Origin of the sequence: Microcoleus sp. CAWBG58 (genome assembly GCF_020883045.1) — a bacterium.
In the GTDB taxonomy this organism is placed as follows: Bacteria; Cyanobacteriota; Cyanobacteriia; order Cyanobacteriales; family Microcoleaceae; genus Microcoleus.
The window spans coordinates 1-42,529 of sequence record NZ_JAHRFA010000008.1 but is presented as its reverse complement, the minus strand read 5'-3'; the positions used below and the strand labels follow the sequence as shown (position 1 = coordinate 42,529).

At 45.3% G+C, this 42,529-nt stretch carries 29 protein-coding genes and 1 pseudogene; 12 read left to right on the top strand and 18 right to left on the bottom strand.

Annotation, left to right across the window (positions count from 1 at the left end; translation table 11 throughout):
* Positions 1-220: 220 nt before the first annotated feature.
* A complete protein-coding gene (locus QZ918_RS05045; protein ID WP_293331856.1) occupies positions 221-3,661 on the bottom strand; it encodes an FG-GAP-like repeat-containing protein in 3,441 nt (1,146 codons plus the stop codon).
* Between the two features lie 170 nt (positions 3,662-3,831).
* A complete protein-coding gene (locus QZ918_RS05040) occupies positions 3,832-4,023 on the bottom strand; it encodes a hypothetical protein (protein WP_293331854.1) in 192 nt (63 codons plus the stop codon).
* 803 nt (positions 4,024-4,826) lie between these two features.
* On the opposite strand from QZ918_RS05040, the gene QZ918_RS05035 reads away from it, so the two are divergent.
* Positions 4,827-5,777, top strand: a complete 951-nt coding sequence (locus QZ918_RS05035) for a phytanoyl-CoA dioxygenase family protein (RefSeq protein WP_293331851.1) — start codon at positions 4,827-4,829, stop codon at positions 5,775-5,777.
* A gap of 109 nt (positions 5,778-5,886) precedes the next feature.
* Here QZ918_RS05035 and murJ read toward each other — a convergent pair whose 3' ends face one another.
* Complete coding sequence (murJ, locus tag QZ918_RS05030; protein ID WP_293331848.1) at positions 5,887-7,500, bottom strand: murein biosynthesis integral membrane protein MurJ; 1,614 nt, start codon at positions 7,498-7,500, stop codon at positions 5,887-5,889.
* Between the two features lie 177 nt (positions 7,501-7,677).
* Between murJ and QZ918_RS05025 the strand changes: the two genes are divergently transcribed.
* Positions 7,678-8,382, top strand: a complete 705-nt coding sequence (locus tag QZ918_RS05025; RefSeq protein ID WP_293331845.1) for a glutathione S-transferase family protein — start codon at positions 7,678-7,680, stop codon at positions 8,380-8,382.
* A gap of 133 nt (positions 8,383-8,515) precedes the next feature.
* Positions 8,516-9,238: a DNA/RNA nuclease SfsA gene (sfsA, locus tag QZ918_RS05020; protein WP_293332090.1), complete on the top strand. Its 723-nt coding sequence runs from the start codon at positions 8,516-8,518 to the stop codon at positions 9,236-9,238.
* 6 nt (positions 9,239-9,244) lie between these two features.
* Here the strand turns inward: sfsA and QZ918_RS05015 are convergent, their stop codons facing one another.
* The 4 genes from QZ918_RS05015 to QZ918_RS05000 all read right to left on the bottom strand — a co-directional run bounded on the left by QZ918_RS05015 (position 9,245) and on the right by QZ918_RS05000 (position 14,701).
* Positions 9,245-9,679 carry a hypothetical protein gene (locus QZ918_RS05015; protein ID WP_293331842.1) on the bottom strand — a complete coding sequence of 145 codons (435 nt, stop codon included), beginning with the start codon at positions 9,677-9,679 and terminating at the stop codon, positions 9,245-9,247.
* 1 nt (position 9,680) lies between these two features.
* Positions 9,681-11,774 carry a hypothetical protein gene (locus QZ918_RS05010; RefSeq protein WP_293331839.1) on the bottom strand — a complete coding sequence of 698 codons (2,094 nt, stop codon included), beginning with the start codon at positions 11,772-11,774 and terminating at the stop codon, positions 9,681-9,683.
* Between the two features lie 889 nt (positions 11,775-12,663).
* Positions 12,664-13,752, bottom strand: a complete 1,089-nt coding sequence (gene ald / locus QZ918_RS05005) for an alanine dehydrogenase (protein WP_293157052.1) — start codon at positions 13,750-13,752, stop codon at positions 12,664-12,666.
* Positions 13,753-13,855: 103 nt separating this feature from the next.
* Positions 13,856-14,701, bottom strand: coding sequence for a class I SAM-dependent methyltransferase (locus QZ918_RS05000; RefSeq protein WP_293157055.1), 846 nt, complete (start codon positions 14,699-14,701; stop codon positions 13,856-13,858).
* A gap of 478 nt (positions 14,702-15,179) precedes the next feature.
* Here QZ918_RS05000 and QZ918_RS04995 point away from each other — a divergent pair, with 478 nt between their 5' ends.
* Entirely contained in the window at positions 15,180-16,718 is a 1,539-nt protein-coding gene (locus tag QZ918_RS04995) for a DEAD/DEAH box helicase (RefSeq protein ID WP_293331836.1), read from the top strand.
* 5 nt (positions 16,719-16,723) lie between these two features.
* Here QZ918_RS04995 and QZ918_RS04990 read toward each other — a convergent pair whose 3' ends face one another.
* Genes QZ918_RS04990 through QZ918_RS04980 form a run of 3 tightly spaced genes read right to left on the bottom strand, consistent with a single transcriptional unit; the run spans position 16,724 to position 24,898 of the window.
* Positions 16,724-19,984, bottom strand: a complete 3,261-nt coding sequence (locus QZ918_RS04990) for an RNaseH domain-containing protein (protein ID WP_293331833.1) — start codon at positions 19,982-19,984, stop codon at positions 16,724-16,726.
* A 2-nt stretch (positions 19,985-19,986) separates the two neighbouring features.
* Positions 19,987-23,400: a pPIWI_RE_Z domain-containing protein gene (locus QZ918_RS04985; protein ID WP_293331830.1), complete on the bottom strand. Its 3,414-nt coding sequence runs from the start codon at positions 23,398-23,400 to the stop codon at positions 19,987-19,989.
* Positions 23,390-24,898 (bottom strand): restriction endonuclease-related protein, encoded by a 1,509-nt coding sequence (locus QZ918_RS04980; protein ID WP_293331827.1) that lies wholly within the window; start codon positions 24,896-24,898, stop codon positions 23,390-23,392. Before QZ918_RS04980 ends, QZ918_RS04985 begins: the two co-directional genes overlap by 11 nt.
* 217 nt (positions 24,899-25,115) lie before the next feature.
* On the opposite strand from QZ918_RS04980, the gene QZ918_RS04975 reads away from it, so the two are divergent.
* The 3 genes from QZ918_RS04975 (at position 25,116) to QZ918_RS04965 (ending at position 28,196) form a co-directional block, all read left to right on the top strand.
* Positions 25,116-26,330 (top strand): DUF790 family protein, encoded by a 1,215-nt coding sequence (locus QZ918_RS04975; RefSeq protein ID WP_293331824.1) that lies wholly within the window; start codon positions 25,116-25,118, stop codon positions 26,328-26,330.
* 363 nt (positions 26,331-26,693) lie between these two features.
* Positions 26,694-27,413 (top strand): DUF2786 domain-containing protein, encoded by a 720-nt coding sequence (locus QZ918_RS04970; RefSeq protein ID WP_293331821.1) that lies wholly within the window; start codon positions 26,694-26,696, stop codon positions 27,411-27,413.
* A gap of 180 nt (positions 27,414-27,593) precedes the next feature.
* Entirely contained in the window at positions 27,594-28,196 is a 603-nt protein-coding gene (locus tag QZ918_RS04965) for a hypothetical protein (RefSeq protein ID WP_293331818.1), read from the top strand.
* A 109-nt stretch (positions 28,197-28,305) separates the two neighbouring features.
* Here the strand turns inward: QZ918_RS04965 and QZ918_RS04960 are convergent, their stop codons facing one another.
* From QZ918_RS04960 to QZ918_RS04950, 3 genes are read right to left on the bottom strand one after another with little or no spacing between them, the layout of a single operon-like run.
* Complete coding sequence (locus QZ918_RS04960; RefSeq protein WP_293331815.1) at positions 28,306-29,271, bottom strand: tetratricopeptide repeat protein; 966 nt, start codon at positions 29,269-29,271, stop codon at positions 28,306-28,308.
* A gap of 17 nt (positions 29,272-29,288) precedes the next feature.
* Entirely contained in the window at positions 29,289-29,675 is a 387-nt protein-coding gene (locus QZ918_RS04955; RefSeq protein WP_293331812.1) for a hypothetical protein, read from the bottom strand.
* A 19-nt stretch (positions 29,676-29,694) separates the two neighbouring features.
* Positions 29,695-31,113: an ATP-binding protein gene (locus QZ918_RS04950; RefSeq protein ID WP_293331809.1), complete on the bottom strand. Its 1,419-nt coding sequence runs from the start codon at positions 31,111-31,113 to the stop codon at positions 29,695-29,697.
* Between the two features lie 343 nt (positions 31,114-31,456).
* On the opposite strand from QZ918_RS04950, the gene QZ918_RS04945 reads away from it, so the two are divergent.
* On the top strand, positions 31,457-31,729 hold the full coding sequence (locus QZ918_RS04945; RefSeq protein ID WP_293331806.1) for a hypothetical protein: 273 nt from the start codon (positions 31,457-31,459) through the stop codon (positions 31,727-31,729).
* Between the two features lie 55 nt (positions 31,730-31,784).
* On the opposite strand, the gene QZ918_RS04940 is transcribed toward QZ918_RS04945, so the two are convergent.
* Positions 31,785-32,345, bottom strand: coding sequence for a Uma2 family endonuclease (locus tag QZ918_RS04940; protein ID WP_293331803.1), 561 nt, complete (start codon positions 32,343-32,345; stop codon positions 31,785-31,787).
* A gap of 145 nt (positions 32,346-32,490) precedes the next feature.
* Positions 32,491-34,153 (bottom strand): annotated as a pseudogene (locus QZ918_RS04935) (IS1182 family transposase).
* Between the two features lie 165 nt (positions 34,154-34,318).
* Here QZ918_RS04935 and QZ918_RS04930 point away from each other — a divergent pair.
* Together QZ918_RS04930 and QZ918_RS04925 are read left to right on the top strand one after the other, a co-directional pair.
* Positions 34,319-34,648 (top strand): hypothetical protein, encoded by a 330-nt coding sequence (locus QZ918_RS04930; RefSeq protein ID WP_293331800.1) that lies wholly within the window; start codon positions 34,319-34,321, stop codon positions 34,646-34,648.
* Positions 34,649-34,731: 83 nt separating this feature from the next.
* Entirely contained in the window at positions 34,732-34,938 is a 207-nt protein-coding gene (locus QZ918_RS04925) for a hypothetical protein (protein ID WP_293331797.1), read from the top strand.
* Positions 34,939-35,188: 250 nt separating this feature from the next.
* Here the strand turns inward: QZ918_RS04925 and QZ918_RS04920 are convergent, their stop codons facing one another.
* Together QZ918_RS04920 and QZ918_RS04915 are read right to left on the bottom strand one after the other, a co-directional pair.
* A complete protein-coding gene (locus QZ918_RS04920; protein ID WP_293151393.1) occupies positions 35,189-35,338 on the bottom strand; it encodes a hypothetical protein in 150 nt (49 codons plus the stop codon).
* A 464-nt stretch (positions 35,339-35,802) separates the two neighbouring features.
* On the bottom strand, positions 35,803-35,934 hold the full coding sequence (locus tag QZ918_RS04915) for a hypothetical protein (RefSeq protein WP_293151395.1): 132 nt from the start codon (positions 35,932-35,934) through the stop codon (positions 35,803-35,805).
* Between the two features lie 849 nt (positions 35,935-36,783).
* Here QZ918_RS04915 and QZ918_RS04910 point away from each other — a divergent pair.
* Positions 36,784-37,353, top strand: a complete 570-nt coding sequence (locus QZ918_RS04910; RefSeq protein ID WP_293331794.1) for a MarR family winged helix-turn-helix transcriptional regulator — start codon at positions 36,784-36,786, stop codon at positions 37,351-37,353.
* A gap of 795 nt (positions 37,354-38,148) precedes the next feature.
* Here the strand turns inward: QZ918_RS04910 and QZ918_RS04905 are convergent.
* The gene (locus tag QZ918_RS04905) at positions 38,149-39,831 is read right to left on the bottom strand and encodes a N,N-dimethylformamidase beta subunit family domain-containing protein (RefSeq protein ID WP_293331791.1); all 1,683 of its coding nucleotides are present in this window, start codon (positions 39,829-39,831) and stop codon (positions 38,149-38,151) included.
* A gap of 353 nt (positions 39,832-40,184) precedes the next feature.
* Between QZ918_RS04905 and QZ918_RS04900 the strand changes: the two genes are divergently transcribed.
* The gene (locus tag QZ918_RS04900; protein ID WP_293331788.1) at positions 40,185-42,137 is read left to right on the top strand and encodes an FAD-dependent oxidoreductase; all 1,953 of its coding nucleotides are present in this window, start codon (positions 40,185-40,187) and stop codon (positions 42,135-42,137) included.
* Positions 42,138-42,529 lie beyond the last annotated feature (392 nt).

Sequence of the window (42,529 nt, the reverse complement as noted above, 5' to 3'; positions counted from 1 at the left end):
TTAAGTTTAGTTTGTAGTGAGGACTTCAGTCCGCATTTGGAGAGGACTAAAGTCCTCACTACGAACCTTAAGTTTAGTTTGTAGTGAGGACTTCAGTCCGCATTTGGAGAGGACTAAAGTCCTCACTGCGAACCTTAAGTTTAGTTTGTAGTGAGGACTTCAGTCCGCATTTGGAGAGGACTAAAGTCCTCACTGCGAACCTCGATCGCTCGCTTCAATGTTACAAGAATGAACTACTATTAAGAGCCGTTGGATTCAGATTATAAACCACTCCCAAGTAGTTATTCCCGGATTTAATCGCCGTTGCTGTGACAGCAGTTGCACCATCTAAAACCACACTAACTGATGCAAAAGTTAGTTGACTGAAAGTCACATCAATTAACTGGATTTTATCATCAGCAGAGAAGTCAGCAATCAGATCGGCTTGAGATAGTTGAGTTACCGAATCTTGTAATACAAAGATATCATTCCCAACTCCACCCGTAAGGATATCGAAACCCGCATCGCCATTCAAAACATCGTTACCCGCACCGCCTGATAAGATATCATCCTGCTTGCCGCCCCGTAAGGTATCATCGCCTTCACCACCTAGCAGGATATCGTTGTCATTATTCCCGCTAACAAAATCGTTGCCAATACCACCATCTAGCGAATCCGAACCTTTGCCACCAATTAGTTCGTCGTTACCTCCTTCACCAACTAAAGTATCTTCTCCTTGATTTCCAAAATAGGTGTTTGGGAAGTCTGAACCCGTTAAGGAATCGTTGCCAGAAAGGGCAAATACGCTTAAACCTAATGCTGCTGCTGGGATGATGCTATCGTTGCCATTTGTTAGCAGGTAAACATCTCCTAATCGGGTGTTTTCTGGTAAGTTCGATCGCACATTACTCGATACAGATGGCTTTGGCGTAGTAATTGCTATTTGTTGCACTTCCGCTGTGGGTAGTGGGGCGGGCGTTGGAGTTGGAGTTGTGATTGTTCGTATAGGCGTTGGAGTCGTCGGAGTCGGAGTTGGAGTTGGATTTGGAGTTGGAGTTGGAGTCGTTGGAGTGGGAGTTGTTGGTGTTGGAGTGGGAATTGGAGTTGGTGTTGGAATGGGAATTGGCGCAGGAGTTGGCGTTGGAATTGGCGCAGGAGTTGGCGTTGGAATTGGCGCAGGAGTTGGTGTTGGGGTTGGCGCAGGAGTTGGTGTTGGGGTTGGCGCAGGAGTTGGTGTTGGGGTTGGCGCAGGAGTTGGTGTTGGGGTTGGCGCAGGAGTTGGTGTTGGGGTTGGTGTTGGCGTAATATCCGCAGTACGAATTAGTTGAATTGCAGCGGTATTATTATTACCCGCAGTATCAGTAGCTTTAGCCGACGGGACATCAACTGTAACATTTCCACTAACAGCGGGAGTGACATCAAAGGTGTAAGTTTTCGCATCAACAGTCACAAAATTACTGACAGTAGCATTGGCTGCGGTGATATCAGTATTATCAAAGCCGGTGACGTTTTCACTAAAGGTAGCGGTGACGCTAAATTTACTGTTAACTGTTGCTGGAGAAGTTGATGTTAAGGCAACTGTGGGTGGAATATTATCGACGATGGTTTGACTAATAACTATCGCTTTGCTACCGCCGAGAGAGTTAGCTGAGGCTAAAGCGGGAAGAGTTAAATCGGCATTTACAGTCAAATTATCTTTAATTGTGCCGCCATTCAGGGTGAGGGCACTGGTGGCGAGATATTGTAGGTCGGCAGAGGCGTCTCCTGGTTTTACTACATAGTTGAATGTGAGAGCTGTAGTGCCGCTACCAGAGGCGTAGTTGGCAAATTGGTCAGTTGTACCAGTTTCTAGTTGCAGTTGGGGTGTGCCGATGACGGTGACATTTTGATCGAAGGTGACGGTGATGGCAATGGTTGCACCGACACCATAAGTGCCATCGGGAGTGGTGGCGGTGACAGCAGTAACTTTGGGGGTAATAACTTTGGGGGTGGTGTTGAGCAGGATGGAGATGTCGGAGTAGCTCGTCACAGCTAAGTCAGGTTTGCCATCGCCGTTGAAGTCGCCGATGCTGACGGAGTTGGGGGCATTGCCGGTACCAAAGGTGACTTGGGGGGCGAAGATGGGAGTGGTGGCTCCTGTGCTGGTGTCGTTGAGCAAGATAGAGGCGTTGTTACTGGTGAGATTCACTAAAGCTAAGTCTGGTTTGCCGTCGCCGTTGAAGTCGCCGATGCTAACAGACCTTGGGTTAGTGACGATGGAGGTGGGGTTAGTGCCTGTTGAGAAGGTGACTTGGGGGGCGAAAGTGGGGGTGGAGCCTCCTGTCGTGGTGGTATTGAGCAGGATGGAGACGTTGCTGTCCAAAGTGTTCGCCACAGCTAAGTCGGGTTTGCCGTCGCCGTTAAGGTCGCCGGTGCTGACGGAGATGGGTCTAGAGCCAGTAGCGAAGGCGACTTGCGTGGCAAAAGTGGGTGTGGTGGCTCCTGCGGTGGTGGTGTTGAGCAGGATCGAAGCAGTTCTGTCGCTTCCATTCGCCACAGCTAAATCGGGTTTGCCGTCGCCGTTGAAGTCGCCGATGCTGACGGATTTGGGGTAATTGCCAGTTGTGAAGTCAACTTTGGGGGCAAAAGTAGGGGTGGTGGCTCCTCTAGCGGTAGTGTTGACCAGGATGGAGGCGGTGTTGCTGCTCTTGTCCACCACAGCTAAGTCAGGTTTGCCGTCGCCGTTGAAGTCGCCGATGCTGACGGAGTAGGAGAAAGTCCCAGTTGGGAAGGTAACTTGGGAGGCAAAAGTGGGGGTGGTGGCTCCTGTGGCGGTAGTGTTGAGCAGGATGGAGACGGTGTTGCTACCACTATTTCCCACAGCTAAGTCAGGTTTGCCGTCACCGTTGAAGTCGCCGATTCTGACGGAGTTTGGGGAACTGCCAATTGGGAAAGTGGCTTGAGTGGCGAAAGTGGGGGTAGTTGCTCCGGTGGTGGTGGTGTTGAGCAGGATGGAGGCGGAGGGGCTATAGTTGTTCACCACAGCTAAGTCAGGTTTGCCGTCGCCGTTGAAGTCGCCGATGCTGGCAGCTCTGGGGCTAGAGCCAGTAGCGAAGGTGACTTGTGTCGCGAAGCCGAGTACGCCGCTGTAGGTTTTGCGGGTGGTTTCCGTCAAAGCCAGTTTAGCCCTTTGGCCCGATCGCGGCATGAGTTGCAGGATGTCCCAAGTGCCTCCGAGTTCGCAGTTACCTGTAGGTTGGGAGTTAGCAGCGATGTTTGCCCCTGTGAATTGGTTCAGTTGAGTCAGAAATTGGTGTCCGGATTTCCCGACGGCTACGTTACAGCCATACAAGATGATGCTGGCGTTCGCACTCAGGGCGTTTCGCCACTGTTGCAACTGTTGGCTGTAGTGTTCGATGTTGCTGCTGTTGAGTTCTGTCGTGCCTAAGTAAATCTTGCCGGGGCTACCGTGGGTGATGATGTGGAGAGTTTCGATGCCTTGATGCTGAGCTAAGATTGTGGTGATTTGCTCGATCGCATTGGGCTTGTTTTCGAGAATATAAGTAGCTGTATCTGGTTTGATGCCGTCGGCTATGCGATCGCTCTCCGGTACTGTAGGGTCAAGGATGACGATCGAACTTAGTCGATCGCTAGTGGAACCCACAAAGGTATTTTTTTTATTAAGTTGAGTTAGGGTGTTCATCTGTTTGTGCTTCCGGTAGATTGAGTGTTTTTTAAGCAGCAAAAATCGATTCGAGCGATCGAATTGCAATTTCTATCTCGTAGCTGATGGCACCCTAGGCTTTTAATTACTAGAAAATTAGCAAAGTGCGATCGCACTGTCTGTGATTGAGGTCGCTTATTTACAATTATTTATATTTTTCTGATTATCGATCGCGGTGAATGAGGGAATGGTGGGGCGGTGGCGCGATCGTAAATATTAAACAAAATGGGACTAAGTAAGTAGGCGCCAATAAATCGGTGCGGTGTAACAGAATGTGTATGGGTGTCAGCGAGCAATTGCTTGACTTCACTTGACTTCCTGTCGCTCGGTGTTTGAATCATTGTATATTTTCATACTCCTTTACTTAATTGATAGCTAAAAAAGAGGGAAGCAAGATCCTCTTTTGTCCCTCTTTTTAAGGGGGATGCAAGGCGGATCTAAATTTGAAGGAGAAGTTTAAAAATACACCTTATAGCCCCGGACACCAGAGATTTAATTGTCACATCCAGCGTAATTTTTGCAATCAAAAATGCTATGGGGAGGCTTGTCGGGAATGCCACCCAATATTTTTACATTTTTTTAAGATATGCGGTTTGCCAGAATTTGCTCGCGCAATTATAGAGGTTTGCGATCCCTGAAATCCTTTAAAAACAAGGCATTGACTTGTCTCCACTGAATATCTTTACGGCACTACACTGAAACCGCTCTGATGACATTTCTTAAAACAAAGCAACACATAAGTTCAGATTGTCTCAAGAGCAGATATCCCGAAATAACCAGCCGTAAATACATTCAAGACAGTCGAATTCAAGCATGGACTCGATCGAGAGCAACAATAATTAAAAAATCTGTTTTACTTGACAACCTAAAACAATCAGGTTAGAACAATGCAAGTGACAAATATAGGACTTACGCAAGAAAACGCATATCTGTCATTCTTTGCTGTGCATCGCAATCTCAACTCTATGTTTTTTGTGGTTCATGCGTAAGTCTTGAGACCTAAAAGTTTGTTTGCTAAAGTATTGGCAAACTCTAAAACTTTTATATCTCTTTTTTTTGCAAACAAAGACAGCTTACAATCACAAACAAAAAGATGACAGGTGCAAGCTACAATAACAAATTTTGTACAAAACTACCGCAAACTATGAACACAACAACAAGCGTGATTCAGAAATCGGAAAGCTTCGGGTACAAGCTTGCCAATTATTTCGTCAAAAACTATCAATGCCTGATTCAAGACCCTCGACTGTTTTTGATGCGTAAATTTGCTCGTTTCGAGATTGTACGCGACTGGGCAACGATGTTATTGAAGCGTCCAGCTAAATCTCATGTTATCAGTCAAGAAAATGCTTCTGTTCTGGGAAAGTTGGATGTAGATGCGATCGCTGCTACGATCGAAACCGATAGTTGTTATCAAGGTCTTCAGCTACCTGAAGATACAGTTCAAGAACTTTTGAAATTTGCCAGTTCTACAGTTGGCTACATTAACAGAGATGCCAACCGTCCCTACCACTACAAAGGAACAGAAAAAGTAGGTGCGGACTTACCCAAAAATGCCCGCGTTTGCAGCTATATGAGTAACGGAAACCAGTCTTCAACCCTGAAAGAACTGGAAAAAGACCCCGGCATACTGGCTATTGCAGCTAAATTTCTGGGTGCCGAACCAGTACACATGGGCAGCGAAATATCGTGGAGTTTCCCAGTTCCAGCAGAAAACCACGTCCAGCAACGCAAGGCAGCCCAAGTATTTCACTACGATTTAGATGACTATCGGTTCATTAAGTTTTTTTTCTACCTTACCGATGTCGATATGTTCAGCGGGCCGCACACTTATGTTTCTGGAACTCACAAAGGCAAAAAGTTGATGCACCAACTTATAAGTACGCGATGTGCAGACATCGATGACGAAAAGATTGTTGAATATTACGGCGCTCAAAATGTGGTGAATGTCTGTGGCAAAGCTGGTTTTGGGTTTGTAGAAAATCCTTTTTGCTTTCACAGAGGAACCCAGCCAACTGAGAAACCGCGCTTGATGCTGCAAATAGAGTATACCATTAACGACTACGGCAACATTCACGAGGCTTTCGGTTGCTAGCAAGTCAACCTCGCCAATCAGGAAGTCTTGTCTGTCTGTCGAGACTTTTTAGATTATTCTCTGGGGCAGCAGACATTAAAACATGATTGAGATGCCAACAGAAACTATATTACTTCACAAAACGGCCGCGAATGCGATCGACAAACATCTCAACTTCCGGCAACTTCATCTGATTAACAAAAATGGCAAAAACTCCCAATCCTGCCAAACTCGCCACACTCAACTGCACTATTTGAATTAGCAAACCTTCAGTACCCAAAACTCTTTGACAGGCTTGCAGAGTAGCCAAGGACACGAAAGCAGTTAGAGAACTACCACAAGCTAACCCTAAAAAAGGTAAACTCCACTCGCCCCAAGGCAAGCCACCCAGCTTTTTATCTAACAAGTACAAAAACATAATCATCGAAACTATATTCACTCCCACCGTCGCCAAAACTAATCCGGGCGCGCCGAAAGCTCCTACTAATAAATAATCCAGCAGCCCATTTAAAAAGATATTGATAATACTGACACGAAAAGGGGTTTCACCGTCTCCCAAGGCATAAAATACCCGTACCAAAACGTCGCGCCCCAAATACACAAACATTCCAATAGCGTAAGCCATTAATATCGGTATGACAAACTGCGAGGCTGACAGATTAAAAGCACCGCGTTCGTAAACAATGCGGACGATGGGTGTAGCCAGTGTCACCATTAAAGCGCTCAAGGGCATCATTGTCAGCGCAGTCAAAATTAAAGCTTGACGAATTTTATCTTTCAATTCCGGCCAGTCTTTGGGTTCGGCAAGGCGAGAAAATATTGGCAAAAATGGTACTAAAATTACATTAGAAATAATGCCTAAAGGAGTCATAACCAATAGGCCACTGTAACCCATGGCAGATGCAGCTTGAGGGATGTAGGATGCGAAAAACAGGTCGGTATAGACATTAATTTGCAGCATTCCCGAGGATAGGGTAGCAGGAACCATCACCTTAACTACTTCTTGCACTCCGGGGCGTTTAAAATTAAACCGCAAACGCAATTTTCCCAATCCCGCGCGCCACTGCGCTGCCAGTTGCACTAACCACTGCAAAACTGCTCCTGCTAAAGTTCCCCAAGCTAATACTAAGCCGCCGATTAATGCGTATTCTGGCTGAGTTATTTTGTCTCCGAGTTGTAGCGCGAGAATTCCTAAACCGCCGACAAGTGCAACGCTGGAAAATAAAGGGCTGATGGAAGGAAGCCAGTACATATCGGCGGCGTTGAGTGTGCCGAAACCAATGCCGATTAAGCCTGAAAGCAATGCCATCGGCGCCATAATCCGAAATTGTTGGACGGCTATTGCTTTGATTTCTAAACCTTCTGCTGTTCTATTTAACCCGGGTGCTACTAAATCGATCGCCTGATCGGCAAAAATAATTAAAGCGATTGTTACCAACAGCAATATGCCGCCAACTAAGGTGGTGATTGTCTCGACTAAGGGTGCTGCTTCTTTTTTGTCGCGGCGGGCTAAAACGCTGACTATGGCGCTGTGAAATGGCCCGTTAATCCCTCCCAGTAAAATAAATAGGAAACCGGGGATGACGTAGGCGTAGTTGTAGGCATCGACGGCGACACCGACTCCAAAGGCTGCTGCGATCGCAATTTGGCGCACCAATCCGAAGACTTTGCTAATCAGAGTGGCGACTGCGACAATGCCGGCAATCCCTGCTAGGGAACGAGAGGGCTTCTGGGTTTCAGACACAAATGGTTACAAACGCTAGTGCTAAAAGGCTTTGCTAAGTTTAATAGCAAATCTGGACGATCGTAACATGAATTCAGAATTTTTCTATGTATCTGGGTTTCGTGCTACGATCTTTTGGCGTTAATTGGCTCTAGTAAGTACCAAAATTATAGTGATTTGACTTTAGGAGATTTGACCTTGCTGAAACTTTATTATAATCCGCTGTCTACTAATGCTCGCCGCGTTTGGATTGCTTTGCTGGAAAAAGAGATTGAGTTTGAATTGGTGGCGCTGAAATTAAACGGCGATCAGTTTCAACCTGATTTTTTAGCTATTAGCCCTTTTCACCACGTCCCGGTTTTGGCTGATGGAGATTTTCATTTAATAGAAAGTCTCGCGATGCTTGATTATCTCGAAGCTAAGTATCCAACGATCGCACTATTGCCACAGAATGCTCGGGATTTGGCGATCGCACGCATGGTACAAATGGTCACAGTCAACGAATTGACACCAGCGCTGAGTCCCTTTGTCCGCCAGACTTTCGGCGGCGCAGCCGAACCCGAGAAGCTGGAAAAATCTGGGCAGCAAGTGGCGGCGGTACTGAGCTTTTTTGAGGAGTTGTTGGGCGATCGACCTTTTTTTGGCAGCAACACGATTACCCTCGCCGATGTTGTGGCTGGTGTTTCCGTGCCTTGGCTGCCCGAGTTAGGCCTGTCTTTGGAGGAATACCCCAAATTGGAGGATTGGTGCGATCGCTTAAATTCCCGCGCTTCTTGGAAAGAAACACAAGCCAGTCCCGAATTGGTGGAAGCTTTTAAAGCGCAGATGAAACAGTTGATAAAAGGTAAACAACAGCAGTCTTTGAATGATGAAATCAATGAGCTTAGAAGAGAAGATAAATAAGTGATTTACGGTTGGGTGGGGGCTGGTTTTTGAGATTGTCAATTATTGCCACATATTGTTGGTAAACCCGCCCCTACAGCAATTATTTCTATTTACCAATGCCCAATGCCCAATGCCCAATGCCCCCATCCCCATGACTGACTTAATTTACAAATATCCGCCTTTATTACCCGGCACTTTAATCAAACGCTACAAACGATTTTTCGCAGAAATCGAACTAGATACGGGAGAAATCATCACCGCGCACTGTCCGAATACCGGCCCGATGACTGGTGTTTTAATTCCCGGAAATCCAGTGCTAGTATCTCCCAGCGACAATCCCAAACGCAAGTTAGCTTATACTTGGGAATTAATTAAAGTTTTCGATACAGTCCCAACTTGGGTGGGAGTTAATACTGGGCTGCCAAATCGAGTAGTTAAATTAGCTTTGGAATTGCGCTTGTTTCCTGAGTTGGGCAATTACAGTTTAATTCAGCCGGAGGTTGTTTATGGAAAAGATAAAAAAAGTCGAGTTGATTTTTGGTTGACTGGTGGGGAAAAACCAATTTTTGTGGAAGTCAAAAATACAACTTGGGTTAAAGATACATTAGCTTTATTTCCCGATACAGTAACTGAAAGGGGACAGAAACATTTAAGAGAATTGATCGAGGTGGTGCGGCAGGGATCGAGGGCTGTAATGCTGTATTTTATTAATCGCGGCGATTGTACGGATTTTGCGCCTGGGGATAGTGCCGATCGCATTTACGGACAATTGTTCAGACAGGCCATCGGTGAAGGTGTCGAAGTTTTGCCTTGCCGGTTTGACGTAACTCCCGAAGGCGTGCGGTATTTGGGTTTGGCAAAACTGGATGTTTGAGAGTTGCTAAAGCATCGGTAACTCTTGCTTTGAGGATCGAAAATCCATTTTACCCTCAACAATCCACACATCAACAAAGGCAGTCTCTTGTACGCGGATTTCCTCGGTGTTCCTGAGACCTCCCTGCACCGCTACCTCTAACTGAATTGTGGATTCCTCGACAGGCACTTCCACCCTATCGGCGAAAGAAATTGTCAAGTCTGTAGTGACTCCTGACTTCTGATAAACTTCCTTTCCATTGACTCTAATTGTCACGGTGTCATTGCTGAAACCGTCGCGAAGTTTGACAGTTAAAGGCACGATCGACCTCCTATTTTGTTGTCCAGTAGAAGCATGGAGCCGGCCGCTATTTGTGGCGCAGGCCGACCCCATTAACAGAGTTACAAAGGCGATTAGCAGTTGACGGCGAAACATCAAGCTTTTTACCTTGGGGAACGGCATATTACCATTTTCCGATCGCAATTGCCGAGAGTTTGCTTAAGGTGTGTTTAACCGCTTCATCATCGCCAGCTTTAGTCTGAACCTCAGCTAGATTTGTCAAAGTCATCTTTGCCGAAACCGGGTCGAGAACACCCGAATCTGCAACGGCCGACAGCAGCTTGGAGCTTTCATCTAATTTTGCAGGGCGCACAACCACGCGGTTTTCCTGCTTGTCAGTGATTGTCTTGAAGTCCCGGCTGGCGTTGATACCTTTCACCAAACGAACGTAGTTGGTCATCGCGTTGTCGGGATACTTCGCCAGAATTTCATCAAAGGCATCGTTACCGCCCTGCAAGGATTCGTGATCCGAACCCAACAGGTAAAGCAATGTACCCTGTTCGTCGCCGATGAAAAGGTCGGCCATTTCTGATTCGGCGGCCGTTACAGGATAGCGCACGCGAACTGTGATGATATCTGACATTACCTGCGATCCGTCCAAAGCAGCGTAGCAGGCGCGGATGCGATAGTTACCGGGTTCTTCAAAGTAAAGCCCATCTTTGCCGTAGCCGATATAGGCGCTTTCGGCGATCGTATCATTGAGACCGAGGATCGTCTCCCGAGGCCCTACCAAGTGCTCGATTAACGGTTCGTAAGCCACAACTTCACCGCTGGGCTTGCGAATCACAATCTTCACCATGGTGGTGTTGGGATGCAGCCAGGTGTGGGCGCGGCGCCCTCTGGCATCTGTAGTGTTGAGCATCAACTGTAGCACCACAGGCTCACCGAGTCCAAAGTTCTTTTGGTGGGTTGATATGGTTAGCTTCAGTCCCGACTCGTCGCGCACTGGATCCGCCATGATTTCGCGACCCAGAGCGGCCCCGACGGCGAAGTTGTTTCCGCCCATGATGACGTTGTTGCGGAACCCGTGCCGCATATGGATGACTTCCTCATTGTCAAACTGAAATGCGAAGCTGTTCCAGAATGCGGGTGCGCCACCACCTGGATAGTTCCACGGATAATTCATCCAAGACAGTGAATTGGGGCGATTTGGCACCGGTGGTGAGGCGTACTGTTTTTGCCAAGAGTGCAGCAGGTTGAAACCGTGTCCGAGCTCGTGAACGTAGGTGTAGACTTGCAATCGCAGTTGCTCTGCTGTTTCCCCGCCGATGGCACTGTGGAAAACAGCACAGCCTTGCCGCTGTTTGCCTTCTTGGTCGAACATGATGCCGTACAAGCTAGCGCCCATTTCGTGAAGTTGCGCTGCTACTTGCCAAATCGCCCACTGCGGCTGATCTTGCCACAAGCTGAAGTGATTTTGCATGGAAGCGTGCAGTTCGGCGTTGCTCCACTGAGCATTAGCACCGGCTTCGGAGATGTTGATGACATCGCTTGCTGCGCTTGGAATCATTTCAATTCCTGCTTCTTTATAGGCGCCGACGACGCTGAGGTTGCGCGCTGCGCCTCCTGAGGGTAGCGAACCTGTGTTGTAGCTGCTGAATACGGGTGTGCTGATATCGGAAACTCGATCGGTCTCGATGCGTGCGGTGCGGAAATAGATCGACTCGAAGGCGCAAGTATACGTCGCTCCGGGCGCTCCGCCGGTGGTGAAAAATTGTACTGTGGCGGGTGCTTGCGGCTGAAAAATCAGCCGTCGTTCGATCGTCACCTGAACTACTGGAGCCCCCGCTGCAAAGGTAAAACTACCCAGCCCCTTGACGGTGACTTGTGAGGCTGTCACTGTTACCGTCGGCGCCTCAACGATAAACGATCCGAAATATGTTACCGTTTGGCCGCTGATTTGGTAGAAGTCGCCGCTTAAGCGTTTCATCGGCCGCGTGCGATCGACATCCACCCGAACTTCGAGTTGAAACCCGCCCACAGTACCGCGATAGCGCCCGCTGACCGGCCGTTTGGCGATCGGGAGCGGGATAATCGGTATGTTAGAGACGGCCGAGTTCTCCGGTACAGTCTCAGCTATTGGCGTCTCCACAGGCTGTGTGGGGTCGCCAGTTCCCGCCTCTATTGCTTGTGAGGCAGCTATGTCATCTACTGACATTTCTCCTAACGATAATTCACCATCTGTTACTTCCATAGCAGTCGGATCTTGCTGTGACATTTTGATTTCTCCATCTTGAATTTGATTGATACGCCTGCTTATAACCAGCCAAAATATCGATACAAGATCCAAAATTTTGACCATAGTTCAAGCTCCCAGGTTCAATGCGAGAGTCAATCTAAAATCTAAAATATAAAATTTTCAATCGACTAACTATTGCTTCATCGCTACCTAGACATAAAATTTAATTCACACTTAGAAATAGTCTTATGTAGTTGTTGTGAAGCTAGAGCGCAGCGTTTAATCTCATAGTCTTCTAAATAAACTGTGGGAACAATACGACGATCTGCGTATAGGATTGTGAAGAAATTGCAACAAATTAATCGGACAGCAGCCCCAACTTTTCCGGAGCAACCATCACAGCAGCCGTCCGGAGTCGCACACAAAGTTTTCCGTGAAGTTATAGCGATCGCAAATCATTTGTAAATTTCTTGCTCCCTCCCCTTAGCAAGGGGAGGGCTGGGGTGGGGTTAAAAATTTACGATTCATTTGCGATCGCTATATACCATTGACAATTCACAGTTGACACTTAATCAGTGGTAGGGGCAGTGCCCCGTGCCTGCCCTCTTAATTGACAGTTAACAGTTGACTGTTGACAAAAGAAGGAAGATAATTGCAGTAATGAATCGTCTGATTTTAATTTTTCCCGGGGTTCCGGCTTTCAACCAACTTTTTCTGGTAAATCTTGTCGGTATCACTTCAGCTTAATATCGTGCATCTTCTCCCGTCGTTGGTGGAGCAGCAAAGCAGATATATCGATTACCTTTTTTGTTTGGAAACGGGCAAGATGCCCGTTCCACAACACATTAAGTTTCTTGTGGGGTGGGCATCCTGCCCGCGCCAAAATACAATTTAGATGCGGGAAAACTTACTGAAAAAAACGCGCAATTTAATCAGCCAAATCTGGGAAAACTTCTCGTACTGCCGGATGTACCAGTCGGTGATTCTGCACGTTTAATCCCTTCGCCAAACTCGGATTCATTTCCAAAGCTTTAATTCCGTTATTTGCCAACTGCAAAACATAAGGCAAAGTGCTGTTATTCAAAGCTTGAGTTGCAGTCCAAGGTACGGCACCGGGCATATTTGGTACGCCGTAATGCACAACTCCTTCCTCTACATAAGTAGGATTTGTGTGAGAAGTTACTCGCAAAGTTTCGACACAGCCACCTTGATCGACGGCTACGTCAACAATTACAGAACCGGGCTGCATTTTGGCGACAAATTTGCGCGAAAGTAGCACCGGAGCTCTTTTTCCTAAGACTAAAACTGCACCGATTAATAAGTCAGCATCGGGAACAACTGCTTCTATTTGCAAAGGACTGCTGTAGAGGTATTCTACTCTGGAACCGAATAAAGTTTCCAAGTAAGCTAGCCGATCGACATTTACATCTAAAATCTGCACCCTAGCACCCATTCCGACAGCAATGCGGGCTGCTTCTGTGCCGACGATTCCGCCGCCCAAAATTACAACTTTGCCCGGTCTTACCCCCGGTACGCCCCCCAAAAGTACGCCTCTGCCGCCTTGCTGTCGTTCCAGAAACCGAGCACCGAACTGCACGGCCAAACGCCCTGCAATAATGCTCATCGGGGTTAGCAGGGGCAATTTCCTGTCGGGGAGTTCGACGGTTTCGTAGGCGATCGCCTGGACTCCGCTGTTGATTAAGTGCTCGGTTAATGTGCGATCGGCTGCTAAGTGCAAATATGTAAATAGCAACTGCTCTTTTTCAATCAGCGGATACTCAGCAGGTAGCGGTTCCTTAACTTTAACAATTAGTTGCCGGTTCCAGACATCAGCGGGCTTCGAGACAATCTTCGCCCCGGCTTCAATGTAGTCCTCATCGGCGAAACCAGCCCCAGCCCCAGCATTCGTTTCGACGAAAACTGTGTGGCCTTTGTCCGAACAAGCCCGCACGCTGGTGGGACTGAGTCCGACTCGAAACTCTAAATCCTTGATTTCCTTGGGGACGCCTATTTCCATCTATAACCTCAAATTTCAGGCTTATGTCGATCGAATTTAACGCAAAAATCAGCCCTAGCGGGACAATACCATTGGAGATTTTAGATTTGGGAATCGGGCTGGGCTAGGAGAATATTTGTTTGATTTTCAGCCATTGCGATCGCAATTTCCAAAATTTGTCATTTTCCATAAAGTCGATCGATCTTTTAGCCTGCTCCAACTCTAACTGTAGTTGTTGCATCCGAGCTTGCGAACTCTGCAATTCCGACTTAACCTCCTGCAACTGAATTCGCACCTCCTTTTCCCCAGTATTTTTCTTAATCGCAATATCGTGATAGCCTAGAGGATGAAGCGCCAGAAATACTATTTCCCAGTTATTCGCAATACAAAACTCATTGACTGCTTTCGCCACACCGTAAGGCATAATCTCGCATACAGACCAATTCGTATAATCGTTAAAAACAATCATGCCGTCGGGCTTCACTTTAGTATAACCTTGCTGAATATCTTTGCATACACCTTCATAGGCGTGGTCGGCATCGATATAGATCCAGTCAAAATACTCGTGAGGAAAGCTGCTTAAAATTGTCGAAGAATCGCCTTCGTGAAGTTCGACAGAACCGTTTTCTATCCCTTGTTGTAATAGTATTTTTTCATTTTTACTCAGTTCTGCTTTGAATAAATCAAAATTATAATCTATCAAATGCAGCTTCTTGGGCTTGGTAATAGAGAGTATTGCCTCGGCAAAGTGACCGTATTGAGTTCCAACCTCAGCAACCACAGAATTTTTAGGTAAACATTCCAACATTCTGAAGCGGTTTTTAAGCACGCGACAATTTTTGACATGACAATTGTCAAGCGTTGGGGCAACAAGCACCAATGGATTGTCACTATAATTACTCCATTTCTGGTTATCCCAGTCTTTAGTCGATTCTAAGAAATTTTCTTTGTATTTGAGAAAGTCTAACATCTGATTCAGAGGGTAAGTGAACTCGAAGCATTACGAAAATCTATAAAAATCCGTTTTTAGCCCAATACCGTTCAGTCAAGGCTAATCTCATTGCGAACTCACGTTGCAATAGTGAAGACTGTGACAGTTCTCAATTAACTGATGCGCGCGCGGGCAACTAGCTTTTTAAGTGAACCGTATTGGTTTCCAGTCTGGAGTTCACTCCTTTCTTTCACAAGCAGCTTGCAGTCAGGACTGCACTCGTTTCTTTCCCAGTCAGCGACAATGACTAAAGTCCCTGCTAGAAACTTTTGACACTTTGGCAAACTTATTTGCTAAACAAAAGCGTAAAAATCTCAACAAACCGCCTGGAAGGGTATAAAGTAGATTGTGGTTTTATAAATTTGCTTAAAAACATAACTTATAGAGAGTCTGCTGTCAATCGATTTTATCGATCGCCTATAATTTAACAGGCATAACTCCCCCCTTATCTCAAAAAATGCCACGCATACCTACATTAACATTCGATCGCGGAACGCTCCTACTGCACCCACCGCCCAGAGGCCGAGACTGGGCGGACTTTGCCACGTGGGACGATCGCGTGGAAAAATTTCGGATTCGAGCAATTCACTACCGCCCGCTGGTAGAATCGCTTCAGGCCGACTGCACTCACTTCACCGACGACGCCCGCGGATACGAACTACTCGAACTCGTATCCAGCGTGGCAATGCAGCCTTACCCGCACCAACAAGAAGCCCTAGCAGCTTGGCAAGAAGCAGGAAGCAAAGGAGTAGTCGTCCTCCCCACCGCTTCGGGCAAAACTTATGTGGCCCAATTAGCCATGCAAGTCACAGGCCGCAGTACATTAGTCGTAGTACCAACTCTCGATTTAATGCACCAGTGGTACGCTAATTTGAAAGCAGCTTTTCCCGACATCGAAATTGGATTGTTGGGCGGAGGTTCGCGGGACAAAACGCCAATTTTAGTAGCAACCTACGACAGCGCCAGCATTCACGCCGAAACCTTGGGAAACAAATACGGCTTGCTGGTGTTTGACGAATGCCACCATTTACCAACCGACTTTTATCGAGTAATATCCGAATATGCGATCGCGCCTTTTCGACTCGGACTGACAGCAACACCCGATCGCACAGACGGACGGCACAGCGACTTACATTTCCTCATCGGCCCGACAGTATATAGCAAAAAACCCGAAGATTTAGCAGGCGACGCCTTAGCCGACCATAAAATAGTGCAAATCATGGTCAAACTGTCAAAAGAAGAAACCGATCGCTACAGCGAAGCCATGAACATTCGCAACGACTTCCTCAAACAGTCCAACATCAAAATATCCAGCCTCGAAGGATGGAAACAGTTTATCATGGCCAGCGCGCGATCGCCATTAGGAAGGCGCGCCATGATTGCCCACCGCCAAGCCAAAGAAATCGCCCTTTGTACCGAAGGCAAACTGCGAATCTTAGCTCAAATCCTAGCCGAACACTCTCCGCAGCGCACCCTAATCTTCACCGGAGACAACGCCACAGTCTACCGAATTTCCCAAGAATTTCTGATTCCCACAATCACCCACCAAACCCCAGTCAAAGAAAGGCACGAAATCCTCGACAAATTTCGCAGCGGCGAATACAAAACCCTCGTCGCTTCCCACGTCCTGAACGAAGGAGTGGACGTACCCGACGCCAGAATTGCTATTATACTTTCAGGTACGGGAAGCGAACGCGAATACATCCAGAGATTGGGTCGAGTTCTCCGCAAAAGCAGCGATGCAAACAAGTTAGCAATTCTCTACGAAGTCGTCACCGAAGATACCACCGAAGAAAGAACATCCCAGCGTCGCCGAGGCGGAATGCAAGTCGAGAAACCAGAATCAAAAGTACAACAAATAGAACCGCCAAAACCCGAATACCCGAAATTAGAAACCGTCAAACCAACACCCATTTACGGAGTGAACCGAGAGCAAACTAAAAAAGCCGCAGAAACACCAGCAAAATGGGGAGATGATGATGACATTCCCTGGTAACAAAGCTATTCTTCTTCCATCTCTTCATCCTCGAAGATCGCAAAATCGCTGATGTAATCTCGCACGACACGCTCGAAGAACAAGGGAGCAGGTAAGCTAGACCAGTCGCTGTAATGACCGAAACCATAGCGCAGAGATTCTACAAGCGCAGCAAGGCGATCGGGATTATCATTTTCTTGTCGTAAAGTCACAACAATTTCCAGGGGATTGGGAGTTGGTAATTGTCCGATATAAGGCGAACGATTTCCGATTTTGTGAACCTCTAATCCAGCTTTGTTTAAAACTTTTTCCAGCGAACCATCCTCTTTTTTGATTTTGAAAACTGCACTAACTTGGGATTCGCCATAGCAACTTTGACCGCGCGATTCTTTATGAAGTGTTTTACGTCCTACAGACAGGTAAGCAACACAACCATTTTGATTTGTGGCGCTGTTTTGATTAGTTGAATTTAGCCGAAATAACTTCATTGCACTAGAAGCTGAAGGAATTTCATGTGTTGAAGTTAGTTCTTCTTTTGTTCGCGGATCTTCCAGAAAAGTTTCTGCAAAATATCTTACTTTTTTATCGAGAATTCCAGGGGCGAGGTCTTGGCGAATCCGAATTATCCGCGCGCCTTTCCATTCTTGCTCCATATGTTCGTACAAGGGGCTTCCAGACTTGGTTTCAAAATTAATCTGATTTGCATTCATTTTAGAATCGGCAAGCCAAGACCAAAGCTGCACGCAGTTGGAAGAATCGATCGTAACTAATGGTTGATTTCCCTCATCTACAGAATTGGAAATAATCTGCTCGACAAATTCCATGAAACGATTTCGACGCACATCTTCTTTGTCAGCCAGTTTCACGGGGGAGATTTGGGAGATGAAGGCGATCGCATCCGAAAATTTGCTCCAAGGACTGATTTGTAAACTATTCCCTTTCTCATAGGCACAGCACAGTTCGCACTCGCCTGTCTCCACGTTGAGACGCATAGCAACTGGCAAAAATGTCTTCTCAATAGAGCCGCGAGTGCGACCTTTTTGTTTGCGGACGATCGTAATCCCAATAATTTCTTTTGGTCTGGCTTCTTGAGGAATATCTTTTAGCCATTTGTCAACCTTTTCTTTGACATCATCAATGCGACCCGAGTGAGCCCAAAGTAAGTCTTTTAGAGCCGCTTGCACTCTATGGGAAAAATCACCAAGGTTGAGAATATTTTTCTCCTTGGTTGTTTCAATCGGTAGCAGAAACTGCACGCAAGAACCAGCGATTGTAGCCAGTGCTTGACGGGATGAGGGCTTATTTACGGCATCGTCATGTTTGTTGTCTGGATACCATTCTCGCGCCATTACCAGGCAAAAAGTGCGCTGTTTGCGTAAAGCCAGTTGTTGGACGATCGAGTCCCAGGCTTTTATGCGGTTTTGCGATCGCTCTTTCAGTTTCAAATTTGCACCTGACAATGACTCTTTCGGCCCGTGAGTGTTTGCTGGTAAACGATTAACCATGAGTTCGATCGCACCACCCCAGAGCACGCGAATCATTGCTTGCAGCAGTTTTATTTCGGTTTGGCATTGTTCTTCGTAAAAGACAACAAGCAACAGTTTTTCGTTAGGATATAGCCGACACATAGCTTCCTGGTTTGCCTGAATCATCGCCTTGAGTTCTTTTAATTGACAGACAAATTGAAGGGCTTTTCTGCCTTTGGCAATATTATCTAAATTGATGTCTAGGTGTTTGGTTAGCAAGCTGTTTAACTCATTGTCCTCAAAGCTTTCTAGATATTTTGGAGTCAAATCAGAACAGTTGTCTTTTTCGAGAACTTCTAAAGCAGCACCTAACAGAGTAGGCAAGTTAATCATGCGCGAGGCTGTATCGTCTTTTTTGTGACTTTCACCTTTGATTTTTACGGGTGAGTAATTATCGAAAGGTTTGAAGCCAATAGGTTTGAGAATTTCGGCAATTTTTTCAAAAGCTTCTAACTTATCAATCTCCGGTACGCCAGCCTCAATTCCGTGCTTCCCTTCTTGCAAGCCGTTGCGGTAAGTTAACACAGCTTGACAGCTATCCGTTGAAGCTTTCCCCAATGCAATTTGAGAACCATCAATATTTTGATTGTCAGGCGTTTTCAGCGGTAGTTTTAGCTTGCCGCGCAAGGCTTCAAAATCTTTATCGATCGCCCAAAACCAATTTTTCTTTTTGTCCTGCTGATTTTTGTCCTGTTTTTCCGACTGCGAATGCACTGTGTAGCTAAAAGCGCGATCGCCATAATCATCAGAAAATACAAAACCGCTAATATCTGCCGAGTTATAACGTGCAGGTTTTAACTTACTAAACCAGCGGCGTTTGGAGACATCAATCTTCAATAAAGGCTGGTGCAAAGAAGGATAGGTTACGACTTCTAAGCGTACCACCAGACTGAATTTTCCTGTAGTGTCGGGTAGAGTAATGGGATCGGTAATCAATTCTGCCATCCCAGTTGTGAGACGCCCGCCGCTAGAAATAACCCGCTTCATTGTTCCTAGCCCCTGAAAAATCTCTTTTCCGGCGATCGCACGAACTGCATAATCGACTAACGCGCGATAATCATCATTCTTTCTAGCCTGAGTTGTTCCTGTTTCTGCTGACCATTTCCACGGTAAAACTTGAGACTCCGACAGAGTAATTGTTAACAACTCTTTTCGATCGTGCAAATCTTGCAAACGGTCGATAACTTCCGATAGCCCATCTTCTTTCTCAGCAAAAGGTTTGAGACAATTTATCATCCACTCGTTGATAATTGGGCGTAACGATTTATGGAGATCTTCCGTACTTTCGGAATTTAAGTAAGCAAATGGTTCAGGATTATTTACATTTTTAGGATTTAACGAATAGTTACTCAAACCTACATTTGCCTGCATCCGTGCTAGATTGTCAAGTCCTACTTCTAACAAACCTCGCAGCGAGGCATAAGGGAGATTTTTGATGGTTGAATCGCCCTTGCAAGCAGCTTTTTGGATAGTTGAAAGCTCATGTAAAGCAGATTTTGTCCAAGCTAGGGTCAAGCCTTTGACTGTTACTGGCTCGATATTATCTGGCACGGTAAAAGCTAGGGTAATTTCTTTCAGACTCTTATTTGCAAGAGGAACGTAAAGAGTGTCTGAAATCACAGTTGCTTCTGTTTCTTCGTCATCATCGGATTCGATTTGGTTAAAAATGTCGTCGTTCATGGTTTCATCTCCAGTAATATTGGTTTCCTTTGCTTCAGCGTCGCGATAGAATTCAATTTCCTCAAAAGTTTCGCCGTTCATAATTACATCTCCAATAAAGGTGAAAAATCATCAGAATCGTCTTCTTCCTCTGTCAAACCTTCTGAATTCCGTAAACTTGGGGGGTAAACTACGCCCTCAATGCGTTGCAAGGGATCGAGAAATGCGCTGTAGAGTTCTTGATATATTTCTCGAATCACTGGATCGGGATGCTTGACGCATTCTTCTAAAATAATTCGCATCTGAACTAACATACTATCCCGGCCTGAGTCTGGTTTATTTTCAGTGGATTTAATAGCCCAAGCTGCATCGACAAAGTAAACTTGTACCGGACATCCATTTCGCATCCCGCGCCCGATTGTTTGCAAAATTCCTACCATCTGATTTGCCGTAAAGGGTTTGAATAAATCTTCACCCAAACGGCTAGCCATGAGAGGTTCGCGCAACAGTCGATTCGCCGTTTTCCAGAGTTGTTTTTTAGACTGTTTCCAGGCATGAGAAATTGCTAGCAAGCCTTCTGCTTCAGTAAAAACTCGACTGTCAAATTCTTGGGTAGCTTTGCCGGCGAGGCTGTACAAAAGTTGCGTATCGTCAGTCGTGGGGTGGGGACGGGTGAGGAAATAAATTGTACCAATGGCTGCATCGAGTTTCCTATCTCCTTTGGTGAAAACAATATTTACGCCTCTACCAATTGCCAACAGCGGAAAAATGATTATATCGCAAGTTTCATCATCTCCTAAAGCCTCGCACTGAGCCGTTGTCACGAAATCAGTTGGTTGTTCTCCGTTTTTGAGTAAATTAACAACTGCTTTGGTTCGTTTGCCGATTTCTGGATGGTAATCGTTGATAAATTTCTTAATGTTTCGAGCTTGTTCGTAGCTGTTAACAATTAGGGCTGCTTTGCGGTAAATACCATCTTGCACATCAAAATTGAGGATGGATTTGTAAATCTCAGATTTCTTGGTTCCTCCGCGTACCAGCAAGTCTACCATTTTTTCTAAATTGCGATCGCGCAGTTCTCCTGCACCGCTATATCGCAGAGGTTCATCACCCCGTTCGCGATCTGGCAGCCATTTGAAGCGGTAAATGCTCTTTTTGGGATCGTGTTCTGTTTGGCGCGGTTTGAGCAGGTAATCCGGCCCAGAATTAATATGATAAGCAGGACTTGCTTCCAGAAAAGAAGTAGCTGAAGTCATTAAAACCGCAGGCCCTGTCAGTTCACCATCTGCTTTAAATAATTCATGAAAACGGTGCATTAACATCCGAGGCGCGCCCACAAAGATGATATAAGATAGTTCTACATTTTGCGCTTGAGTCCGAGTAGTTTGTGCCGCTTGGAAACTGTATTTTACCCCAGAAAAAGACCCCAAAATATTCTCAGGAATCAGTTGTCGCAGTTCCGCTGTTGCAGTTGATTCGACAATCGGTTCCCGAATCAGTCCTTCTGCTACCATTGTTCTAGTTTGCGGTACGATCCGCTGATAGCCTAAAATCACGAAAGTAACGCAAACAAGTAAGGTAATCGTATCCTGAGCTTCGGCTGATGCAGTGCCATCATTAAAACACAAAGGCAAAAACAATTCGGCAATTTGTTTGACAATATTGTCGCGCCGTTCGATGAGATTCTCTGCTAAATAGCGCCGAAAATAAAGAATCTGAGTTTCCCACTGCTGTTTGAGGGTTTCGGGGTTGATTCCCAGCCTTTGAGCGCACAAATCCAGGTTGAGCCGATCGTGCGGATCAATGCCGGTACGATCGTAAAAAGCATGGTAAGCTGCTGTTTCCCAGAATTCAGTTAATGCACGACTTTTGCTAAATCCTTGTTTAACTTCCTCTTCGTCGATGTCGTCGCGCTTAGAAGTTTTCCCATAGCCATCCAACAAATCGCTGACAATTCTCAGAACGGTTAATAATTGATTCTGATACCGTTTGCCAACAGGGGATGATGGCATATTTTGAACGGCAGTAATTAACGATGTATTGCGATCGCCAAATTCCGACAAATCGCGGCTGTAGTGTTCTACATTGCGATCAAACAATCGATAATTTTCGCCGCGAGCAAAACGATTGTGAATTTGTTCTTGAATGACTAAATGGATAGAATCTGCCGCACCTGAAAGTCTCAAAGTGGCTGCACCATAGGCATCCAGATTTGATTGTACCATATCTGCTTCGTCAAAAACTACGACATCAAATGTCCGAGCAATCAATTCAAAATAACGAAGGCGATCGCGAATGGCATGGGGTGGAACTTCAGTATCCATTGAAAGAACGTGGCCAACCCAAATATCAGCATCTAGCAAATCGCGGGGAGCTTTGTTGCGGCCGCACACCGTCCAAACCGGACAAAGATATTTTTTCATCTCCCCTTTTTTGCCACCGCTTTGTAAAATTTCCTTGCAGGGTGCTTTACCAAATTCCCACATCGAAGTATCAGCAGTTGAAAACGCAGGTAAGACACAATTTAAGCCAAAAGTTTCTGCTTGTTCCAAACTATAGCTAAAGCCGCCATTTCCCCCGGATGCTGCGATCGCCTCGGCAATATTATTAGCGTGTCGGCGGCGAGTTCCATCGCTTTGACCGACTAGCATTCCCACTTTAATTTCATGAAATGCTAGTTCTGCCATGTATTGTCTGGCAACTTCAATGGAAGGAAACACAAACATCGCTTTATAACCGCGTTTTCCCAACCATACAGCTATCAATACCAGCAAAGTTGTTTTGCCCGATCCAGGCAGTCCAATTAAGTGCTTGATGCCTTCTAATTCAATGAATGTTTCTTCCCGCAAGCCCTTACCAATTTCGGGTACTTTAAGTGCAAAATGTTGAAACCGTTGTACCCAGCTACTCTGTCTTTTTTCAGGATGCTTTGCCTCGCGTTCATCCATCTCAACTGCTAATTCGTACAGTTCCGCAAGAGGAATGCGGATTTTTGGTTTCGGGGCGCGATCGAGTGAATGAGTGCGGCGCTGACCAAGCGGGGCTGCGATCGGTGCAATTGGAATTCTCGCGGCTGTTGTTTCTTCGCCTAAAGCAACGGCCATTGGCTGGCGGGCATCAGCAAAATTGACACTGTAAAATTGGTGTGCCAAAGGCTGACCCAGAATTTGACGCGCTTGGGTAATTAAAGAATCTTCTAGGGGGTCTGTGCGTTCAAAGTGAAGTGTTTCTAAGTTGATTTTATAGCTTCCCTGAGTTTTGTCGCGGTAGTGGCGATCGTTATAAATAGCAACTGCGTGTTTCACTGACTGTTCTGTCACATAAGCCAGAGACATCAGGCGCATATTGAAAATAGCTTGGCGGGCTTTTGCAAACGCGGGTGCATTGACGATACTCGCCATTCCCGATATCGTTAAAGGGGCATATTCTAGGGAATTAGTATCGATAAATTCTGCCATCAAGACGCACAGCCAGCAAATGCGATCGATTCCCGTCCAGAAATCAGGTTTAATTCTCATATTTGATTGCTTTTAACAACTGAATGACTTGTGAAACAGACATAATTTCGAGAGTAGCAGTCGAGCCTTTTTTATCGATCGCAGACTGGAAGGTAGAGAGGTAATCCGGCCGCTCCTCAATTAATTGGTCGCTGACGGCAATGATGCGGCGGCGGTAGTGCTCCAGCCCCCCGATGCTGCGGTTGAGGCGTAAGGCAAGGGAGACAGGACTGCTGTACGACTTAGCATCAATGCCTATATTGCGACCGTTAATTGCGACATCGCACAGGTCGGATTCTGGGTAAAGTTCGGCATCGAGTCCGTTTTTTATGGCTGCATCAAAAATTGCTAATTCGTCGATCGCCGGCCCAGTCCAATAGGTTAAAATTTGCGGTTTTGCAATCAGCAATCGGTCTTGATTTGGGTCTAATTTCTCCGAAACTTTTGCTGTTGAGGAATTGTGGCCGAGGCATTGGCGGATCGGACATCGCCCGTCGGGAAAAAGTATTTTATCGGCATATGGTCGCATCAGCGTACCGCAATGGGCGCAGCGATGAGCGTATCCATTAATTAACCAGATATCCGGCACACTATCAAAAAATGTGTCAACAATCGTTCCCTGCAAAGGTGTTAAATCGTTCTCGCGCAAGTAGTCTAAGAGTTGGTGTTCTCCGATGAGCGAAAGGCTGCCAAATAGCGATCGCAAAGCCGTATAAGCTTTGTGCTGGCGGCGAATTCCCAATCGTTCAGTTGCCTCGCGCAACCGTTCGTACAGGCGGTGTTCGATCGCATTATCTTCGCCAAAAGTACCTCTGGAGTTAGCAATTACTGCACAATCTGGGGTCGGTACTCGCAAGTCTGGATCGATCAGAATTACTTGACCAGAGTCAAAATCGGCGTGACAAAAAATATCTAATTCCCACTTATTGAGGGGATATCTAGCACGTTCCAAAACCGTATGCACGCAAGCGGCGCGATCGCTTTTTCCGGCTTCGATGTATAGCCGGCCCAACTTGCACATAGCCCGATAAAGTTCCGATGGTATACTGTCATCTTGGCGAACAATGTCTCGATTGATAATTCTCGCGTACTGCCGCAGAATTCCCTGGGCTAGCAATATAACAGTATCTTCAGCCAGATCGATCGTGCTGGCGTGCCCTGTGGGCAATGGCAATGTCGTTGTTTGCATTTGTGGCAGCCACGAGGGGTCTTGACAATTTGCCTCCGCAATGATTTGGTGTTCCAAAGTTGCGTCGGGGAATGAGGGTAAAACTTGCGCGATCGCCGCCAGCGTCCAGCCCCGCTTCAGCAGCAGCGCCACACCCAATCCCTCCAGAATCTGGCGAAATCTAAATTCTTGCCCTTTGGGTTGCGACAAAAGCTGCTTCGATCGCCACAGCCGGACTGTTCGCACCGCAGGCGGTTCCACAGACAACCCAAGCCGAGCGATTTGGCGTTTCAGTTCCTTGGCGATCGCCTCAGCAGTTCCCTGCCACTGACGAATATCCTCAAAGTCCATGACTGTAAAGCACCTGTATTTTTACACTAGATGTTTTTACAGTAAACGATGTAATCTAAAATGTCAACAAGTTTGTCCGCCCCATAGGGACAAACGGGTTAAAAATGGGTTGTTTTGCCTGAAAGCTTCCTACAGCAAAGATTCCAAAAGCGGTATAACTAGACAGATACCGATCGTCAGCGTTCATCTGCGGTTCAAAATAAAATCTTTTTCACAAATGCTACCCACTGATTTACTAAGCCACCGTCAAAACGGCGAATCGATCGTCCCCTTACGCCTCAAGATAGATGCGAAAAACTTAGAAGCAGCAACCGAAACTATCAAATGCTTCCAGGAGTCGATCGGCAAAACCCAAGGCGAACTCGACGGACGCTTGCTAGAATTAGAAGGCGACAGCCCCGACTATCGGCTAAAACGGGGATTAGCGCACCTCCTCAAAGGCGGTTTCTCTACCTTGGAAGTCGTTAGCCCCTTAGAACCATTGGAGTTGAGACAGCGCGTATTTGCCTTGTCAGCGCGATCGACTCCCAGCCCGCAATCCACCCAAATAACCCTCGAAACAGTAGCCACAGAGATCAGCCAAGACTTAAACAGAGAAGTTTTAACCGACGAAATCAAAACAGGTTTATACGCCGATTTAAACGAAAACAAAATCCTCACCGAATTTAACGCACCCACACCCGAAAACTTACTTCACAGATACAACCTTTCCCAAGTTCAAGGCATATTTTACCGAGCAAGTCAAGTTCAACTAACCGCCCACCGCAACGATCCAGGAGAATACAAACTCCTGTTTCGCTATTTAAAATTATTTCAATTAATGACCTACATCGAAGGCGATGCAGACCACGGATTTACCCTCACAATCGACGGCCCCACAAGCTTATTCAAACCCAGCACCCGCTACGGCTTAGCCCTCGCCAAAATGCTGCCCGCACTCCTACACGTCACCAAGTGGAGTATGCACTCAACCCTGCAAACCAAAGATGCCTTTAGTGGCGTAATAAAAACAGGTAAATTCACCCTAAATTCCGACTGCGGTTTAGTCAGCCACTATCCCCCAGGGAAACCCTATGATAGTATGTTAGAAGCAGCATTTGCCGAGCGGTGGAATGGATTAAAAACCGAGTGGAAACTCGAACGAGAAGTAGACTTAATTCCAATTCCCGGGAGCGTAATGATTCCCGACTTTCGGTTAGTACATCCCGACGGGCGAGTGTTTATATTAGAAATAGTCGGCTACTGGCGGCCCGAGTATTTGCAAAAGAAATTTGCTCAAGTACAGAAATCTGGATGCGACAACTTGATTTTAGCTATTTCCGAACGACTGAATCTCGAAAAAGCTGGCGTTAATGTAAAAGAAGTTCCTGCAAAAATTGTTTGGTTCAAAGATAAATTGCAGCCCAAGTCAGTCCTCGAAGTCCTCGAATAGTAAAAAGTTAAAATAAAAATAACTTTACTCTTTTCTTTCTCTCTCTCTCTGTGTCCTCTGCGCCCTCTGCGGTAAAAAAATCTAATTATATGAAATAAATATTGCTAAAAATGCGATCGCACATTCCAACACTCATTGAGAATCAACTCTTAGGGTAGGCTAGAAGCCCCACAAGAGTTAAAATAAAAATAACTTGACTCTTTTCTCTCTCTCTGTGTCCTCTGCGCCCTCTGCGGTAAAAAAAACCTATTATATCAATTAAATATTTCTAAAAATACGATCGCACATTCCAACATTCTAGTAAAATAGAAACATCCCCAAAACCTTAGCACCGCGTACTCTCACCCCAAAACCCATCAAAAAATGGTAGACACAAGCATTGTCGAAAAAATCAAAAAGCTGTTAGCCCTTGCCACCTCATCCAACGAAAACGAATCAACTGCTGCGGCAGCAAAAGCTTCCGTTTTACTGGCGCAGTACAACCTCAGCCTCGCCGATTTAGGCCCCAATCACCAAGAAGAGATAGATCAAACCGGAGTAGAGACAACATCCAAATTTGTCACTTGGAAAATGATCCTGTTTTCGGGAATTGCCGAAGCCAACGGTTGTACTGGTATGCGGAACAATTATAGTGGTAGTATGTTTTTGGTAGGAAGCTCTACAAATCTGATTGTTTGCAAGCACCTGTATGAATATTTGAGTTCTGCGATCGAGAAACGCGCGAAATATCGCAAAGGAAGCGGCCGGGGACTGGCGTATCTGAACGCTTTTCGGGTGGGATGCGCCACAAGGTTGCGGCAAAGGCTGCTGGAACAAAAGCGGGAGATGGAGGAATCAGGGATTCCGGGATCGGCGGATACGGCGGCTACTCCTGCTATTGTAGTGCGATCGATGTTTGAAAAGAACGAACAGGCGATCGCAGATTATTTAGAAAGCCAAGGAGTTAAAGTCAAAACCCGAGCCGGTGCTCAAATCAGCAGCGAAGTCGGTTTTAATTCCGGGTATGAAGTAGGCGACAAAATTAGCTTGCAGAAGCAAGTGCAGCCGGAAGGAGAACAAAAACAACTCAATGAATCTCTGTGATTTTAAACTCAGATCTTGCACAATTCTCAACTAGCTGTAGGGGCGGGTTCACCAACAGCCTTAAATAGTGCAGACAGGTTAAATAAACCCGCCCCCACCCACCCAAAAACCTCTTATTGATATTGGTGTAACATCTCATTTTAAATATACTTAGCAATTGAATTCCTACTGTTAATCCCTATGCCCTATAGTTCTTTCACCACGATCGGTAAAGTCAAGGAAGCATTTAATCTAACCACTATAGAATCAGTTCGTTTTTTGCCTAATATTGACCCAATTCCCCCTTCTCAAACATTGATTGCTTTTTTGGAAGAAAGCCTACCGTTAGCCTCATCTGCAAGCGAAAAAGCTCGTTCTGAAGGAATTATTTATCCTGTCTTGTTAGAAGCGAGACGAATTTTACAGCGGCGAGTCAGCTTATTTTCAGGAGAAGACTTCACAGTAGACGAATCAATAGGATTGAACGGCGTGTGTGATTTTCTCTTTAGCCGTTCCGAAGAAATTCTAGAAATTGAAGCACCAGCAGTTATCATTGTGGAAGCAAAGAAATCTGACATCAGAACAGGATTCGGGCAATGTATTGCTGAAATGGTGGCCGCACAAAAATTCAATGAGGCCAAGAAAAAGCCCATTCCCATAATTTATGGTGTAGTAAGCAATGGAACTCAGTGGCGATTTCTGAAACTCGAAGGGCAAACAGTGACAATTGATTTGATTGATTATCCACTGCCTCCTGTCGATCAAATTTTGGGCTTTTTGGTATGGATGGCACGGGAAATTTAGCTGATTTGATTACAAAGAAAAGTTAGCCCGTGGGGAAATTCAATGGTAGCAGCTTCATCTTGAGGAAGATCGCTATTGCATCTTCTATTAGATAACGACACATCACAAGTTATGTTTGTTCCCTCAATAATTTTTCCTTTGATTCCTGACATTCTTTGGCTAGTGGGATACCTAACTCTGTGGCGATGGATAAAGCGCGATCGCAAGACTCAATAGCTAAAGTGTGATTGCCTATCTGAAAATAAAGTTCTGCTAAGTATTTGAGAGTTACAGCCTCATCAAAACGAGAGCCAATAGTTATATAAATCTTTAATGAAACCTCCAAAGTTTCTAAAGCTTTTGGATAATGGCGAATTTTGATGAAATTTCGTCCTAAATTAGCTAGTGCTTTTGCTTCTCCCAAGCGATTACCTATGTGCTGTGCAATAGTTAAACATTGCTCGTGGTAATCAATTGCTTGCAGATAATGTCCTAAAGAGTAGTAGACATTACCAAGATTACATAGTGCTTCTCCTTCTCCAGAGCGATCGCCTATTTCTTGTGCAATGGACAAACTCTGTTCATAGAAATTAACAGCTCTCTTATATTCTTGAAAAGAATAGTAGGAATTGCCCAAATTGTTTAGTGCATGACCAATACCAGAACGATGTGTTATCTGCTGTGCAATTTCTAAACATTGCTGGTGGTAATCAATCGCTTGCTGATAATCCCCTAAAGAATAGTACACATTACCAAGGTTTCCTATTGCTGTTTCTTCTCCTATGCGATCGCCTATTTCGCGTGCAATAGCTAAACATTGCTCGTGGTAATCAATCGCTTGGTGATAATGCCCTAAAGAATAGTAGACATTACCAATATTTCCCAGCGCTATTCCTTCTTCAAGGCGATCGCCTATTTCGCGTGCAATCATCAAACTCTGCTTATCGTAAGCAATCGCTTTTGCATAATCTCCCAAGCAATAGTAAGTAATACCTAGATTATTTAAAGCTAAACTCTCATTTCTACGGTTTTTGATTTCCCGTGCATTTTTCAAACTCTTTTCAGAATACTCAATCGTTTTGGCATAGTCTCCCAAAATATGGTAGGCTTTGCCTAGACCATAAAAAAAATTGTGTCTAAAGTAGGACTAATTTTTCCCACTATTCTGTTATATAAGTCAATCTGTTCGCGATAGTAGCCCCAAGTATTTAGTTGAGCGTGTAATTCTTCATTTGTCGGCGTATTGAGACGGATAAAAAGTATTTTGCTAGCTCTTTCCCAGTCCTCCACTGTACAAAGATGGTGAAAGGCTTGCAAATACCCCCGCACCTTCTCCAAATTAGTAGCATCTGATTTGGGTTTATAATCAGTTAGCCACTGTACAACAGCTCTGTACTGAAGCCGCTGCTCGCGATTTGGAAAATCAGCACTGAGATTATGATGATTTATCACTAAGTTTTCCAAAACTAATTCACCAGATGGTGTTAAATTATTTTTCATGGTAAAGTTTTCAATTTATTTAGTTATCTGGTAGCATTAATCGGTGAGCAATTGCAACACTGCGAATCAAATTATGTTGTCCCACCAAGCGATTATCTTCATCGTCAATTCCCCTATCTTCAACTAAATAGCGTTCCCGCAAAGTTTGGATTGCAGCCTTTTGTTGCTCCTCACTGTAGCCCTCATCCTCTAAATTAATCAGCCACCACTTTTCTTGAACTTCGCAGCGATAGATTGAGGCCGTGCAAAGCAAAATATAGGCATCATAAACATCATTTTTTAGCCGTTCAAACGTTTTTTCTATCCGTTCCTTGACTTTCCTTCGCAAGACTTTCGTATATGATGCTAACTGCCACCTATCCTCATCTCCTTTAGCTATTCCTTGGTTATTAGCTTCGTCAATAGTTTTTTTGACATCTTCAATATAACGACTATTCTCTTTCCAGTAAGCCCTGACGTTACCACCATAAGAACACTTGATTTCTCCAGCGATTGTCCGCAAAGCTAAAGGATGCCCGTCATAAACTTCCGCAATGACTCGCAGGGGACTATGTGGTAATTCCAAATCGCCATCTAGTTCAGCTTTTTGAAATAATGCCATCTGCTCAGTTACTTCTAATCCTTTCAAAAGTTGGCAATACCAGAGATTTTTGTAGCGATCGCATTCCCTTTCAAACACAACAGGAAAATCCAGGGATGTGAGGATTAACCGACTCTGACAAGATGGTTCTGCCAAAAAACTCACAAAAAACTTGCCCCACCACTGATCGGCAAAATCACCCCAGCCATCCTCTTCATTTTCTGTCAATAGGTACTCCAAAGAATCCATGAGAATTAAATAGCGATTTTCACGCAAGCGCTTGACTAACCGCCATAATAATTCTTCTGGTTTTCGCTCTTCAATTGGAACGCTTTCTCCCCAAATTTCAAGCCATCGTAACGCAACACTAGCAAAATCTGAAGCTTTATTATCATCTTCAAAGTTATCCCTTTTTTCGCTCCAATTTCCTCGTAATTTCTGTATTAACCGTTCAGCTAAAGCAGTTTTACCTATACCTGTAATGCCAACCAATAGCAAAACACGACAGGAAGAATTTAGGCGATCGCTCAAATTTTGAATCAAAGTTTCTCGCCCAACCCACGCATCATCATAGACGATAAACTCCATATATGATGCAGTTTGCTCGGTTATATACGATACAGGTTGGTGAGTTGGACTGCCATCAACAATCTGTTCCCAATTTATCCCAACAGCCTGACAAATGCTGACAAAGCTCTCATGACTGATTGCTTTACCTTGCCAAAAGCGCTTGATCGTTGATATTGAAACAGAAGCTTTTTGCACCCAGGCATCAGCTCCCTTTGTCCATCCTTTCTTCCTTCTGGCTCGATCTACAATTTCTAGTCCCTGTTTGGACGCAATGAGTGAAGCTGCCATCCCCGGTTACTCCCTACAGTTTTACGAACACTTCAAAAGAGATACTTGACAGTATCAGCTTTAGATGAGTATCATAGCCGAAACTGAGCCAAAAGTCAAGCTCTTCTGCTCCAGCACCTCCAGTGGCAAGCTTATAATCGCTGCCGCAAAGACTTGTTACGGTCAACTCCTAAGACTATCTATGCTCAGAGATTCCTGGCGCTCACGGCGATCTGCTGATGCTGGAATGTTTGGAGCTTTCTGGCTCACTTTTGGCTCAATGCACTGATCCTGTCAAAAAAAAACCCCTCCCAGTTCTTACCTGGACGGGGCAAAAGTAAATCAAAATAAATCACTGAAATTTATGTTACACGACATCGATTCCGCAGCTCCGTCCATTCAGTACATTGAACCCCTTACTAAAAATGAAGTTGATGCTACAAAACAGAATACTCAACAGGCATCCATTCTGTGCACGACTAAACCGTCAACCGGAATTTTACCGGGTTATCCCGATCCAAATGTTGCCGATGCAGGGGGGGTAACTGGACTTATTTTGTCGTTGGCTGTACTGATCCGTTCTATGGCACTTCTGATTCAAGTTCTAGCCCCAATAGTAGGCAAATCTGGTAAATAAGCCAATTCAATGATGGGGCGAGCATCCACGCCCCACCTTCCCCAAAACCTCGCCCTCAATGAATCAACTCTGCTTCTTCAAAAATCTGTCGAGTCGTCAACTCCAGACCAGGCACCAACTCATCTACAATCGGCATATTATCCGTATAAATTTGACTCGATCCATCGCAAAAAAAGCTTCTAATTAAAATAGCCTCTGGATCTACTACCCAAACTCGCGTCACACCCGCCGCCAAATAATCTTTCGCCTTCTCTTCAAATTCCTGCATCGTCCGATCCGGTGAGATAATCTCAATCACCAATTCAGGAATTGCCGGACAAGCTTCATTCCGCCGCCAACTTTTCGGTAAACGTTCATAAGAAATGTAAGTCAAATCAGGAACAGGTGCCCAATCTTTACCCTGACGTTTTAACAAAATTGCCCATTCTGGAAGAACTCGCCCGCGACTTTTACACCATACACGAATCAGGCGACATAAAGCTCCCTGTAAACTGGAATGAAAAAATTTGGGAGACACTTTCGGAACTGCTTGACCATCTACAAACTCATAATATACGTCTCCGTCTGGTAAAGCTAGAAATTCTGCTAAAGTGAGTTTGGTTCCGATTCCTACCATGACTCCCAGCCCTCTCGCTCATTAATTCAAATATCAATTATACAAAATTTCCCAACATTCCTAAAAAAAAGACCCGGCGGTTGAAAGAGACTGTTGGCGAATTTAAAAAGGGTGAAACCAAACATCCCAGAATCGTGGAAAAAAACTATGATGAGGCAGAGGGAAAAAGAGCCGCAAAACGAGAGACACGAGTCTTACCAATCGGAATGTCGCGCCAAAATGCCCACATTCTAGACAGATTCATCGCAGCAGCAGTCACAATATGTTGCAGACGAGTTTTGGCAAGACCCATGTAACGAGCGTCGCGCAAACCAAAAACACGAATTCCTTGAGATAAGGAACTTTCAACACCAGCCCTGAGAGCATAACGCTGCTTAAAATCCTGGGTATGTTGTCTCGCCCTAGCTTTGGCTAGAGCTTCATAAAGAGGTTGAGGTCTAAGAGTCAAAACACGGGCGCTTGCGGGTGAGTGAGTACATTGAGAACGAACAGGACAAGCAGCACAATCGGGGCGACTTTCATCGCACTTGAATGGTCGGATTGCCATAATTATCCGAGCGTGGATGCCAGGATTTGCTGACCTTACCTTGCGGACAAATAGCCTGCTGATGCTCCCAATCAACGGTAAAACAAGAAAGATCGAAGCCTTGCTGCGCTTTTTCTTGCCAGCTAGAGTCAGATGGTACTCGACCAACGAGATCGATACCTAATTCTGTTTCACAAGTGAGCAAATGTTGGGCATCAACATAAGCAGTATCGACAAGATGTTCTTGTGGTAACAGGCGTTTATCAGAAGGAGATTGATGGATTACTTGAGTCATTTCGACATAAACAATGCTTGGGTGTGTTGTTTCGACATTGGTAATTAAATGAGGTAAATCTCGATCGCAAGTTTCTGTAAGATGTACTGTATAACCCGTCCAATTGGTATCTCTTTTTGTGCGATTGCGAGCCGAACTATCGTAAGGGGATGTAATTAACTGCTTGTGGGGCGGTAAATCATCAGCTTCTCGCCAATAAACTTTGTCTCCCGACACCCCATATTGTTGTATCCACACACAGCGTAGAATTTCTACCGCTTTGAGCTGACGCAACCATTCAGGACTCAAGGGGTCATACAAAGCTGACAATAAGTGATGACCATCAGAGCCAATTGTCAATATCAAGCTTTGTTTTTGGGTTTGAGATGAAGGCAAGCGATATTGCTCAAATCTCGTGCTATAACGCTCAGACTAATCCTGATTAACTACTGTTAATAACCATTCATCAGCGACAGTGGCTAACTGATTTAAGGCATGACGTAAAGTTTCTCCAACGCATTCGAGGCGGTTCCTGAAAGCGGATGGCTCCGATGACGTGGGTCGAGTCAGTTCTGGCTTTCCCCCTGGCTTTTAGCCATCCCCTATCTTGAAAATGTGCTAGCATTATATCGAGTAATTGACTTTCACGTCCCGCAGTAATTAACCGACTTCGACCCTCGCTTAAAACTGAATAATCGAAGCCACTATCAGTGATTTCTAGTCGAGAGAGCATACTTCCAATCTATACGACTTCTCACCGCTTCTGCTGCTTGTCGGTCAGTCAATCCCTCTGCAAATTGCATCACGCTGATTAATGCTAATTGTCCGGGTGATAAAGCACTTTGACCGCAATCGGCTCGAAACAAGGTGATAAAGTCTGTATCCTCGTACAACACTCCTAAGAGAGTCCCGCATTTTCATATATGGGTTGCCTTTAGGAAATCAGGTTCGTGCTACGGAGGCTGTCATTTCTGGAATCGATGACCAGGAGCGGGGGTGAAGAGTCATAATTAATTATTTAATCTGGTGCCTCATTACACTATCATTCTGCCTATTCAGGACGGCGATGTCTGAGGGGGTGAAACCCCTCAGACATTCGCCAACGGTCTCTTGAAACCGCATCTATACAAGCAAATTCCGAACTCAGAGGGACTGGGAGAGAAGAGGGCTTTTATGTGTAAAATGCAATTGCAGTTAGTTTTGGGTTTAATTTTGGCGATCGATTCTGCGTCAGCGCTGGCAAATCCGGCACATCCAGCTACTGTAGTAGAGAATAATTTGGTCAAAAATCATCGAATTGCGATCGCACAAAACGCCAAACCCCAGAGAAAGCCGGATATAAAAACACCAATCACACCACCAGACAAAAACACGAAACCCGGGGCCGGATCGAAAGTATCAAAAACACCTAACACACCTCCCGATTCTCATACCAAACCTGGTGGACTCGACCCTTCTAAATCATGCAAAAGAACCAATAAGGTAATTGCTCAACCCCTTTAACAAGAAGACAAGATAGACATTAGATAAAGGAATGGAAAAACTCCCCCGACTTAAAACAACTATCGAGCGAGGAAAAAGAAGCCTTGATAGTAGAGCTATGGGAGAAAATCCAAAAACTCAGCGCAATATTAGACACCTACGAACCAAAACCCGAGCCAGAGCCATCTCCTAAAAAAACTAGCAAAAATTCCAGCACTCCACCGTCCAAAGGATTCAAGCCCAACATTTGTACCGACGCTCTAGTTGAGCAATTACAACGGCAGCTTATTTTGAGAAATAGCGGGAATTGATTCCCCTGCAATCGCAAATCCCGCCTTGATTTCAACACCCTCGATCGAATCCTGTGGCATATTCTTAAAGATTCCAACCCAAAAATAAATGTAACAATCAATACATTTGAACCTGAAGCAGCGGAAATTCGGGCTTGAGATCGAACTCTCACCCTGCGCGCTTCCCCTGTCTTTATCTCGGGCACCCTGGCCTAGTTTTATGCAAAAGTTGCCGAAACTTTACAAAAGTTGACAGTAAATGGGGGATTCCCTACCGGATAGCTACGATTTGAGAAGGCTTCACGCAGAGATCGCAGGAATATCGGCGTGCAGGGGCGATCGAGGTACTGGGCCAGGACTTACCAGAAAGAATTGGTTGAAAGCCCGCCCGCCCGGGAGAAATTAAAATCAGACTATTCATTAGTCCAATCCTCGGACTTAAGGGTAGAGGCCACCCTCAAGCAGTCAACAGTCAACAGTCAACAGTCAACAGTCAACTGAACCACAGCTTCTGCTTTACGGTGCAGGCGTTGCTGCTGCAATGGTATGAACGACTGAATATGAAAAAATGAAACAAGCGAGTCAATCAATATAGCTGAGTTTTCAAGTTATCGATTTTCATACCTTGATTAAGCAACGCCACGGTGCAATCCCCGGCGTGGATTGGTGTCAACAAGCACGTCAAACGTAGTGCCAGACTGCTGTTTTCGGCATCGAACTGCAAGTTTTGGGGGTGGCTAAACTGCCATTCAACATTGGTGAATTGTTCAAAGCATCAGTCAGATCCGATACATACCCTAAAATGCTCAACCCCTATGCGGCGATTTCAGTGTGGGTAAATTTTTCAATAATTGCTTTTTATGTCCTATGTCTTTAGGTTGTAAATTAAGTTGCATCAAATTTAACTAGCGCTATCACTGGGAGCAAAGTATGGCAAGCCTCGTGGTAGAGTTCGGCTAAGTCGATATTTTGGGTGGCGACAAGTTGGCGGCGGTATATTTCAGTTTTGGATCCCAAAGTAAATAATTTACACTCTTGAAAGTTGGATGGACGGGACGCCCATCCTTTCTGGACGGGCGGGACGCCCATCCCACAAGAACTATCAATAAGTTATTTAATTCTCATTCCTTTGCTGTTGACTTGATTTGCGATCGCACCAACAATTTTCGATCTGATAGGTACTTGTACGGATTACGAAAATAGTGTTAAGGCTACTAATCAAACCAACTTTCTCACTTTTTATACTCATCTTTGTTAATTGTGGCAATGGCCTGTCGCCCGCTAGCCATCGGCGGTTAAAAATTCCAAAATTTATGGTACTTTTTCCGATCGAGCAACTAACTGTGATATATATAACTCAGCTTCTCTAATTTATATGTAATAATACTTAATTAGATAAATAATCTTACACTATGCGGTCGATCGCCAATGTTAGCTATCGACAACCGAAACAGAATCGATGCCAAATTAAAAGCAATATTTCCTGCTCCCTCAATGAAAATAGCAGCGCGCGGCAGTTAATTGCAGTAAATTCAAGTCAGGGATTGATAAATAGATTGAATTTCCAAATTTACACACGATTTTCATATAAATTGACAAATTTAGCCAAACAAATTAATTCTAAACCGTTAGAATAGCTAACAGTTAGTATTACTGCAATTGCGGTGCAGAGCGAATACCTGTACTGTCTATAAAGCAAATTAGCGATCGAGCATCCATAATTAAATGCCCGAGTCGCCTATACTTACTTGCACCCCCCTGGGAAAAGTGAACTAAAAACCTAAATAAGTCACTGAAGCACCCTCCGAGCAAGTGCAGGAGCTTCACAGAAAGCCTCTGTTGACGCAAAGGTTTTTTTACTCAAACATGAAATTTGATTTGTATGCTGCACCAACCGAGCATCCCTTTTGCTCACGCCACCTTGCCGAGTACAGCAATGGTGGAGATTTTTCAGGGGGAAGAAAGATGAATTTGGAAAAATCCTCTACAGGAATAACCCCCGATAGCTGCGCTGCGGCAGTAGTGGAAATCATTCCGCTGATTGTGGGGTCGCTTCGAGCCCAAATGCGAAATCAAGGAGAACCCTTTTTATCGATATCTCAGTTTCGCAGTCTTATGTTTCTTTACCGCTATCCAGGTTCTTCTTTATCCAAGTTAGCAGATTATTTGGGGGTAACTCGACCGACTGCTTCTGCAATTTGCGAGCGCTTGGTTCAGGAAAAATTTGTAGACCGCAAAGAACATCCTCAGGAACGGCGAGCGGTGGTGCTGAAACTGACAGAAACTGGTCGTGGGAGGCTCGAAGAAATTCAAGCGCTCACCTGTAGCAATATTTCGCCAATGTTCGAGGATTTGTCTCAGGAGCAGATGGAGAGCGTTTTAGCAGGATTGACGTTACTCAGAGAGGTGTTTGACGGCAAATCTAACAATCGGTAAAACCTCCTCTACATCTATTTATTGTTTAACCTGTTACATATAGGTTGTAGGGTACGTAGTCCGCACCCTACAGCTTTTTTTGACCGAAGAACCAGCCTCCCGTGCCCCTGGCTTTAGACATGATTCGGAAGTCGGCGGCGGTTTCAACCGCCTTTAATATTTATTTACATAATGGATCTAAAGATTTGTTATAATTAGATTGTAAGTAAAAAACCTATCTACGTGTTAAAACTTGTCTTGTATCGGAGAAATCCCGGCGCAGCGCAGCCCCCACTACCATTCATGTAGTAAGCCTGTATAACTGACAAGTAATGGCAGAATGTGAAGCGTACCTATCTGGCAAATGTGATGGATACTGACAAGCAAACACAATTGCAAGTAAGCGCAATTGCAATACCTTTTGTACGGGTAGTTGTTTTGAGCGAATAGAGGTGATTTGATAACGCCTTTGAGAGTTTTCCGATTCATTCAATAATCCCCGTGGCTTTAGCCCTGGGGAGTATCAATTAACACTCTTATACTCGGATCTCCGCCTCGCATCCCCGTTAAGAAGCAGGATGGTTTTATTGTCATCCTAAAAATTAGGTACGTAGTTGGGATGCGAGCCCTCTTCATGTATATCTCGAAAGAGGGCTCTCATCCCAACTACGTACCTTGATTAGGAATAACAATTTAATAACTTAAGCAATGTTTGCTCGTTGCTCGTTACCAGGCTCTGCCTAGTAATGCAGATTCGGAGGCTCTGCTTCCCTTTACCTTGCGGCTTATGGAGATAGAGGATAGTTATTACATAATTTACTTTTTGGCTGAATTTAACAGCTTTGCTAAAACGTTTCGCGTTATTTGCTGAGCTCCGGCATTTAAAACTGGCGATCGCAACTGCGGTGCATTGTAATCGTCTAATCCCCACGCCCACTGCATCGAACCAGTCGCGAATACTTTCGCTCCGGAATCTGCTGTATAAACCGTCATGTCAGCATAGCGAGTCCCGCCGCCGTGAGGGTATGGAGAATGCCCGACCCGAACTATATTTTTCGGGGCATTACCAAACATTCGATCGACTTCATAACCCAACAGTCCCGGTAACTTGTCGCCCTGTTTTAACTGAGTTTTTTCCAGCAGCCAATCCGGGGCATTTTTATCGATCGCAATATCAGAGTTAACTTGAAATGTCTCATACATAACACCTATCAAAGCATCTTCTGGACTTCCGATAGAGCGATCTCGCCAGCGAGTTGTTACTAAAGAATGAAGTGCTGGAGATTTATTGTACTTTGTTGCTATTTCAAGGCTATCTGGCTGCTCTATTCCAGAGTTTAATTCCCCAATATTAGCTATTTCTACTATCGAATTAACGGCGCCTAATTCTTTTGGTAATGCGCCCATAGGGTCTAAATCTGCCATTTCTTTATAAGCAACCACAGTTCGGTTTACTTCCCCAGTAATTCGGCTGGGTTCTAGGCGGATCTGCCAATAGCAAATATTGGAACCAAAAAATCCGATGCTGACGCCTTCATCTCTAGCAGCTTCTATATTTTCCCGCATATCTCGCGACCAGTATTCGTCGTGACCGACGGACAAAAATGCTTTGTGAGACAACAGCAACCGGGAGTTAAAATGCGTGTCAATGTTAGTGGCATAGGTAACATCGTAGCCTTCTTTTTCCAGCCACCTGACCATATTGTATTCCCAACCAGCGTTTGAAGTTCTCCTTTTTGGCTGAAAATTTGTCAGAAATTCCCCCGCACCTACGCCGTAAGCTGCTTTGCGGTTGGGACTCATGGCGTAGGGCCGATTAAACGAAACCTTGTAAGCTTGTTTTCCTACGCTGTTCCAGCGGTAAAGGGATTTGTAGCCCCAATTGTTGTACGCTTGGAAAGTGGTAACGCTCGATTGAAATAAAATTTCGGATTTGCGATCGTCATCCCGCACTACAAAGATAATATAACTTTGTTTCCCGCTGATACTGGCGGTGAGTTTCGCTAAATAAATGCCGCTCGTCCAGTCCGAAGGGCGATCGGGAATTCGCAAAATATACGGGTCTTTCCAATCGCATTCTATCAGTCCCGATGCTTCATCTTCTCTCGGCGGAGGCTGTCTGATTCCCTTCCGCACAATTGGGTCATTCATCCGGCGACCGCCGAGTCCATTATACCATCCGGTGCGGAATATTTCTATGGTATAATTTGGTTCTTTAGTGTTGACAAATAACTTAATTTCGCCGCCGAGATTGACGCTGGTCAGAGAGGCGTAACCTTCGATTTCTCGCTTCGTAGCAGGATTTTCTAACTCCCAGTCTGGGGTTCCGGATTTTTGGTTTTCTCGGGCTGTGAGATTGGTGCCGATAGCACTTTTTGCGATATTTGAATAATCTTGAGAATGTGCTGCGCTGTTATACAAAAAAGGGGCGGCTAAGCCAAGTGAGAAAGCTTTCAGAAACTCTCGGCGGCGCAATTTCAACAATAGTTTAACTGTCACTGGTTTAAGTCTATGAATTTTAGGTGATAGATTGTACGGTTGGGTTTGGGTGTAGCGGGCGTAACATTACTTTACAATAGCCCTGGAAACATCATACCTGAGATAGATTAATTTCCGATCGCGCGATCGATCCACCACACCTCAGTAATGTGTCTGAGTATTTCTGCCAGTATCATGTCTTAGGTCTTATGATGTATGGCTGATAGCACATATCCCATCGCAGAAGAATTTTAGAGACAACAGCCGATTTGAGATGTTTTTAGGTACAAGTCCCCGGAAACATTAGCCGATCGCCTCTAAAATCTAAAATCTGAAATCGAAAATCGGACGACCTATTTGTTTGCACCAGCTTTATGAGTGAATCAACCAATCCACCGCTATCTCCACCAGTTTCTCGACGAACCGCCCTCAAATTCCTCGGAGTCGGTGCCGCAGGCGGGCTGCTGGGCTACTCTCGATTGTCCAAGCCCGAACCCGCCGTTTTCCAGCAAGATACTCTTGACTTGCCACGAATGCTGAATAAACCCAAAACCGTTGCAGTTGTTGGTGCAGGCTTAGCAGGGCTCGCCTGTGCTTACGAACTGAGTCAGCGGGGTTTCGCCGTGACGCTGTTGGACAAATCGCCCCAACTCGGCGGTAAAATTGCTAGTTGGCCGATAAAAGTCGGGAACGAAACCTTTATGATGGAACACGGTTTTCACGGTTTTTTCCCTCAATACTACAACCTCAAAAGTGTGGTTAAAGAACTAGAAATTACCGATAACTTTGTATCTTTAGAATCCTACGCCGTTGTGTTTCGAGACGGCAAATATAAACCAGAAGTTTTCCGTCCCAACCATTCAGCTTTCCCCTGGAATATAGTTGATTTGGGGATATCTTCTCCCAACCGGCTCAAGTGGGGAATCAATCTGACAAAACCCGCTCACTGGCAAGTTTTTCGGGAAATCGGCGGTTTTCAAACTCAACAAAGTTTCGCTCGCCTCGACAACATATCAGTTGCCGACTGGGTAAAAGGTGAATTCCCGCGCGGACTTTACGACTTGTATTTTCTGCCTTTTGCCAAGTCCAGCCTCAACGCTCCCGACGAATTGAGCGTGGGGGAATTAATGCAATTCTTCCACTTTTACTTTTTCGGAAATCCCGAAGGTTTGGCCTTCAACGGCACGCGGCAAGATATGGGCACTTCTTTAGTGCAGCCGATCGCCAAATCCATCGAAAGTAAAGGTGGCAAAGTATTGACAGATGTCGCAGTTAGTGGAATTCACTGGGAAAAAGGTCAGATTGATTCTTTGACTTATGAGTCTGGAGAAGTACAAAGTAAAGTACCTTTTTGGGTGAAGCGAAACGCGCTGTTAACTGACAGTAACTCTACGGAGTATTTCGGCGCTGGCGACAGCGTGTTTGCCGCCGCACCTGGAGGAAAAGAGGCAATTTCTCTGAGCTGTACTCACCAAGGCTGCACGGTTCAGAAACAAAATGACGGTCAATTTCACTGTCCTTGTCACGGGGCAGTTTTTGATGCTGATGGGCGAGTTGTGAGCGGGCCTGCTCAGCGGGATTTGCCTCGCTTTAAAGTAGTGGAGAAAAAATCCGATGAGATACAATTAGCCGCAGCTCCGAATAAGTCACAACCGCAGAATGTGGGGGAAAAATTGAAGGCTGATTATTATGTATTTGCGGCGGATGTTCCGGGGATGCAGCATTTGTTTAGTTTAGCCAGCGGTGAGGTGAATCCGCAGGTGCAGAGCCGAATTGAGGAATTGAAAATAGCAGATCCGTTTGCGGTTGGGCGTTTTTGGTTCGATCGCGATTTTCCCTGGGAGCACAGCAATTTCAGTTCGCTCTCGGGCTACAAACTGACTGATAGCATCACACTTTACCACAAAATCCAGGATCAGTTCATCGAGTGGCATCAGAAAACTGGCGGCAGTGTAGTGGAACTGCACGCTTATTGTTACAAGGAGAAGGAATTCCCCAACCAGGAAGTTTTGCTGGCTACTTTTGAGCAAGAATTGTATGAAATTGTACCGGAATTAAAAGCAGCAACTCTGCTGCACCGGGAGTTAGTAAATCAAAAGAATTTCTCGGGCTATCCGCCCGGTAGTTATGCAGAAAGGCCGGAGACGTGCTGTGCTGTTCCGAATCTTTTGTTTGCGGGAGATTGGGTAAAAATGCCTTTTCCTTGCGGTTTAATGGAAAGGGCGGTGAGCAGCGGTTTGTTGGCAGCTAATGCTATTTTATACCAGGAGGGTTTGCAGAGGCGATCGCTCTTGACGGTGAATCCCGAAGGCGTGCTGAAAATCTAGGATTTGCAGCGGGGCGGATTTTCAATCGTGTCCGCACGAACAAAAACTGGTTCGTAGTGAGGACTTTAGTCCTCAGGAAAAGAAGGACTAAAGTCCTCACTACGAACCTTAACAAAAACTGTTCGTAGTGAGGACTTTAGTCCGCATCCATAGAAGGACTGAAGTCCTCACTACGAACCTTAACAAAAACTGTTCGTAGTGAGGACTTTAGTCCGCATCCATAGAAGGACTGAAGTCCTCACTACGAACCTTAACAAAAACTGTTCGTAGTGAGGACTTTAGTCGAATGGCACTGAAAAAGTGACCAAAAAAAAATCTGTAAGGCAAGATATACATAGATAGTTGCCTTACAAACCAAAATATCTTTCTCCATTATGCCAAATCGTGCGTCC

Coding starts and splice junctions, on each gene's coding strand:
- QZ918_RS04985 (WP_293331830.1), bottom strand. CDS start 23,400: ATGAGAATTAAACCTGATTTCTGGACGGGAATCGATCGCATTTGCTGG.
- QZ918_RS04945 (WP_293331806.1), top strand. CDS start 31,457: ATGTTACACGACATCGATTCCGCAGCTCCGTCCATTCAGTACATTGAA.
- QZ918_RS04990 (WP_293331833.1), bottom strand. CDS start 19,984: ATGAACGGCGAAACTTTTGAGGAAATTGAATTCTATCGCGACGCTGAA.
- QZ918_RS05010 (WP_293331839.1), bottom strand. CDS start 11,774: ATGTCACAGCAAGATCCGACTGCTATGGAAGTAACAGATGGTGAATTA.
- QZ918_RS04940 (WP_293331803.1), bottom strand. CDS start 32,345: ATGGTAGGAATCGGAACCAAACTCACTTTAGCAGAATTTCTAGCTTTA.
- QZ918_RS04995 (WP_293331836.1), top strand. CDS start 15,180: ATGCCACGCATACCTACATTAACATTCGATCGCGGAACGCTCCTACTG.
- QZ918_RS05045 (WP_293331856.1), bottom strand. CDS start 3,661: ATGAACACCCTAACTCAACTTAATAAAAAAAATACCTTTGTGGGTTCC.
- QZ918_RS05000 (WP_293157055.1), bottom strand. CDS start 14,701: ATGTTAGACTTTCTCAAATACAAAGAAAATTTCTTAGAATCGACTAAA.
- QZ918_RS04900 (WP_293331788.1), top strand. CDS start 40,185: ATGAGTGAATCAACCAATCCACCGCTATCTCCACCAGTTTCTCGACGA.
- QZ918_RS04975 (WP_293331824.1), top strand. CDS start 25,116: ATGCTACCCACTGATTTACTAAGCCACCGTCAAAACGGCGAATCGATC.
- QZ918_RS04930 (WP_293331800.1), top strand. CDS start 34,319: ATGTGTAAAATGCAATTGCAGTTAGTTTTGGGTTTAATTTTGGCGATC.
- QZ918_RS05015 (WP_293331842.1), bottom strand. CDS start 9,679: ATGCCGTTCCCCAAGGTAAAAAGCTTGATGTTTCGCCGTCAACTGCTA.
- QZ918_RS04920 (WP_293151393.1), bottom strand. CDS start 35,338: ATGAATAGTCTGATTTTAATTTCTCCCGGGCGGGCGGGCTTTCAACCA.
- QZ918_RS04965 (WP_293331818.1), top strand. CDS start 27,594: ATGCCCTATAGTTCTTTCACCACGATCGGTAAAGTCAAGGAAGCATTT.
- QZ918_RS04950 (WP_293331809.1), bottom strand. CDS start 31,113: ATGGCAGCTTCACTCATTGCGTCCAAACAGGGACTAGAAATTGTAGAT.
- QZ918_RS04910 (WP_293331794.1), top strand. CDS start 36,784: ATGAAATTTGATTTGTATGCTGCACCAACCGAGCATCCCTTTTGCTCA.
- QZ918_RS04970 (WP_293331821.1), top strand. CDS start 26,694: ATGGTAGACACAAGCATTGTCGAAAAAATCAAAAAGCTGTTAGCCCTT.
- QZ918_RS04980 (WP_293331827.1), bottom strand. CDS start 24,898: ATGGACTTTGAGGATATTCGTCAGTGGCAGGGAACTGCTGAGGCGATC.
- sfsA (WP_293332090.1), top strand. CDS start 8,516: ATGACTGACTTAATTTACAAATATCCGCCTTTATTACCCGGCACTTTA.
- QZ918_RS05040 (WP_293331854.1), bottom strand. CDS start 4,023: ATGATTCAAACACCGAGCGACAGGAAGTCAAGTGAAGTCAAGCAATTG.
- QZ918_RS04955 (WP_293331812.1), bottom strand. CDS start 29,675: ATGAAAAATAATTTAACACCATCTGGTGAATTAGTTTTGGAAAACTTA.
- QZ918_RS05035 (WP_293331851.1), top strand. CDS start 4,827: ATGAACACAACAACAAGCGTGATTCAGAAATCGGAAAGCTTCGGGTAC.
- ald (WP_293157052.1), bottom strand. CDS start 13,752: ATGGAAATAGGCGTCCCCAAGGAAATCAAGGATTTAGAGTTTCGAGTC.